General features: G+C 72.5%; 49 protein-coding genes, 1 tRNA gene and 1 pseudogene (1 of these 51 only partly in view). 26 read left to right on the top strand and 25 right to left on the bottom strand.

The features are described from left to right. Window positions 1–431: the 3' portion of a hypothetical protein gene (locus tag ABZ117_RS05110; RefSeq protein WP_356817508.1), read on the top strand. Its footprint begins 337 nt before the window's first position; the window shows 431 of its 768 coding nt (coding positions 338–768); its start codon lies off the left edge, out of view; its stop codon occupies window positions 429–431. A gap of 52 nt (window positions 432–483) precedes the next feature. On the opposite strand, the gene ABZ117_RS05105 is transcribed toward ABZ117_RS05110, so the two are convergent. Then, entirely contained in the window at window positions 484–1,242 is a 759-nt protein-coding gene (locus tag ABZ117_RS05105) for a hypothetical protein (protein ID WP_356817506.1), read from the bottom strand. Window positions 1,243–1,483: 241 nt separating this feature from the next. On the opposite strand from ABZ117_RS05105, the gene ABZ117_RS05100 reads away from it, so the two are divergent. Further along, complete coding sequence (locus ABZ117_RS05100; protein WP_356817504.1) at window positions 1,484–2,785, top strand: cyclopropane-fatty-acyl-phospholipid synthase family protein; 1,302 nt, start codon at window positions 1,484–1,486, stop codon at window positions 2,783–2,785. A 53-nt stretch (window positions 2,786–2,838) separates the two neighbouring features. On the opposite strand, the gene ABZ117_RS05095 is transcribed toward ABZ117_RS05100, so the two are convergent. Further along, complete coding sequence (locus tag ABZ117_RS05095) at window positions 2,839–5,367, bottom strand: FtsX-like permease family protein (RefSeq protein ID WP_356817502.1); 2,529 nt, start codon at window positions 5,365–5,367, stop codon at window positions 2,839–2,841. Continuing rightward, window positions 5,367–6,167: an ABC transporter ATP-binding protein gene (locus ABZ117_RS05090; protein ID WP_356817500.1), complete on the bottom strand. Its 801-nt coding sequence runs from the start codon at window positions 6,165–6,167 to the stop codon at window positions 5,367–5,369. Before ABZ117_RS05090 ends, ABZ117_RS05095 begins: the two co-directional genes overlap by 1 nt. Before the next feature lie 417 nt (window positions 6,168–6,584). Here ABZ117_RS05090 and ABZ117_RS05085 point away from each other — a divergent pair. Together ABZ117_RS05085 and ABZ117_RS05080 are read left to right on the top strand one after the other, a co-directional pair. After that, a tRNA-Leu gene (locus ABZ117_RS05085) sits at window positions 6,585–6,668 on the top strand. Between the two features lie 525 nt (window positions 6,669–7,193). Further along, complete coding sequence (locus tag ABZ117_RS05080; protein WP_356817498.1) at window positions 7,194–8,072, top strand: Bax inhibitor-1/YccA family protein; 879 nt, start codon at window positions 7,194–7,196, stop codon at window positions 8,070–8,072. 75 nt (window positions 8,073–8,147) lie between these two features. Here the strand turns inward: ABZ117_RS05080 and ABZ117_RS05075 are convergent, their stop codons facing one another. After that, the gene (locus ABZ117_RS05075; RefSeq protein WP_356817497.1) at window positions 8,148–8,378 is read right to left on the bottom strand and encodes a DUF4287 domain-containing protein; all 231 of its coding nucleotides are present in this window, start codon (window positions 8,376–8,378) and stop codon (window positions 8,148–8,150) included. Window positions 8,379–8,477: 99 nt separating this feature from the next. Here ABZ117_RS05075 and ABZ117_RS05070 point away from each other — a divergent pair, with 99 nt between their 5' ends. Continuing rightward, window positions 8,478–8,789, top strand: coding sequence for a hypothetical protein (locus tag ABZ117_RS05070; protein ID WP_356817495.1), 312 nt, complete (start codon window positions 8,478–8,480; stop codon window positions 8,787–8,789). A gap of 7 nt (window positions 8,790–8,796) precedes the next feature. On the opposite strand, the gene ABZ117_RS05065 is transcribed toward ABZ117_RS05070, so the two are convergent. The 3 genes from ABZ117_RS05065 to ABZ117_RS05055 form a co-directional block, all read right to left on the bottom strand. Further along, window positions 8,797–9,579: a hypothetical protein gene (locus ABZ117_RS05065; protein WP_356818137.1), complete on the bottom strand. Its 783-nt coding sequence runs from the start codon at window positions 9,577–9,579 to the stop codon at window positions 8,797–8,799. A gap of 301 nt (window positions 9,580–9,880) precedes the next feature. Continuing rightward, window positions 9,881–11,098: an acetyl-CoA C-acetyltransferase gene (locus ABZ117_RS05060; protein WP_356817494.1), complete on the bottom strand. Its 1,218-nt coding sequence runs from the start codon at window positions 11,096–11,098 to the stop codon at window positions 9,881–9,883. Window positions 11,099–11,267: 169 nt separating this feature from the next. Continuing rightward, window positions 11,268–12,287 (bottom strand): SGNH/GDSL hydrolase family protein, encoded by a 1,020-nt coding sequence (locus ABZ117_RS05055; protein WP_356817492.1) that lies wholly within the window; start codon window positions 12,285–12,287, stop codon window positions 11,268–11,270. A 161-nt stretch (window positions 12,288–12,448) separates the two neighbouring features. On the opposite strand from ABZ117_RS05055, the gene ABZ117_RS05050 reads away from it, so the two are divergent. Next, complete coding sequence (locus ABZ117_RS05050; RefSeq protein WP_356817490.1) at window positions 12,449–13,840, top strand: cystathionine beta-synthase; 1,392 nt, start codon at window positions 12,449–12,451, stop codon at window positions 13,838–13,840. A 1,086-nt stretch (window positions 13,841–14,926) separates the two neighbouring features. Here the strand turns inward: ABZ117_RS05050 and ABZ117_RS05045 are convergent. After that, a complete protein-coding gene (locus tag ABZ117_RS05045) occupies window positions 14,927–15,346 on the bottom strand; it encodes a hypothetical protein (RefSeq protein ID WP_356817489.1) in 420 nt (139 codons plus the stop codon). 177 nt (window positions 15,347–15,523) lie between these two features. On the opposite strand from ABZ117_RS05045, the gene ABZ117_RS05040 reads away from it, so the two are divergent. Together ABZ117_RS05040 and ABZ117_RS05035 are read left to right on the top strand one after the other, a co-directional pair. Then, window positions 15,524–16,366: a MurR/RpiR family transcriptional regulator gene (locus ABZ117_RS05040; RefSeq protein WP_356817487.1), complete on the top strand. Its 843-nt coding sequence runs from the start codon at window positions 15,524–15,526 to the stop codon at window positions 16,364–16,366. Between the two features lie 97 nt (window positions 16,367–16,463). Next, window positions 16,464–17,048, top strand: a complete 585-nt coding sequence (locus ABZ117_RS05035; RefSeq protein WP_356817485.1) for a hypothetical protein — start codon at window positions 16,464–16,466, stop codon at window positions 17,046–17,048. 7 nt (window positions 17,049–17,055) lie between these two features. Here ABZ117_RS05035 and ABZ117_RS05030 read toward each other — a convergent pair whose 3' ends face one another. The 4 genes from ABZ117_RS05030 to ABZ117_RS05015 are packed head-to-tail and all read right to left on the bottom strand — an operon-like array spanning window position 17,056 to window position 19,163. Beyond that, entirely contained in the window at window positions 17,056–17,430 is a 375-nt protein-coding gene (locus ABZ117_RS05030; RefSeq protein ID WP_121788412.1) for a hypothetical protein, read from the bottom strand. Between the two features lie 20 nt (window positions 17,431–17,450). Then, complete coding sequence (locus ABZ117_RS05025) at window positions 17,451–17,957, bottom strand: roadblock/LC7 domain-containing protein (RefSeq protein WP_356817483.1); 507 nt, start codon at window positions 17,955–17,957, stop codon at window positions 17,451–17,453. A gap of 31 nt (window positions 17,958–17,988) precedes the next feature. Continuing rightward, window positions 17,989–18,783 carry a transcriptional regulator gene (locus ABZ117_RS05020; protein ID WP_356817481.1) on the bottom strand — a complete coding sequence of 265 codons (795 nt, stop codon included), beginning with the start codon at window positions 18,781–18,783 and terminating at the stop codon, window positions 17,989–17,991. Next, window positions 18,780–19,163 carry a hypothetical protein gene (locus ABZ117_RS05015; protein WP_121788415.1) on the bottom strand — a complete coding sequence of 128 codons (384 nt, stop codon included), beginning with the start codon at window positions 19,161–19,163 and terminating at the stop codon, window positions 18,780–18,782. Before ABZ117_RS05015 ends, ABZ117_RS05020 begins: the two co-directional genes overlap by 4 nt. 311 nt (window positions 19,164–19,474) lie before the next feature. Here ABZ117_RS05015 and hutU point away from each other — a divergent pair, with 311 nt between their 5' ends. From hutU to hutI, 4 genes are read left to right on the top strand one after another with little or no spacing between them, the layout of a single operon-like run. Beyond that, window positions 19,475–21,139: a urocanate hydratase gene (hutU, locus tag ABZ117_RS05010; RefSeq protein ID WP_356817479.1), complete on the top strand. Its 1,665-nt coding sequence runs from the start codon at window positions 19,475–19,477 to the stop codon at window positions 21,137–21,139. Window positions 21,140–21,183: 44 nt separating this feature from the next. Beyond that, entirely contained in the window at window positions 21,184–22,386 is a 1,203-nt protein-coding gene (locus tag ABZ117_RS05005; protein ID WP_356818135.1) for an allantoate amidohydrolase, read from the top strand. After that, on the top strand, window positions 22,383–23,720 hold the full coding sequence (locus ABZ117_RS05000) for a formimidoylglutamate deiminase (RefSeq protein ID WP_356817477.1): 1,338 nt from the start codon (window positions 22,383–22,385) through the stop codon (window positions 23,718–23,720). The genes ABZ117_RS05005 and ABZ117_RS05000 overlap by 4 nt, the downstream gene beginning before the upstream one ends. Before the next feature lie 29 nt (window positions 23,721–23,749). After that, window positions 23,750–24,922: an imidazolonepropionase gene (gene hutI, locus ABZ117_RS04995; RefSeq protein WP_356817476.1), complete on the top strand. Its 1,173-nt coding sequence runs from the start codon at window positions 23,750–23,752 to the stop codon at window positions 24,920–24,922. A gap of 470 nt (window positions 24,923–25,392) precedes the next feature. On the opposite strand, the pseudogene ABZ117_RS04990 reads toward hutI, so the two are convergent. Next, window positions 25,393–26,271, bottom strand: a pseudogene (locus ABZ117_RS04990) (DMT family transporter); the annotation flags it as partial. A gap of 147 nt (window positions 26,272–26,418) precedes the next feature. Next, the gene (locus ABZ117_RS04985) at window positions 26,419–27,315 is read right to left on the bottom strand and encodes an RNA polymerase sigma factor SigF (protein WP_356817474.1); all 897 of its coding nucleotides are present in this window, start codon (window positions 27,313–27,315) and stop codon (window positions 26,419–26,421) included. A gap of 246 nt (window positions 27,316–27,561) precedes the next feature. Between ABZ117_RS04985 and ABZ117_RS04980 the strand changes: the two genes are divergently transcribed. Together ABZ117_RS04980 and ABZ117_RS04975 are read left to right on the top strand one after the other, a co-directional pair. Further along, the gene (locus ABZ117_RS04980; RefSeq protein WP_356817472.1) at window positions 27,562–27,939 is read left to right on the top strand and encodes an STAS domain-containing protein; all 378 of its coding nucleotides are present in this window, start codon (window positions 27,562–27,564) and stop codon (window positions 27,937–27,939) included. Window positions 27,940–28,267: 328 nt separating this feature from the next. Next, a complete protein-coding gene (locus ABZ117_RS04975; RefSeq protein WP_356817470.1) occupies window positions 28,268–28,837 on the top strand; it encodes an ATP-binding protein in 570 nt (189 codons plus the stop codon). A gap of 1,365 nt (window positions 28,838–30,202) precedes the next feature. Here ABZ117_RS04975 and ABZ117_RS04970 read toward each other — a convergent pair. Then, window positions 30,203–31,708 carry an oligopeptide:H+ symporter gene (locus ABZ117_RS04970; RefSeq protein ID WP_356817468.1) on the bottom strand — a complete coding sequence of 502 codons (1,506 nt, stop codon included), beginning with the start codon at window positions 31,706–31,708 and terminating at the stop codon, window positions 30,203–30,205. A gap of 488 nt (window positions 31,709–32,196) precedes the next feature. On the opposite strand from ABZ117_RS04970, the gene ABZ117_RS04965 reads away from it, so the two are divergent. Further along, window positions 32,197–32,874 (top strand): response regulator transcription factor, encoded by a 678-nt coding sequence (locus ABZ117_RS04965; protein WP_030653180.1) that lies wholly within the window; start codon window positions 32,197–32,199, stop codon window positions 32,872–32,874. 38 nt (window positions 32,875–32,912) lie between these two features. After that, complete coding sequence (locus ABZ117_RS04960; RefSeq protein ID WP_356817466.1) at window positions 32,913–34,184, top strand: ATP-binding protein; 1,272 nt, start codon at window positions 32,913–32,915, stop codon at window positions 34,182–34,184. Window positions 34,185–34,238: 54 nt separating this feature from the next. Here the strand turns inward: ABZ117_RS04960 and ABZ117_RS04955 are convergent, their stop codons facing one another. Then, window positions 34,239–34,742, bottom strand: a complete 504-nt coding sequence (locus ABZ117_RS04955) for a GtrA family protein (protein WP_356817464.1) — start codon at window positions 34,740–34,742, stop codon at window positions 34,239–34,241. A 182-nt stretch (window positions 34,743–34,924) separates the two neighbouring features. Between ABZ117_RS04955 and ABZ117_RS04950 the strand changes: the two genes are divergently transcribed. The 3 genes from ABZ117_RS04950 to ABZ117_RS04940 are packed head-to-tail and all read left to right on the top strand — an operon-like array spanning window position 34,925 to window position 37,766. Further along, a complete protein-coding gene (locus tag ABZ117_RS04950) occupies window positions 34,925–36,064 on the top strand; it encodes a 5-(carboxyamino)imidazole ribonucleotide synthase (protein WP_356817462.1) in 1,140 nt (379 codons plus the stop codon). Further along, on the top strand, window positions 36,061–36,582 hold the full coding sequence (gene purE, locus ABZ117_RS04945) for a 5-(carboxyamino)imidazole ribonucleotide mutase (protein ID WP_356817460.1): 522 nt from the start codon (window positions 36,061–36,063) through the stop codon (window positions 36,580–36,582). The genes ABZ117_RS04950 and purE overlap by 4 nt, the downstream gene beginning before the upstream one ends. Before the next feature lie 5 nt (window positions 36,583–36,587). Continuing rightward, window positions 36,588–37,766 carry a dipeptidase gene (locus tag ABZ117_RS04940; RefSeq protein WP_356818133.1) on the top strand — a complete coding sequence of 393 codons (1,179 nt, stop codon included), beginning with the start codon at window positions 36,588–36,590 and terminating at the stop codon, window positions 37,764–37,766. On the opposite strand, the gene ABZ117_RS04935 is transcribed toward ABZ117_RS04940, so the two are convergent. Continuing rightward, a complete protein-coding gene (locus tag ABZ117_RS04935) occupies window positions 37,715–38,845 on the bottom strand; it encodes an alkene reductase (RefSeq protein ID WP_356817458.1) in 1,131 nt (376 codons plus the stop codon). The genes ABZ117_RS04940 and ABZ117_RS04935 overlap by 52 nt on opposite strands. Before the next feature lie 54 nt (window positions 38,846–38,899). Here ABZ117_RS04935 and ABZ117_RS04930 point away from each other — a divergent pair, with 54 nt between their 5' ends. Together ABZ117_RS04930 and ABZ117_RS04925 are read left to right on the top strand one after the other, a co-directional pair. Continuing rightward, the gene (locus ABZ117_RS04930; RefSeq protein WP_356817456.1) at window positions 38,900–39,259 is read left to right on the top strand and encodes a MerR family transcriptional regulator; all 360 of its coding nucleotides are present in this window, start codon (window positions 38,900–38,902) and stop codon (window positions 39,257–39,259) included. Between the two features lie 127 nt (window positions 39,260–39,386). Next, window positions 39,387–40,493 carry a dipeptidase gene (locus ABZ117_RS04925; protein WP_356817454.1) on the top strand — a complete coding sequence of 369 codons (1,107 nt, stop codon included), beginning with the start codon at window positions 39,387–39,389 and terminating at the stop codon, window positions 40,491–40,493. Window positions 40,494–40,541: 48 nt separating this feature from the next. On the opposite strand, the gene ABZ117_RS04920 is transcribed toward ABZ117_RS04925, so the two are convergent. Next, window positions 40,542–40,928, bottom strand: a complete 387-nt coding sequence (locus tag ABZ117_RS04920) for a VOC family protein (protein ID WP_356817452.1) — start codon at window positions 40,926–40,928, stop codon at window positions 40,542–40,544. Window positions 40,929–41,072: 144 nt separating this feature from the next. Further along, window positions 41,073–41,432 (bottom strand): VOC family protein, encoded by a 360-nt coding sequence (locus ABZ117_RS04915; protein WP_356817450.1) that lies wholly within the window; start codon window positions 41,430–41,432, stop codon window positions 41,073–41,075. A gap of 84 nt (window positions 41,433–41,516) precedes the next feature. Here ABZ117_RS04915 and ABZ117_RS04910 point away from each other — a divergent pair, with 84 nt between their 5' ends. Continuing rightward, window positions 41,517–42,023: a CGNR zinc finger domain-containing protein gene (locus ABZ117_RS04910; RefSeq protein WP_356817448.1), complete on the top strand. Its 507-nt coding sequence runs from the start codon at window positions 41,517–41,519 to the stop codon at window positions 42,021–42,023. Between the two features lie 91 nt (window positions 42,024–42,114). Here the strand turns inward: ABZ117_RS04910 and ABZ117_RS04905 are convergent, their stop codons facing one another. Further along, window positions 42,115–43,458: a UDP-glucose/GDP-mannose dehydrogenase family protein gene (locus tag ABZ117_RS04905; RefSeq protein ID WP_356817446.1), complete on the bottom strand. Its 1,344-nt coding sequence runs from the start codon at window positions 43,456–43,458 to the stop codon at window positions 42,115–42,117. 180 nt (window positions 43,459–43,638) lie between these two features. Here ABZ117_RS04905 and ABZ117_RS04900 point away from each other — a divergent pair, with 180 nt between their 5' ends. Further along, on the top strand, window positions 43,639–44,811 hold the full coding sequence (locus ABZ117_RS04900) for an acyl-CoA dehydrogenase family protein (RefSeq protein ID WP_356817444.1): 1,173 nt from the start codon (window positions 43,639–43,641) through the stop codon (window positions 44,809–44,811). A gap of 164 nt (window positions 44,812–44,975) precedes the next feature. Continuing rightward, window positions 44,976–45,338 carry a four-helix bundle copper-binding protein gene (locus tag ABZ117_RS04895; protein WP_356817442.1) on the top strand — a complete coding sequence of 121 codons (363 nt, stop codon included), beginning with the start codon at window positions 44,976–44,978 and terminating at the stop codon, window positions 45,336–45,338. Between the two features lie 69 nt (window positions 45,339–45,407). Here the strand turns inward: ABZ117_RS04895 and ABZ117_RS04890 are convergent, their stop codons facing one another. Continuing rightward, on the bottom strand, window positions 45,408–46,685 hold the full coding sequence (locus ABZ117_RS04890; RefSeq protein WP_356817440.1) for an LCP family protein: 1,278 nt from the start codon (window positions 46,683–46,685) through the stop codon (window positions 45,408–45,410). 117 nt (window positions 46,686–46,802) lie between these two features. On the opposite strand from ABZ117_RS04890, the gene ABZ117_RS04885 reads away from it, so the two are divergent. Beyond that, complete coding sequence (locus ABZ117_RS04885) at window positions 46,803–47,351, top strand: acyl-CoA thioesterase (RefSeq protein WP_356817438.1); 549 nt, start codon at window positions 46,803–46,805, stop codon at window positions 47,349–47,351. A 422-nt stretch (window positions 47,352–47,773) separates the two neighbouring features. On the opposite strand, the gene ABZ117_RS04880 is transcribed toward ABZ117_RS04885, so the two are convergent. Further along, entirely contained in the window at window positions 47,774–49,156 is a 1,383-nt protein-coding gene (locus ABZ117_RS04880; RefSeq protein ID WP_356817436.1) for an LCP family protein, read from the bottom strand. Window positions 49,157–49,407: 251 nt separating this feature from the next. Here ABZ117_RS04880 and ABZ117_RS04875 point away from each other — a divergent pair, with 251 nt between their 5' ends. Continuing rightward, entirely contained in the window at window positions 49,408–50,436 is a 1,029-nt protein-coding gene (locus ABZ117_RS04875) for a glycosyltransferase family 2 protein (RefSeq protein ID WP_356817434.1), read from the top strand. Window positions 50,437–50,526: 90 nt separating this feature from the next. On the opposite strand, the gene ABZ117_RS04870 is transcribed toward ABZ117_RS04875, so the two are convergent. The 3 genes from ABZ117_RS04870 to ABZ117_RS04860 form a co-directional block, all read right to left on the bottom strand. After that, window positions 50,527–52,023: an LCP family protein gene (locus tag ABZ117_RS04870; protein WP_356817432.1), complete on the bottom strand. Its 1,497-nt coding sequence runs from the start codon at window positions 52,021–52,023 to the stop codon at window positions 50,527–50,529. A gap of 238 nt (window positions 52,024–52,261) precedes the next feature. Next, on the bottom strand, window positions 52,262–54,031 hold the full coding sequence (locus ABZ117_RS04865; protein ID WP_356817430.1) for an LCP family protein: 1,770 nt from the start codon (window positions 54,029–54,031) through the stop codon (window positions 52,262–52,264). A 228-nt stretch (window positions 54,032–54,259) separates the two neighbouring features. Continuing rightward, a complete protein-coding gene (locus ABZ117_RS04860; RefSeq protein ID WP_356817428.1) occupies window positions 54,260–55,441 on the bottom strand; it encodes an LCP family protein in 1,182 nt (393 codons plus the stop codon). Window positions 55,442–55,723: the final 282 nt, after the last annotated feature.

Raw genomic sequence — 55,723 nt, 5'->3', positions numbered from 1 at the left:
TGGTGCGCCAGCCCGGGGTCTACATGCTCGGCTACCTGGACCGCAATGTCCGTAAGAAGGACCTGACCGAGTACGTCACGTCGACGGTCATGGTCTACCGCGGCGCCGGCTTCGCGCAGGCTGACGCCGCCCGGTTCCGGGCGGACGCGCAGCGGTGCGGGAAGGAGGCCGACAGCGGGAGCAAGGCGCGCTGGGAGGACATCCACGAGGTGGACATCTCGACGCTGAAGGGCTTCGACGACGTGGTGTCGGCCGAGGAGGGCCATCTGACCGTCGACAGGGACGGGCGGAAGGCGGACTGGTACTACACGACCGCGACCGGCCGCACCGGACAGTTCCTGCTCCAGGTGACCGTCCTGCGTGACGCCTCCCCGGGCCGGAACCGCGAGGAGGCGCTGAACGCCCTGTCCGTCATGCGCGGCCGCCTGTGACGGCCGCCGGGGCCCGGTCCGCCGTCGGACCGGGCCCCGGGGCGCCGTGCGGTCAGGTGGGCCGGGTGTCGTCGCCGGCCGGCGGCGCCGTGCCACCGCCGGGAGGTGCCGTGTCGCCGCCCGAGGGTGCCGTGCCACCGCCGGGCGGTGCCGTGTCGCCCCCGGACAGGCGGACGCTGTCCATGAGCTGGTCGTAGTCGGCCTGTATGGCGTCCGCCTTGTCGTGGGTGCCGATCACGTACAGCTCGAGCAGATGGTCCTTGACGACGGTGTAGGTGGTGTGGCCGACGGTGCCGTCGGCGGCGACGAGGTCCGCGTCCAGGGTGGGGCTGCCGTCGTCCGTGGCGCCCTTCCGGACGTGGTCACTGCGGAGGACGTCGTCGGGGGACCCGGAGTCGTCGTTGTAGTGGTCCAGGTTCTCCTTCAGGGTGGCCGGGAGGTCGAAGTCGCCTCCGTCGAAGACCGAGAAGCCGATGCCCCCGTAGGCGGTCCGCACCTGATGCGCGCGGCCGTTCTGGTCGTCGAGCCGCTGGGTCTTCGGCTGCCCGGGCAACTGGGCGGTGATCCCGCTCCCTTCGTCGGTGATGTCGGTCCACCGTCCCACCGAGCCGGTGCCGCCGGCCTCGGCGCTGCTGGTGCGGGTCATGGTTCCGGTTCCAATGCCGGTGCCGGTGCCGGCCAGGGCGACGGTGGTGGTGTGCGGAGCCGGCGGCGCGGCGAAGGCGCTGGTGGGCAGCAGCGCGCCTGCGGTGATCACCGTGGTGGACGCGGCGAGCAGGGCGAGGCGCCGGTACGTGGCGGGACGGGTCATGGGGCTGCACTTCCTGGTCTGCGAGGTGGGCGGGGGCCGTGCATCCATTACGGCGCACCTGGCGCCCCGGGTCATGCCGGGAGAACTCGGGACTTGACCGGTGCCGCTCCGGCGCCCACACTCCACCGGCCCCGCGTGTCGGTGACAGCGCACGAAGGGGAATGACGGCGATGTGCGCGATCGTTTGCCAGGAACGGATGCAGACGGTACGGGCCGATTTCCCCTCACGGAGGTGTGCGCCATGGCCGACGCCGCGTCGCGGCTGACGAGTCTTGCCGAGCAGATGTCGGGAGCCCCGCTCCCCCTACGGGTACGGGCCTGGGACGGCTCGCAGGCCGGGCCGCCGGACGCCCCGGCGCTGGTGATCCGCAACCGCCGCGCCCTGCGCCGCATGCTGTTCAAACCGGGCGAACTGGGCCTCGCCCGCGCCTGGGTCTCCGGCGACCTGGACGTCGACGGCGACCTGTACACCGCGCTCGGCGCGATCGCGGGCCTCGTCTGGGAGCGCGGGGAGGACGCCCGTGGCCTGGCCGAGGCCGTACGCGACCCCGCCGTCCGGGCCGCCGCCCGTGACCTGCTGAGGCTGGCCGGTCCGCCCGTCCCGCCCGCCCCGCCGCGCGAGGAGGTCCGCAGACCGCGCCGGGGCCTGCACACCCGGCGCACCGACCGGCGCGCCATCAGCCACCACTACGACGTCGGCAACGACTTCTACGAGCTGGTCCTCGGCCCCTCGATGGTGTACTCCTGCGCGTACTGGGAGGCCGGCACAAGCGGCGCCACCCTGGAGTCCGCCCAGCGCGACAAGCTCGAACTGGTCGCGGCCAAACTCGGGCTGACGGCGGGCCAGCGGCTGTTGGACGTCGGCTGCGGCTGGGGCTCCATGGCCGTGCACGCGGCCCGTGAACACGGGGTGAGCGTCGTCGGGATCACCCTGTCGCAGGAGCAGGCGGCGTACGCCCGTAAACGCGTCGCCGACGAGGGACTGACCGACCGGGTGGAGATCCGGGTCCAGGACTACCGGGACGTCACGGACGGCCCCTTCGACGCGATCTCCTCCATCGGCATGGCCGAACACGTCGGCGCGGAACGGTACCTGGAGTACGCGCGCCGGCTGTACGCGCTGCTGAGGCCCGGCGGACGGCTGCTCAACCACCAGATCGCCCGCCGCCCGCAGGGGGACGAGTCGACGTACCGGCCGGACCGGTTCATCGACGCCTACGTCTTCCCCGACGGCGAACTCGCCCCCATCGGCACCACCGTCACCCAGCTGGAGCGGGCCGGCTTCGAGGTCCGTGACGTGGAGTCCATCCGCGAGCACTACGCCCGCACCCTGCGCCAGTGGGTCGCCAACCTGGAGGCCGGCTGGGACCGGGCGCTGGGGCTCACCGGCTTCGGCCGGGCCCGCGTCTGGCAGCTGTACATGGCCGCCAGCGCGCTCGCCTTCGAACGCAACCGCATCGGCGTAAACCAGGTCCTGGCCGTCCGCACCCCCGAGTCCGGCGCCTCCGGACTCCCGCTGCGCACCCGCACCTGGAACACCTGACACGACGAAATACCCCGCCCCGCCACCGCGGGGCGGGGTCCGTCGCCGTACGGCTACTCGGCCTTGATGGCCGCCAGCATGTTCAGCCGGGCCGCGCGGCGGGCCGGCCACAGGGCGGCCAGCACGCCGACCACCCCAGCCAGCAGCAGGAACACCGCCAACCGGCCCCAGGGCAGCACCAGTTCGTACGTCGGCATCCTCGTGCCCAGCAGCTCGCCGGCCGCCCAGCCGAAGAACACGCCCAGCCCGATGCCGAGCACCCCGCCGAACAGGGAGATCACCAGGGACTCCAGGCGGACCATCCGCTTCACCGCCTTGCGGTCCAGGCCGATCGCGCGGAGCATGCCGATCTCCCGCGCCCGCTCGAATACCGACATGGCCAGCGTGTTGACGACGCCGAGCACGGCGACGATCACCGCCATGGCGAGCAGGCCGTAGACCATGTTCAGCATGAGCGTGAACATCTGCGCGTTCTCGTCAGAGATGTCCCGCTTGTCCTGCACCTTGATCGCCGGGTTGGAGCCGAGGATCCTCTCCAGCCGGTCCTTGGCCGCGCCGGACGCACCGTCCGAGGTCCTGACCATGACCTTCATGTCGGCCGGGTCGGTCAGGTGCGGGGTGAGCACCTTGTCGTCCAGGATGATCCCGCTGAGCAAGTCGTTGCCCTCGTAGACCCCGGCGACCGTCAGCCGCCGCGTCGCGCCGTCCTCGAAGTGCGCGGTGAACCGCGAACCGGCCCGCCAGCCGTGGACACCGGCCACGTCCTCGTCCACGGCGACCCGCGTACCGCCCACGGTGAAGGAGCCGTCGGTCACCTTCAGGTCGGTCAGCCTGCCGATGTCCGCGCCGTCGACACCGGTCAGGAACTCCGTGTCGCCGTCGACGCGGGACTCGCCGTCGCGCAGCGGGCTGCTGGCGGTGACCCCGTCGGCGGCGGCCAGCCTGCGGGCCACGTCGGGGGAGAGCGGGCCGTGGTTGGCCATCGAGACGACGTAGTCCGCGCGGATCGCCGCGCCGGCCATCTTGTCGATCGAGGTCTGGAGGCTGCCCGCCATCACCGTCATACCGGTGATCAGGGTCAGGCCGATCATCAGCGCGGAGGCGGTGGCGGCGGTACGGCGCGGGTTGCGCACCGAGTTCTGGCGGGCCAGCTTGCCCGCCACGCCGAAGACGCGCAGGACCGGGGCGGCGGCCGCGATCAGCGGGCGGGACAGCAGCGGGGTCAGGACGAACACGCCGAGGATCAGCAGGACGGCACCCACACCCATCGGTCCCTGCGCCGCGTCCGCGTCCATCGAGGTGGCCGCGAGGACCACCGCGACACCGGCCCCGGCGCACAGCGCGCCCAGCGTGTTGCGCAGCACCAGCGACTTGGTGGTGGCCTTGGCGTGCACGCTGTTCATCGCGGCCACCGGCGCGATCTTCGCGGCCCGGCGGCCGGGCAGCCAGGCGGCCAGCATGGTGACGAGGACGCCGACCGCGAGAGCGGCCACCACCGTGGCGGGGCTGACCACCAGTGGCCCGTCGGGCACGCTCGCGCCGAAGGAGCCGAGCAGCGCGCGCAGGCCCGCGCCGATGCCGACACCGGCGGCCAGACCGGCGACACCGGCGACCGCGCCCACCGCGAACGCCTCGGCGAGCACCGAGCGGGTGACCTGGCGGCGGGAGGCGCCGACCGCCCGCATCAGGGCCAGTTCCCGGGTGCGCTGGGCGACCAGCATGGTGAAGGTGTTGGCGATGATGAACGTGCCGACGAACAGGGCGATGCCGGCGAACACCAGCAGCGTCTGCCGCAGGCCGCTCATCGACGCGGAGATGGCCCGGGCCTGGTCGTCGGCGAGCTGCCGGCCCGTCGTGGTCTGCACCAGGTGCGCGGGCAGGGCCCGGTCCAGCGTGGCCTTGAGCGCCCGCTGGCTCGTGCCGGCCGCGGCCCGCACGTCGATCTCGTCGTACGTCCCCTTCTTGCCGAACAGCGCCTGCGCGGTCGGGGTGTCGAACAGGACGAGGCTGCCGCCGGCGGCCACGTTGCCGTCGTCGGTGGTGAAGACGCCGCTGACGACCGGGGTGAGGACCGGGCCGTCGACGGACAGGCGCACCCGGTCACCGACCGTGTAACCGGTCCGTTTCGCGGTCGCGGAGTCGATCAGCACCTCGCCCTTCCCGTGCGGCGCCTGACCGCGGACGAGCGGATAGCGGGAGTCCCCGGTGCCCCAGTAGTTGCCGCCGGCGGACTGCCAGTCGCCGCCGACGAGCTTGCCGTCCTTGCCGGCGAGGGCGGTGAAACCGGTGACGACACCGGTGGCGGAGGCGGCCCCGGGGACGTGGGCCGCCTTGTCGAGCAGGGCCGGGGTCAGCTCGGGGGTCCGGCCGACCTTGTCACCCTCGGAGTCCTGGTACTCGGGCCGTACGGCGACGTCCACCTGGTCGAAGCCCTTGGCGGAACTCTTCTGATAGGCGTCGGAGATGGTGTCGGTGAAGACCAGCGTCCCGGACACGAACGCCACGCCGAGCAGGACGGCGAGCACGGTCATCAGGAGGCGGGCCTTGTGCGCGAGGACGTTGCGCAGCGCGGTGCGGAACATCAGCGGGTACGGCCCTTCGCGTCGGACTCGGTGGGCTGGGCGCCGCCCCCGGGGAAACTGCGCATGAGGTCGAGCACGCTGTCGGCGGTCGGGCCGTACATCTCGTCCACGATCCGCCCGTCGGCCAGGAAGATCACGCGGTCGGCGTACGCGGCGGCCACCGGGTCGTGGGTCACCATGACCACCGTCTGGCCCAGCTCGCGCACGGAGTTGCGCAGGAAGCCGAGGACCTCGGCACCGGCGCGTGAGTCCAGGTTCCCGGTCGGCTCGTCCCCGAAGATGATCTCGGGCCGGGAGGCGAGGGCGCGGGCGACGGCCACCCGCTGCTGCTGGCCGCCGGAGAGCTGGGACGGCCGGTGGCTCAGCCGGTCGGACAGCCCGACCATCCGGATGACCCGGTCCAGCCACGCCTTGTCCGGTTTCCGCCCGGCGATGTCCATCGGGAGGGTGATGTTCTCCAGGGCGGTCAGCGTGGGCAGCAGGTTGAACGCCTGGAAGATGAAGCCGATCTTGTCCCGGCGCAACTTGGTGAGCTGCTTGTCCTTCAGGGAGCCCAGCTCGGTGTCCCCGATGCGCACCGACCCCGAGGAGAAGGTGTCCAGACCGGCCACGCAGTGCATCAGCGTGGACTTGCCGGAGCCGGACGGGCCCATGATCGCGGTGAACTCGGCCTGCCGGAAGCCGACGGAGACCTGGTCCAGGGCGACCACACGGGTCTCACCCTGCCCGTAGATCTTGGACAGCTCCGTGGCGCGTGCGGCCACGGCGGTGGTCCGGCCTGCGGTGGGGGTGGTGGTCACGGGACAGTGCTCCTGTCGGGACGACGTCTGTGCGAGGGGACCTGTCCATCGTCCCGGCGCGGAGCGGGCGTGTAGTCAGCCGCTGATCCGGTTCCGGAGGGCGACTCGGGGCGGACGGGGGGCCGCGGTGTCATACCTGGGGAGGACGGACGGCCCCGAGAGGGCGGGCCGGCCGCGCCGGACCGCCGCCCGGTTGCCGAGAACAGGTGGGCCACCCTCGTTCGTACGGTGAAATTCCGTCATTCCGCGTACGGGCGCGTCGGTGTCAGGTCAGGCTGTTGGCACGTGCGGACGGCGCATTCCTTGGGCTGATGCCCCCTCAGGCGCCAATAAAATAAGACAACATCGGTCCAACACTCCGCTGTCCGGGGGATGGGTGCCGATAGGCTCGGATCCTCGAAGCGGAGCCCATGGCCTGCCCGGATGGTGGAAAGCAGACACGGCGAGCTTAAACCTCGCTGCCCCTTCGCGGGCGTGCCGGTTCAAGTCCGGCTCCGGGCACCTACCGTCAAGCACGGCCCGACCAACGGGAACGGCCCTACGGGGCCGTTTTCTCGTCTCCGTTCCGCTCCCGGCGCTCCGGTCCTGCGGGCCGGGAACGCTGCTCGTCCGAGCTGCCGAACAGCGGATCCACCAGCTCCCGCTCCCCATGGCGCGGGTGGGTGGCGGAGCCGGACCAGGTGCACGCCGGCAGATCCACGGCAGAGGAACGAGATCGCTTCAGTGACCGATCGCCTCCCGGGGGCGACTCGCCCGGACGCCACGCGATCGCCGACGCCCGGCCTGCGCGCATCACGTCCTCGCGTGCGGCCGGGACCGACCTCGCCGAGGCGTACACCGGGTTGCCTTTCGATCAGGCGGCGGTTTCGTCAGGGAATGTCATCGTCCGTGGCCGGGAACCGGTCCTGCGCGTAGCGTGTGGCTCAGCACGGCAGGGGAAAGATCCTCCTCAAGTATCATGGTCGATCCTTTGCCAATCCATTACTCTTGAGCCAAGGCTGCGCACGGCAGCCATGGAGGAGTGAAATGAGGAGCAGTAACCCGGTCTTCTCGCGACGGGGGTTCAGCCGCGACAACGGCTACGCCGGCTTCAACACCGCACCGCAGGCCGGGTACGCACAGGGCAACCCCTATGCACAGGGGAACCCCCACGCGCAGAACCCGTACGCCCAGAACCCCTACGCGCGGACCGACGTCCAGAACGGCGCCCCGCCGCAGGCCCCGGTCACCGCCGACCGGATGACCATGGACGACGTCGTCGTCCGCTCGGCCCTCACGCTCGGCACGGTCGCCGTCGGCGCCGTCCTCGCCTGGGCGCTGCTGCCGGTCTCCGGCACCAGCTACGGCCTGGCAGCCGGCTCCGCGCTGATCGCGTTCGTCCTGGCCATGGTCCAGAGCTTCAAGCGCACCCCGTCGCCCGCGCTGATCCTCGGGTACGCCGCGTTCGAGGGCGTGTTCCTCGGCGTCATCAGCGAGATGTACAACAGCCGCTGGAGCGGGGCCCCCTTCCAGGCGGTGCTCGGCACCATGGCGGTGTCGGGCGCGACCCTGCTGGTCTACAAGGCCGGCTGGATCCGCGTCACCGCCCGCTACGCCCGCGTCGGTATCGCCATCGCGATCGCCTTCATGGTGGTCATGGCGGTCAACCTGCTGCTGGTGGCGTTCGGTGTCGCCGCCGACGGCGGTCTGCGCAGCTTCGGCCCGCTCGGCGCGATCATCGGCATCTTCGCGATCCTGCTCGGCGCGTTCTTCCTGACCCTCGACTTCAAGCAGATCGAGGACGGCATCGCCTACGGCGCCCCGCGCAACGAGTCCTGGCTCGCCGCGTTCGGTCTCACCATGACCCTGGTGTGGATCTACGTGGAGATGCTGCGGCTGGTGGCGATCTTCAGCAGCAACGACTAGCGGCCCGACGGTCGTACGCGAAGGGCTCCGGACGCGGTCCGGGGCCCTTCGTCGTCACCGGTGCGGCGGTGCCGGCTAGAGCAGCTTGCGGGCCGCCCTCCGGAGGTCGTACTCGTGCACGAGCGCCTTCGCGTGGCCGTACGCGAGGTCGTACTCGTGCCGGAGCCAGCTGACCTTCTCCTCGAAGCGGAACAGGGCGGGGCCTTCTTCGACGGTGCGCAGCCAGTCGGAGACCTCGCGGCCGGTGCAGTGCGGAATGCGGGCGAGGATGTTGCGGTGGGTCTCTTCGGACAAGACATGGGACATCGGCGCCTCCGAAGGCAAAGGGGATGTGAGCCGGTCCTTCCCGTCACCGTGCCTGAGCGCCCGCGTATTGGCAACAGTGCGGCGCGTTACGCTCGGCGGGTGGTTGATACGACGCCCTTGAGCCGAGCAGTGGATCATTTCGCCGACCGCTTGCGGGCCGCTCCGCAGAGCCGGTTGCAACGAGGGGCCGCCGCCGAGGCGCTGGCCGCTGCCCGGGAGCTGTCCCGCCGGGCCCAGCAGCTGGAGGAGCCGGGCACCGAGGCCCGGGAGATGCCCGACGCGGGGATGTTCGCCGCCGCCGACCAGATCCTCGTGGCCGCGCACGACCTGGCGGTCGTGGCGGAGAGCGACGAGCAGGTCGCCGAGGCGGTGCGGCTGGTGGAGGAGGCCCGGCGGCGGGCCGGGGTCTGAGCCGGCGTCAGAAGGAGGCGATGACCCGGTCGGCCAGGATGTAGAGCATGTCGTCGCCGCACGTGAACGTCAGGGTGTAGGCGCCGGAGATGCCGGAGCCGCCCAGGAGGTACGGGGCCTCGCCCGCTTCCAGGGCGGCCGCCAGGCGTTCGGCCGTCTCGCGGTGGCCCGGGGTCATGCACAGGGTGGTGCCGTCGGCGAAGACGTAGACGTCCAGCGTGCCGAGCGGGCCGGGGCGGACGTCCGACAGGGCCACGCGGTCGGCGGCCAGCTGCTCCAGGGCGGTCACCGTGCGCTCGTGGTCGTTCACCGCCGGGGACTGCACGGGGACGAAGTCGGGGTGCGAGGGGTGGCGGCGGCGGGCCGCGGCCAGCTCCGGGGAGTCCCCGCCGAACTCGTCGGCGTCCACGGTCGGCTCGGACACCGGCTCCAGCGGCTCCAGGCCGAGGAAGTCGGCCTGCCGGGGCAGGAACAGATCCATCTCGGGCAGGCCCAGCAGCGAGGGCGCGTCGGAGACGTCACGGGTCTCCTGCGCCGCCCAGAAGGCGCGCGCCTCGGCCAGCTCCCGCTCCCGCTCCTCGGCGAGCGCCTCGGCCACCGCCGCGCGTATCTGGTCGGTGTCGGCGCCGGTGCGGGCGTGCGGCAGCACGGCGCGCGCGCCGGCCGCCTGGTTCCCGGCCAGCTGCCGCTGGAGCTCCGTGAGCTGGCGGCGCAGCTTCAGCACGGTGCGCAGGACGGCGACGCCCACGGCGCCGGTGGCGGCCGTGGTGAGCAGCAGGGCGATCGGCATGGCGCTCACTGACGTACTCCCGGTTCAGACTCGTCCCCCGACTTCCTACATCAGCTTGAAGGGCGGACTATCCAGCTGTCAGTGCGTAACGTCACGAAACGGACAGGAACTTGGCCGTACGGTGCGGGGGTGCACGCTGCCGACCCGCTCTGACCTGGGACGATGGCCCCGGTGGGCGAGATAGGTCACATCCTGGGGGAGATTGGATCACGGAAAGGCCCAGAACCTTGGTGTTTCCTCGGTTCTGGGCCCTTGCGCGAAGGGACGTGCGCATCCCGTTACGGACGGTGTGTCAGCTGAGTCAGCTGAGGCGCTCGATGACCATCGCCATGCCCTGGCCGCCGCCGACGCACATCGTCTCCAGGCCGAACTGCTTGTCGTGCCACTGGAGGGAGTTGATGAGCGTGCCGGTGATGCGGGCGCCGGTCATGCCGAAGGGGTGGCCGACGGCGATGGCGCCGCCGTTGACGTTCAGCTTGTCGAGGTCGATGCCGAGGTCCTGGTAGGAGGGGATCACCTGGGCGGCGAAGGCCTCGTTGATCTCGACCAGGTCGATGTCGTCGATGGTGAGACCGGCGCGCCGCAGCGCCTGCCGGCTCGCCTCGACCGGGCCGAGGCCCATGATCTCGGGGGAGAGACCGGAGACACCGGTGGACACGATCCGGGCGAGCGGGGTCAGGCCCAGCTCGCGCGCCTTGGTGTCGGACATGATGACGAGCGCGGCGGCGCCGTCGTTGAGCGGGCAGCAGTTGGCGGCGGTGACCAGGCCGTCGGGGCGGAACACCGGCTTGAGGCCCGACACGCCCTCCAGGGTGACGCCCGCGCGCGGACCGTCGTCCTTGCTGACGACCGTGCCGTCGGGGAGGGTGACCGGGGTGATCTCGCGCTCCCAGAAACCGTTCTTGACGGCTTCCTCGGCGAGGTTCTGCGAGCGGACGCCGAACTCGTCCATCTCCCGGCGGCTGATGCCCTTCGCGCGGGCCAGGTTCTCGGCGGTCTGGCCCATCGCGATGTACGGGTCGGGCACCAGGCCGTCCTCGCGCGGGTCGTGCCAGGTGCTGCCCTCCTGCTGGGCGACCTCGGCGGTACGGGCCTCGGCCTCGGCGAACAGCGGGTTGTGGGTGCCCGGCATGTCGGAGCTGCCGTGGACGTAGCGGGAGACCGTCTCGACACCGGCCGAGATGAAGACGTCGCCCTCGCCGGCCTTGATGGCGTGCAGCGCCATGCGGGAGGTCTGGAGGGAGGAGGAGCAGTAGCGGGTGACCGTACAGCCCGGCAGGTGGTCCATGCCCATCTGTACGGCGACGATCCGGCCGAGGTTGTGACCCTGCTCGCCGCCGGGGAGGCCGCAGCCGAGCATCAGGTCGTCGATGTCCTCGGGGTTCAGCTCGGGGACCTTGGCGAGTGCCGCCTGGATGATCGTGGCGGTCAGGTCGTCGGGGCGCAGGTCCTTCAGGGAGCCCTTGTTCGCGCGGCCGATGGGGGAGCGGGCGGTCGAGACGATGACGGCTTCGGGCATCACGGCTCCAGTGGGACTGGGGATCGGGCAGGGCCGGTTGGGAAGTTACCCGTCCGTATGGCCCAGGTCACCGTTGTCGCGGTGTGACACTGACCGCAATTGTCTAAGCGCTTGCTTGGCCAGGTGGGACCCGCCCGCCGCGACAGGCCGGCGGGCGGACCCACCTCGGTCAGGCCGTGGGGCGGGCCGGTTCGGCCTCCGGCACCCGGCGCCGCCGCCTCCGCTTGAGCAGCGCCCACGGGCCCCGGGGCCCCGCCGGCATGGCCGCCGTGACCTCCGTACCGGCCTCCGACGCGGCCTCGGCCGCCGCCCGGGCGACCGGCAGGAACCCCTCGCGCCGCGACGCGTCCGGCCGCTCCTCGTCCGCCGGCCACAGGCCCAGCGCCGCGCACACCGTCGGCAGCACCGCCATCGCCGCCGTCGCGTACCCCTCCGCCGACGGGTGGTAGTTGTCCGGGCCGAACAGCTCCCGCGGGTTCGCCTCGAACTCCGGGCCCAGCAGGTCGCCCAGCGACACCGTGCGCCCGCCCTGCTCCACCGCGCCGATCGTCTGCGCCGCCGCGAGCTGCCGGGACGCCCGCCGGGCCAGCCAGCGCAGCGGCTGCTGCACGGGCTCGATCGTGCCGAGGTCGGGACAGGTGCCGACGACCACCTCGGCGCCGGCCGTGCGCAGCCGTCGTACCGCCGCTGACAGGTGCCGTACCGAGCGGGTCGGCGGCATCCGGTGGGTCACGTCGTTCGCGCCGATCATGATCACGCAGACGTCCGGGGCCGGGAACGAGGTCGAGAGCACCAGCGTCACCTGGCGGTCGAGGTCGTCGGACCGGGCGCCGGGCAGCGCCACGTTCCGCAGCTCCACCGGGCGCTCCGCCACCGCCGCCAGGCCCGACGCCAGCAGCGCCCCGGGGGTCTGGCCCGCCCGGTGCACGCCCTGACCCGCGGCCGTGGAGTCGCCGAGCATGGTCAGGCGGAGCGGGGGTTCGCCGGGGATGTCGTACGCGTGGCCGTACAGCCCGTCGGCCGGCGGCACCCGGCCGCTGCTGCCGTTGCCCACATGGCGCCGGGCCAGCCGCAGCTCCGTCAGCACCAGGCCGACGGCCGCGGCGCCGACCAGCCCGACCCCGCCCCCGCCGTACGCCGCTCCGGCCGCGATGCGCCGGGCCACTCTCGCCCTGGACATGCTCGTCATGCGTCGCCGCCACCTCCTCGTAGCCGTACACCCACTCCTTGCCCCGTACAGACGGTCCGCCAATCTCGACGGGGAGTGAACGACCACGCCGGTTCGGCCCTGGGCCTTAGGCTGGCGGCACCACTTACGACCACATTTTGCGCAAGCAACCGGAGACAACGGTGCGATTCCACGACTCGATGATCAGCCTCGTCGGCAACACCCCGCTGCTGAGGCTCAACAGCGTCACCAAGGGCATCCAGGCGACCGTCCTGGCCAAGGTGGAGTACTTCAACCCGGGCGGCTCCGTGAAGGACCGCATCGCTCTGCGCATGATCGAGGCCGCCGAGCAGAGCGGGGAACTGAAGCCGGGTGGCACGATCGTCGAGCCGACCAGTGGGAACACCGGCGTCGGGCTGGCCATCGTCGCGCAGCAGAAGGGGTACAAGTGCATCTTCGTGTGCCCCGACAAGGTGAGCACCGACAAGATCAACGTACTGCGCGCGTACGGTGCCGAGGTCGTGGTGTGCCCGACCGCCGTGGCTCCGGAGCACCCGGACTCGTACTACAACGTCTCCGACCGGCTCGTCCGTGAGACGCCGGGCGCGTGGAAGCCCGACCAGTACTCCAACCCCAACAACCCGCTCTCGCACTATCACTCGACCGGCCCCGAGCTGTGGGAGCAGACCGAGGGGAAGATCACCCACTTCGTCGCGGGCGTCGGCACCGGCGGCACCATCTCCGGCACCGGGCGCTACCTGAAGGAAGCCAGCCAGGGCGCGGTCAAGGTGATCGGCGCCGACCCCGAGGGCTCCGTGTACTCCGGCGGCTCCGGGCGGCCGTACCTGGTCGAGGGCGTCGGTGAGGACTTCTGGCCGACCGCCTACGACCGCACCGTCGCGGACGAGATCGTCGCCGTCTCCGACAAGGACTCCTTCCAGATGACCCGCCGGCTGGCCAAGGAGGAGGGCCTGCTGGTGGGCGGCTCCTGCGGCATGGCCGTCGTCGCCGCGCTGGAGGTCGCCGAGCGGCTCGGCCCGGACGACGTCGTGGTCGTCCTGCTGCCGGACAGCGGCCGCGGCTACCTCAGCAAGATCTTCAACGACGAGTGGATGGCCGACTACGGCTTCCTGGAGGACGAGGGCCCCAGCGCCCGCGTCGCCGACGTCCTCAGCGACAAGGCGGGCGGCACCATCCCGTCCCTGGTGCACATGCACCCGGAGGAGACCGTCGGCCAGGCCATCGAGGTGCTGCGCGAGTACGGCGTCTCGCAGATGCCGGTCGTCAAGCCGGGTGCCGGGCACCCGGACGTCATGGCCGCCGAGGTCGTCGGCTCGGTCGTGGAACGGGAGCTGCTGGACGCCCTGTTCAGCCAGCGCGCGTCGCTGGAGGACCCGCTGGAGAAGCACATGTCCGCGCCGCTGCCCCAGGTCGGCTCCGGTGAGCCGGTCGGCGACCTGATGTCGGTGCTCGGCACGGCCGACGCGGCGATCGTCCTCGTCGAGGGCAAGCCGACCGGTGTGATCAGCCGGCAGGACCTCCTGGCCTTCCTGGCCAAGGGCGGCGGCAAGTAGCGGACCCTCCGCGCCCGGTCCGGGGGGCGCCGCGAGCACCGGGGGCCGGGGTTCGCGGAAGTGGTACGAGCGTGTCACGTGCGCGCAGCACCCGCTTAACACGGGCCCGGCACAGTGGTGGGTGTCGGCAGGGGCGGGTCAAGCGCCTCCCGGGCCTCGCGCCCGGGGAGAGGCTTCCCGCCCGGGCCGGCGCCGAACGGCGCCAAGGACTACCGGAGCGGCTCCCGGACCTCCCTGGACGCCACGGACGCGGGGGCCCGGCCTGACCCGGCCCGCGTCCCTCGCGGGGACCGCCGTCGTCCCGCCCCCCGGAAACGGGGGTGCGGCGGTCCCCGCGACAGTCTTCTGCGCGGTCACCGCGCCACCGGGCACCGCGAGCCTCCCGCCCGCCCCGGTCCCCGCGCGGCGTGCGGGACCCGGGGGACGCGTGGGTCACCGCGGTGATGCCCGGTACGCGCAGACGCCCAGCCTGCCGGGCCGGCGGAGTGCGGATGACCGGCGTGGGTGGCCGGGGGCCGACGTGCGGGGCGCGCGGGCGCAGAGCCTGCCGGGGGGCGACCTGCGAGGCGCGGGTGACCGGTGTGGGCGGGGGTCCGACATACGACGTGCTGGTGAGCGGCGTGGGCCGGGGGTGGCCTGCGGGGCGGGCGGTGATCGGTGTGGGCGGGGGCCGACGTACGAGGCGCATGGTGACCGGCGTAGGCCGGGGGCCGACGTGCGGGGCGCGCGGTGAGCAGCGTGGGTCGGGGGCCGACGTACGACCCGTGGGTGACCGGTGTGGGTCGGGGGTCGACGTGCGGGGGGCTCGGTGATCGGTGTGGGCGGGGGTCCGACGTACGAGGCGCATGGTGACCGGCGTGGGCCGGGGGCCGACGTGCGGGGCGCGCGGTGAGCAGCGTGGGTCGGGGTCCGACGTACGACCCGTGGGTGACCGGCGTTGGCCAGGGGGCGACGTACGACGCGCGAGTGAGCGGCGTGGGCCGGCGGGGGCGACGTACGACGCGTAAGTCGCCGGCATGTCGGGGCCGGCGTCGGACGCGCGGTCGGCGGGGGCCGTGCGGGTCGCCGGGGTCGGGCCGGGGACCGTCAGTCGTCGGTGGGCCGGTTCCGGCCGGGGAAGAGGTCCGGGTTCAGCCGGACCGCCTGCACCGCGTTGACGCCGACGATGCCGAGCCAGGTGACGACCATCCCGGACAGCCCCGCGAACGTGGCGGCGATCGCGGACAGCGGAATGGCCAGGACGAGCGTGATCAGGGCGAAGCCGTGGCGCTCGGCCCAGGAGTCGGCCGGTTTCGGCCGCCGGGTGCCGCGTGCCGCCGCCATGTCCTGCTCGGCCAGCCGGCGCCGTACCCGGCGGTCCACCGCGTCGTCGATCCGCTGTTCGACCTTCTCCAGGAAGGAGTCGACCAGCACGGTGTCGTAGTCGTCGCCCAGTTCCCGGCGGGCCCGCACGGTGGCGTCGAGGTCCCTCCCGAGGTCGGTGCCTCGCGGGTCGAGTGTGCTCATGCGGGCCAGCCTAGGCAGCGGCGGCCGGGGCCGCACTGGGGCTACCCCCCGGTCCGGACGCCTGGGATGTATAACGGTATGCAGTGACACGCTCTCTGAATAATTGACTGGTGTGTGTCCACGCCCCGGCGCTGTACTCTCCCGGGGCGTCGAGGACTCGCAGAGGGGGAGTACGTCATGAGTGCGACCGACAGCCCGGCCAACCGGTTGCAGGCCCTCTTCGAGGGGCACCGGCTCACGCCGACCCAGCGCCGCATCGCGCACAGCATGGTGCGCCGGGCCGCCGACGTGCCCTTCCTGTCCAGCGTGGAGCTGGCCGACCTGGCCGGGGTCAGCCAGCCGTCGGTGACCCGGTTCGCGGTCGCCCTCGGTTTCGACGGCTACCCCGCCCTGCGCAGGCACCTGCGCGAGGTCGTCCCGGCCGAACCGGCCGCCGGGGCGGGCGCCTACAACGAGTACCAGCAGGCCGTCGAGGCCGAGATCGAGAACCTCCGGCACCTCGCCGAGCTGCTCGCCGACCCGCGCCCGGTGCAGAAGGCCGGCCGGATCCTCGCCGCCTCCCGCCCGCTGCCGGTGCTCGGACTGCGCGCCGCCGCCTCCCAGGCCTACGGCTTCGCCTACTTCGCCGCCAAGGTCCACCCCGACGTACGGCTGCTCCACGAGGGCGGCACCATGATCCACGACCGCGTCGACGCCGCCGTCCGCGCGGGCGCCACCGCCCTGCTGTGCTTCGCGCTGCCCCGGCACCCCCGCGAGGTCGTGGACACCCTCGCCTACGCCAAGGACGCGGGTCTGACCGTCGTCACGGTCGCCGACTCCGCGTTCGCGCCCGTCGCCAAGTACTCCGACCTGCTGCTGCCCGCCGCCGTCGGCACCGGGCTGGCCTTCGACACCGCGTGCGCGCCGATGCTGCTCGGCCGGGTGCTGCTGGAGGCGGTCTGCGACGACCTGCCGGACGCCCAGGCCCGCCTGGAGGAGTTCGACGCGGGCGCGGCGGCGCGCGGACTCTTCGTGGAGTGAGAATCCCGCACGGCCTCTCTCAGACTCGTCTCAGGTTCTGCTATTAGCTTCCCTGGAAGACACAGGCGCTCACTGCAACGTGACACGGGAGGCTGACGTGGCGCGCGGAGGACAGGGACTGGCCCGGGTGGCCGTCGTCGTACGGGCGGGGGCCGCCCCGCTCTGGTGGACCGGGGTGGTCGCCGCGGGGATCGGCGCCGTACCGGAAGGACTGACCGGACGCCGGATCGGCGTCCTCGCCGGGGCGGCGCTCTTCCTGCTCGGCGCGGCCGGCGTGGCCCTCGCCCGCCGGGGCCGGTACACCGCCCTCGCCCGCGGCGCGGCCCGCGCCGGCAAGTACGACGTCCTACAGGACCGGGCGGTGACCGTGCGCAACTGGCGCCGGGGACACCGCTGGTGGCTGCTGCTCGGCGGCGCCGCCGCCCTCGGGTCCGCCTTCGCGGTGCCCGTGGCCGGCGGTCTGCTGCTGGCCGGGCTCGGCGCCGGGCTGCGGCTGAAGGCCGCGTGGCTCGGCCGGCTGGAGCGGGCCGGGCAGACGCTGCTGTGGGTGCGCGTCGACTGGCTCGGCCGGTACGGCGGACGCCCGGCCGGCAAGGCCGTCAGGGGCCTGCGCGGTACGGGCGTGGCGGCCGGCGACGCGGCCCCGGGCGGGGCCCGCCGCCGTACCGCGGCACTCGTCTGAGCCGCCGTCAGACCTCCAGCTCCTCCTCGATCCGCTTCAGCTGGTGCCGGGCCATCGCGAGGTTGGCCCGGCCCGAGTCGAGGACCAGGTAGAGGAACAGGCCGTTGCCGCCGCGGCTGTTGAGCAGGCGGATCAGGTGGTACTGGTCCGACAGGGTGATGAGGATGTCCTCGATGCCGCCCTTGAGGCCCAGCATCTCCATCGTGCGCATCTTGGCGCGGATCACGTCGGTGTTGCCGGCGGCGGCCACGTTCAGGTCGAACGTCTTGCTGCCGCCCATGGTGCCCAGCGCCATCCCGCTGGTGTAGTCGACGAGCGCGACGCCGGTGGCGCCCTCGATGGAGGTCAGCGCCTCTTTCAGCGCGGTCTCGGTGTTGGCCATGGTGAGTCCTCTCGGATCGTTCAACTGTCGGTCGCGGCGCGCGTTTCGGCGCTCGTGGTGCGGGGGGTCGGGCGGGCGCGGGGCGGGGGCACGGAGCTGACGGCACCGGGCGGCCTCCGGGCCGGGCGGGCGGCCCGGGCCGCGGCCTCGGCGGCGTCGAGCAGCTCCCCGACGCGCGCTCCGGCCCGGCGGCCCTCCAGGTGCAGCCGGCCGACGTTGACCCGGTCCTGGGCGAGCAGGGTCAGTACGGCGGTACGGCCGGCCGCGTAGGTGGCGACATAGCCGCGCTCGCCGCGCACCAGCAGTTCGCGGAAGCCGCCGTGCCCGGTGGTGTCGGCGACCCGTACGGCGACGCCGAGCGCGGCGGCGGTGAGCGCGGACAGGCCCTCCGGGTCGACCCCGGGGGTGTCGTGGGCGATGACGAGACCGTCGACACCGGCCGCCAGGGCGCCGGTGAGCTGGGGCACCCGGGTGCGCAGCCGGCGCAGCTCCTCCAGGACGGCCCGGAAATCCTCGTCGGACACCATCAGCTCTCTCCTCTCGGCGGGGCGGTGCCGTTCAAAGTGCCTCCAGCGCATCCCTGAGCCTTTTCAGCAGCGCGATGTCGGGGTCGGTGACCGTCGGCGGCGGAGCGGGCCGCGCGTACCCGGCTGTCACCGGGGCGACGTGGCCGGCCGCCGCGAGCCGGCGCACGTCGACGAGGGTGTGGAAGGCCTGCCGTCCCAGGTTCCGCGCGATCTCGACGGCCGAGCGGACGCCGTCCACGCGGTCCAGGACCGCCCGCTGCCGGGGCGTGAGCGGGGTGGCCGCCGCCGGGTCCGCGCGGATCAGCGGGGCGCCGTCGACGGCCGGGTCGGGCCACAGCCGGTGCAGCAGCAGGCGGCGCCGCAGTGTCTCGCGTTCCAGCGCGACGACCGGGACCGAGGGCAGCGGGCCGGGCCGGGGCGTGCTGTCGTAGCGGAACCGGCCCGGGGTGCTGCTCGGCGCCAGCGCGAAGTACCCGGCGTCGTACAGGGTGTCCAGGTGGCACAGTTCCAGCGCGCCCGCGGGCAGCAGTCCGGAGTCCAGCAGGAGTCCGGCGGCCTGCGGGGGACCCGCGGCGCGGGCGGCGGCCCACTGCCAGGCGGTGGTCGCGAGGGTGCCGTGGGCGGTGAGGAGCACGTCGAGGCCGGGGGCGAGGGGGCTCTCGGCGTGCACCACCCGGCCCTCGGCGAGGTACAGGGTGCCGCACTCGCGGAGCAGGACGCCGGTGGCCCGCTCCTCGGCCAGCCGGGTCAGCATCGGCGACAGCGCGCGCGGGGCCGTCTTGTCCCGCACCGGCAGGGGCGACGGAGGTATTCGGACCATGGTCATCCCAGCACCAGCCGGGCGGCCATCTCGCCGAGCCGGATCCGGGCGAGCGCGAGGTTGCCCTCCTCGCGGCCGAGCCACAGGTGCAGGAACACGCTGCTGTCGAAGGACGTGTCCAGGAACCGCAGCAGGTGATAGCTGTCACCGTTGCTGATGATCACGTCCTCCACGGGCAGCAGGTCGTCCCCGCGCGCCGCGAAGGTGCCGTGTTCGGTGGCCATCCGGGCCAGTTCGGCGGCCTCGGCGGCGGTCGTCTCGTGGTCGCCGCCGGGCGCTTCCCCGACCGTCCCGAGGGCCAGTCCGCTGGTCCAGTCCACCAGCGCGGCTCCCCGGGCACCCGGTAACCGCATCGCTTCCAGCAGGCACTCGTCGATTCCGGGCACCGTGGCTCCCCTCCCGCCTGGGACTCCGGCTGCGTGACAGAGACACTACGCAACGTGTGTGCGAGAGGTGAGGCGTTTGGCATTTTCCGCTGGAACATGCTTCCGGCGTACTAGCGTAGGTCAACTTACCTCTTTGACGCAGGAGTTGATCACCGACGACCGGGGGTCTGTCAACGGCGCACGGGCGCTCAAGGGTGGTGTGAGCGGGCGCGTGCGCCCCCCGAGCCCCTGGATCGGCGTCCCGACGTATTGACTAGTTCTATTCAGACAGACAGGATGTGAATAGACGTAGGCACCGGAGGAGGCAGACGATGTCGGGACCCCGCCCCGTACGAGCACCGCGCGGCACGGAACTCAGCGCGCTGGGATGGCAGCAGGAAGCCGCCCTGCGCATGCTCCAGAACAACCTCGACCCCGAGGTCGCCGAGCACCCCGACAAGCTCGTCGTCTACGGCGGCACCGGCAAGGCCGCCCGTGACTGGCGCTCCTTCGACGCCATGGTGCGCACGCTGCGGACGCTCAAGCAGGACGAGACCATGCTGGTCCAGTCCGGCCGCCCGGTCGGCGTGATGCAGACCCACGAGTGGGCCCCGCGCGTCCTCATCGCCAACTCCAACCTCGTCGGCGACTGGGCCAACTGGGAGGAGTTCCGCCGTCTGGAGGCCCTCGGCCTGACCATGTACGGCCAGATGACCGCCGGCTCCTGGATCTACATCGGCACCCAGGGCATCCTCCAGGGCACCTACGAGACCTTCGCCGCCGTCGCCGCGAAGAAGTTCGGCGGCACCCTCGCCGGGACGATCACCCTCACGGCCGGCCTCGGCGGCATGGGCGGCGCCCAGCCCCTCGCCGTGACCATGAACGACGGCGTCGCCCTCTGCATCGACTGCGACCCGCGCGCCATCGAGCGCCGCATCGAGCACCGCTACCTCGACGTCGCGGCCGACAGCCTGGACCACGCCCTCCAGCTGGCCGTCGAGGCCCGCGACGCACGCCGTCCGCTGTCCATCGGTGTCCTCGGCAACGCGGCCGAACTGGTTCCGCAGCTGCTCGCCATGGGCGCGCCCATCGACATCGTCACCGACCAGACCTCCGCCCACGACCCGCTGGCCTACCTGCCCACCGGCATCGCCTTCGAGGACATGGCCGACGCCGCCGCCAAGGACCCGGCCGGCTTCACCACCCGCGCCCGCGAGTCCATGGCACGCCACGTCGAGGCCATGGTCGGCTTCATGGACGCCGGCGCCGAGGTCTTCGACTACGGCAACTCCATCCGCGGCGAGGCCCGGCTCGCCGGCTACGACCGCGCCTTCGCGTTCCCCGGCTTCGTCCCCGCCTACATCCGCCCCCTCTTCTGCGAGGGCAAGGGCCCCTTCCGCTGGGCCGCCCTGTCCGGCGACCCCGCCGACATCGCCAAGACGGACAAGGCGCTCCTGGAACTGTTCCCCGAGAACGAGTCCCTGGCCCGCTGGATCAAGATGGCCGGCGAGCGCGTCCACTTCCAGGGCCTGCCCGCCCGCATCTGCTGGCTCGGCTACGGCGAGCGCGACAAGGCCGGCGAGCGGTTCAACGACATGGTGGCGAGCGGCGAACTGGCCGCCCCGCTGGCCATCGGCCGCGACCACCTGGACTGCGGCTCCGTCGCCTCCCCGTACCGCGAGACCGAGGCCATGCTCGACGGGTCCGACGCGATCGCCGACTGGCCGCTGCTGAACGCGATGGTCAACGTCGCCTCCGGCGCCTCCTGGGTGTCCATCCACCACGGCGGCGGTGTCGGCATGGGACGGTCCATCCACGCCGGCCAGGTCACCGTCGCCGACGGCACCGAGCTGGGCGGCGAGAAGATCCGGCGCGTCCTCACCAACGACCCGGGCATGGGCGTCATCCGGCACGTGGACGCCGGATACGACATCGCCGAGTCGGTGGCCGCCGAGCGCGGGGTCCGGGTGCCGATGCGCGAGGGTGAGCAGGCGTGACCCAGCGTTCTGCCGAGTCCGTCGTGGGCAGCTCCTTCCACGAGATGTGGGCGGACCTGCTCCCCGTCGGCCGCCACGCCGGCTCCGGGGGATACCGCCGCTACGCCTGGACCGGGGCCGACGCCGACTGCCGGGCCTGGTTCGAGGAGCAGGCCCGGGGGCGTGGGCTGGCGTACGAGGTCGACCGGAACGGCAACCAGTGGGCCTGGCTGGGCGATCCGGCCGCCGGGGACGCCGTCGTCACCGGGTCGCACCTGGACTCCGTGCCGGACGGCGGCGCCTTCGACGGACCCCTCGGGGTGGTGTCCTCCTTCGCCGCGCTGGACGAGCTGCGCGGCCGGGGAACCGAGTTCACCAGGCCCCTGGCCGTCGTCAACTTCGGCGACGAGGAGGGCGCCCGGTTCGGGCTGGCCTGCGTCGGCTCCCGGCTGACCGCCGGGCAGCTGACCGTCGAGCAGGCCCACCGGCTCACCGACGGCGACGGGGTCAGCCTGCCGCGCGCCATGGAGGCCGCCGGGTACGACCCCGAGGCCATCGGCGCCGACCCCGAGCGGCTGGCCCGGATCGGCGCCTTCGTCGAACTCCACGTCGAACAGGGCCGCGCGCTGGACCTGTCCGGCGACCCGGTCGGCATCGCCAGCGCCATCTGGCCGCACGGCCGCTGGCGGTTCGACTTCCGCGGCGAGGCCAACCACGCCGGCACCACCCGGCTGGCCGACCGCCGCGACCCGATGCCGTCCTACGCCGAGACCGTGCTCGCCGCCCGCCGCGAGGCCGAACTCGCCGGTGCCGTCGCCACCTTCGGCAAGGTCTCCGTCGAGCCGAACGGCGTCAACGCCATCCCGTCGCTGGTGCGCGGCTGGCTCGACTCGCGCGCCGCCGACCAGGAGACCCTGGACACGGTCGTCGGGGGAGTGCAGAAGGCCGCCCGCGAGTACGCCGCCGCGCACGGCGTCGGCCTCGACGTCGTCCGGGAGTCCTTCACCCCGGTCGTCGAGTTCGACCACGCCCTGCGGGACGAACTCGCCCGCATCCTGGGCCGGGACACCGGCCTGCGGGTACCCGTCCTCGGAACCGGTGCCGGACACGACGCCGGCATCCTGTCCGGGAGCATCCCGACCGCCATGCTGTTCGTGCGCAACCCCACCGGTGTTTCGCACTCCCCGGCCGAGTCCGCGGCCGAGGACGACTGCGTGGCCGGGGTGCGGGCACTCGCCGACGTACTGGAAGGACTGGCCTGCCGGTGACCGAGGGAACCTACTGGCTGGAGCACGCCTGGCTGGGCGACCGGGTCGAGCCGGGCGTGACGGTCGAGGTGGCGCGGGGCCGCGTCACGGCCGTCCGCACCGGGACCCCCGCCCCGCCGCCCGGCGCCGAGGTGCTGCGCGGACTGACCCTCCCGGGGCTGGCCAACGCCCACAGCCACGCCTTCCACCGGGCGCTGCGCGGCACCGTCCAAATCGGCAGCGGCACCTTCTGGACCTGGCGCGAGGTGATGTACTCCGTCGCCGACCGGCTGACCCCGGAGACCTACCACGCCCTGGCCCGCGCGGTGTACGCCGAGATGGCCCTCGCCGGCATCACCTGCGTCGGCGAGTTCCACTACGTGCACCACGCGCCCGGCGGCACCCCCTACGCCGACCCCAACGCCATGGGCGAGGCGCTGATCGCCGCCGCCGCCGAGGCCGGGATCCGCATCACCCTCCTCGACACCTGCTACCTCTCCGCCGGCTTCGGACAGCCGCCCGGCAGCCACCAGCAGCGCTTCTCCGACGGCGACGCGGAGACCTGGGCCGCACGCTGCGCGGATCTCCGGGAGCGGGACCACGCCCGGATCGGGGCGGCGATCCACTCCGTACGGGCCGTGCCCGCCGGACAGCTGGCCACCGTGGCACGGTGGGCCGAGGAGCGGCGCGCCCCGCTGCACGTGCACCTGTCGGAGCAGACCGCCGAGAACGACGCCTGCCTGGCCGCCCACGGCCGCACGCCCACCCGGCTGCTCGCCGACCACGGCGTCCTCGGGCCCCGCACCACCGGTGTGCACAACACCCACCTCACCGACGAGGACATCGCCCTGCTCGGCGGCTCGGGCACCGGCACCTGCATGTGCCCCACCACCGAACGGGACCTGGCCGACGGCATCGGCCCGGCCGCCGCGCTGCAACGGGCCGGCTCCCCGCTCTCCCTCGGCTCCGACAGCCACGCCGTCATCGACCTGCTCGAAGAGGCACGCGCGATGGAGCTGGACGAGCGGCTGCGCACCCGCACCCGGGGCCACTGGACCGCCGCGGCACTGCTGCGGGCCGCCACCGCCGACGGCCACGCCGCCCTGGGCTGGGACGACGCCGGCGCCATCGAGCCCGGCGCGCTCGCCGACCTGACGACGATCGCCCTGGACACGGTCAGGACGGCCGGGCCGCCGCCCCGGCTGGGCGCCGAGACGGCCGTCTTCGCGGCGGGCGCGGCCGACGTACGGCACACGGTCGTGGGCGGCCGGCACGTCGTACGCGACGGCGCGCACACGCTCGTACCGGACGTGCCGCGGGCGCTGGCCGCCGCCGTCGAAGCCCTGCGCGGCTGAGGAACGCCGACCCCCACGAGGACGACACCATGAGCAGCAGCACCGTCATCACCAACATCGCCACGCTGGTCACCAACGACCCCTCCCTGGGAGGCTCCCCCCTCGGTCCGGTCCAGGACGCGGCCGTCGTCATCGACGGCGACCGCATCGCGTGGACCGGTGAAGCAAGCAAAGCACCCGCCACTGACAACCGGGTCGACGCGGGCGGCCGGGCGGTACTGCCGGGGTTCGTGGACTCCCACTCCCACCTGCTCTTCGCGGGCGACCGCACGCAGGAGTTCAACGCCCGCATGTCCGGCCGCTCGTACACCGCGGGCGGCATCCGCACCACGGTCGCCGCCACCCGGGCCGCGAGCGACGCGGAGCTGGAGGCGAACCTGACCCGCTACCTGGCGGAGGCGCTCCGCCAGGGCACCACCACCTTCGAGACCAAGTCGGGCTACGGCCTGACCGTCGAGGACGAGTCGCGCGCCCTGCGCATCGCGGCCGGGCACACCGACGAGGTCACCTACCTCGGCGGGCACATCGTCCCCCCGGAGCACGCCGACGACCCGGCGGCCTACGTCGCCCTGGTCACCGGCGAGATGCTGGACGCCTGCGCGCCGCACGCCCGCTGGATCGACGTGTTCTGCGAGAAGGGCGCCTTCGACGGCGACCAGGCCCGTGCGATCCTCACGGCCGGCCGGGCCAAGGGCCTGCACCCGCGCATCCACGCCAACCAGCTCACCTACGGCCCCGGCGTCCAGCTGGCCGTCGAACTCGACGCGGCCAGCGCCGACCACTGCACCCACCTCACGGACGCCGACGTCGACGCACTGGCCCAGGGCCGTACGGTCGCCACCCTGCTGCCGGGCGCCGAGTTCTCCACCCGCGCGCAGTGGCCCGACGCCCGCCGCCTGCTGGACGCGGGCGTCACCGTCGCCCTCTCCACGGACTGCAACCCCGGCTCCTCCTTCACCTCGTCGGTGCCGTTCTGCATCGCCCTCGCCGTCCGTGACATGGGGATGACCCCCGACGAGGCGGTCTGGTCGGCCACGGCGGGCGGCGCCGCCGCCCTGCGCCGCACCGACATCGGCCGCCTCACGCCCGGCGCCCGCGCCGACCTGATGCTCCTGGACGCCCCGAGCCACGTCCACCTGGCCTATCGGCCGGGCGTGCCGCTGGTCAGCGGGGTCTGGCGCGGGGGCGTACGCGTCGTCTGACCGGCGGCCGGACACCCGGCAGCGCGCGGCGTCCCTCGCGGACCGGTCAGGCGGGCTCCACCGCGGCAACTTCACAGCCACCGCCCCCGCCCGGCACCGGGGCCTGGCCACCGGTCGCCACAGCCTGCCCACCGTCCGGCACCGGAGGCCGGCCGCTGTGACGCCGGCCGACGCCGGCCGGGCGCGCCCGCGCGGCGTCCTTCGCGGACCGGTCAGGCGGGCTCCACCGCGGTAACTTCACAGCCACCGCCCCCGCCCGGCACCGGAGCCTGGCCACCGGCCGCCACAGCCTGCCCATCGGCCGCCACGGCCTGCCCACCGTCCGGCACCGGAGTCTGGCCACCGGCTGCCACCGGAGTCTGCCCACCGGTCGCTGTCACGCCGCCCGCCGCGACGCCGCCCGCCGTGACTCCGGCCGCGGCGATGCCGTCCGGGTTCGTACCGGCCTCGCGTCCCCGGTCCGCCGGCGTGCGGCCCCACGCCGTACCGGCGAGCACCAGGACGGCGCCGAGGTATCCGAGTGGGCCCGGCCGGTCGCCGCCCAGGGCGATGCCCACGGCCGCGGCCCACACCGGCTCCGTGCCGAGCAGCAGGCTGACCCGGGACGGGGACGACCGCCGGACCGCCCACATCTGCACGAAGAACGCGAGCACCGTGCAGAACACCGACAGGTACAGCAGCCCCAGCCAGTCCCCGGCGCCGAACCCGGCCGCCGCCGACCAGGGCGACGCGCCGGTGCCCGGCAGCGCCACCAGAACGGCGAACACCAGGACCGCACCGCCCAGCTGAACGGTCGTCAGCGACAGCGCGTCCGCCCCCCGCACCGACTTCATCCGGGACATGGCCAGGACGTGCGCCGTACGGGCGGCGGCGGCCCCGAGCATCAGCAGGTCGCCGCCGTTCGGGGCGGTGAAACCCGCGCCCAGGGTCAGCAGGGCGACACCGAGCACCGACAGTCCGGCCGCCGCCAGGAAGGACCCGGGCAGCCGGGTGCCGCTCACCCTGCTCTCGGCGAGCGGGGTGAACACCATGGTGAGACTGATGATCAGGCCCGCGTTCGTCGCCGAGGTGTGCACCACCCCGTACGTCTCCAGCAGGAAGATCCCGGCGAGGATCAGCCCCAGCAGCCCGCCACCGCGCAGCTGGACCGCGCTCAGCGCGCGCAGCCGCCGCCGGCCGGCGGCGACGAGGACCGGTACGGCCACGGCGAACCGCAGCACCAGCACGGCGAGCACCGTCCGCTCCGTGGTGACGCCCTTGGCGGCCAGGTAGCTGGAACCCCACACCACCGCGACGAGCAGGACGGGAAGATCGGTGAGCCGGCCGCCACGGGCCGCGGTGACAGTCATGCGCATCCTCAGGGGGCGTACGGACGGGGCGTACTGCGGCGGCATGACGGTTGCCCGGTCGGGTACCCCTCAGCCGGTGGAGGAGGTCCGCGGACGCGGGAGCGGCCCGGCGCGTCGGCCGGGCCGCTCCCGCGGTGCGCGAAAGGGTCACTCCTCCACGGTCAGTCCCTTGCGCAGCTGGACCAGCGTGCGCGACAGCAGCCGGGACACATGCATCTGGGAGATGCCGAGTTCCTCGCCGATCTCCGACTGGGTCATGTTCGCCACGAACCGCAGCGAGAGGATCCTCCGGTCGCGGGACGGCAGACCGGCGATCAGCGGCTTGAGCGACTCGATGTACTCGATGCCCTCGAGCCCGTGGTCCTCGTAGCCGATGCGGTCCGCGAGCGCGCCCTCGGACTCGTCCTCGTCGGGCTGGGCGTCCAGCGAGGAGGCCGTGTAGGCGTTCGAGGCGGCCATGCCCTCGACGACCTCCTCGTTGGAGAGGCCGAGCCGCTCGGCGAGTTCCGCGACCGTCGGGGCGCGGTCCAGCTTCTGCGCCAGCTCGTCCCCGGCCTTGGCGAGGTCCAGCCGCAGCTCCTGGAGCCGGCGCGGGACACGCACGGACCACGAGGTGTCCCGGAAGAAGCGTTTGATCTCACCGATGATGGTCGGCATCGCGAATGTGGGGAATTCCACACCGCGGGCGAGTTCGAAGCGGTCGATCGCCTTGATCAGGCCGATGGTGCCGACCTGGACGATGTCCTCCATCGGCTCGCTGCGGGAGCGGAAGCGGGAGGCGGCGAACTTCACGAGCGCGAGGTTCAGCTCGACGAGCGTGTTGCGGACGTACGCGTGCTCGTGCGTCCCTTCCTCCAGCGACTCCAGGCGCTCGAAGAGGGTCTTGGACAGCGCCCGCGCGTCGACCGGGCCGATCTCGTCGTACGGGGGGATCTCCGGGAGTCCCTCGGGGAGGTCGAGGGCGCCGATGGGATGATCCAGTTGTTCCGGTGGGGGTGTCGACGTCGCTATGGGGGTATGCGATGCGTCGAGCCGGGGTGACATGGGTGTCCTCCATCGTTCTCGGCATAAGGCTGCCGAAGCCAGTGCGTGCACTACCGTGTGCGGCGCCTCCGAAGCCGGCCTGTAGGGATCTGTGTCCTTACTAGCCCTACCCGCTGTACCGAGCGAGTCGCAAGTGCAATGTGTTGTGATATGTCCGTTTGTGCGCGGTTGTTCGGGTGTCGGAGTGCGCGGGGAAGGCGTAATGTTCGAGGGCATCAGCAGCCACGACCTCGGGAGAGAGACGGCATGGACCACGGGACGGTCGGCAGCGCACAGTCGGGCCGGCTTCTGGTGGAGGTGCGGGAAGAGGGCTCCAGCGCCGTAGTGACACCGGCCGGAGAGCTGGACCACCACACCGCCGATCTTTTGCGGGAGCCCCTCGACGACCTTCTGGCCAAGGGCTTCGCGCGGCTCGTGGTGGACTGCTCACGCCTGGAGTTCTGCGACTCCACGGGCCTGAACGTCCTGCTCGGCGCGCGGCTGAAGGCGGAGGCCGCCGGAGGCGGTGTCCATCTCGCCGGAATGCAGCCAGTGGTCGCCCGCGTGTTCGAGATCACCGGGGCCGAGGCGGTCTTCACCGTCCATGACTCGCTGGAGGCGGCCCTGGCCGACGGTGCCGACTGACCCGCCGCCCCGCGCGGCCCTTCCGCGCGCCCGCCGTCGGCCACTTTCGGGGCGTTGCACGCGTCACGCCGAACACAGGGGTGTTCCGCCGGATCGGTCGGGCAGGAGAGGGCAGAAGAACCAGGAGGCGACCGGACGGCCGCCGGACCCCGCCGGGCCCGGCGAACGGCCTGGACGGAACCTGCCTCGGCGGACCGGTGGTCACAGGACCCCGCACGGACGACGCGCGGGCGACGGCCGGACGACGTACGACCCGGCACCGGTGGTGCCGGACCTTTGACCGCACTTTCAGGATCATGAACTGGTGAATCGGTGAGGTGAAGCGCTGATGAGCACCACCCGGCCTTACTCGCCGGGCGACCGCGGCCCGGAGCCCAGCGGCGCTTCCGGGGCGTCCGAGGGGGTTGCGCCGGCCGTCGGCGCAGCCACGGGGGCAGCCGCGCCGTCCGTGCCGACCGGCTCGTCCGGCGGCACACCGCAGGAGCGGAGCCCGCAGCTCCGCAGACTCCGTCTGGAAGGCGAGAGCGGGGTCGTCCCCCTCGCCCGTGACTTCACCCGCCAGGCGCTGTACGCGTGGGGCTGGCTGCCCGCCGACTCCGCGGACCAGCGGGCCGCCGCCGAGGACGTCCTGCTCGTCGTCTCCGAACTGGTCACCAACGCCTGCCTGCACGCCGAGGGCCCCGACGAGCTGTTCCTCTCCTGCGACAACAAGGTGATCCGGGTCGAGGTCTCGGACCAGGGCGCGGGCCAGCCGGCCCCGCGCACCCCGCACCGCGCCGGCCGCCCCGGCGGGCACGGCATGTTCATCGTGGAGCGGCTGTGCCTCGACTGGGGCGTGGTCCGCACCGCCGGGCGCCCCGGCAAGACCGTCTGGGCGGAAATGGGCGCGCCCGCCTGACCGTTGCCGCGAGGCGGCGCGCGAGCGCCGCCCGACCGTCCGTCACCGAAGCCCAGCGTTCCCCCCGCCCCGTCATCATCCCGGTCGGACCGACGACCGGAACGCGCGGTACGGCTACGACGTGCCTGCCGGCAGGGACGGAAACCCGTGGGCAGCACGCCGGCATCCCGGCCCCGTGCAGTTCCGCGGCCTGTGCGGCCCGCGGCTCCTGTCGCCAGGCAGACGGACGGATCAGGACACGCGGTACGGCTACGACGTGCCCGCCGGTGAGGACGGCAGCCCTGTCTCCGGACGGCCGGGCGGTGGGGGCGCCTGATACGCCCCTGACGTGCCGGCGGCCCGGACAGACGCCTGACGCCCTGGACAGCCGGGCGGGGCCGTGTGGTCAGCGGTGACAGCGACTCCGGCGGCCTCACCGGGCCCCGTGCCGGCGACCACGGCACGCGGACGGTGGCCACGGCGCCCCTGACGGGCGGCGCGCTGCCCAGACACCTGCCTAGGCGCGGGACGCGCTGAGCCGCAGCCCTACGGGCCTTCGCCGCCCGGCGTCCGGGCGACGGCCCCGCGCGCCGTCGGCCCCGCAGGTCACCGCACCCGGAGGCACTCCGCCAGACACCGCGTCCCGCAGCCCCACCGCCCGCCGGCCGGCACCCGCAGGCTGCTGCCCCCCTCGAACTTCCTGGAGGGCTGCCGCGTCCCGCAGGTCACCGCACCTCGCAGCCCACCGCCCGCCGGCCGGCACCCGCAGGCTGGCCCCGCCCCCGGGAACCCCCCTGGCAGGTCCGCCGCGCCTCAAGGCACCCACAGGCCCCCGCACCCCGCGCCCCCGCAAAGAGCGCCGCGCTCCCGGCCTCCGGCCCTGGAGCCTCACCGAACCCCACACCCCCGCACCCCGCGCCCCCGCAAAGAGCGCCGCACTCCCCGCCCCGCCCCTCCGGAGTCCCGCCGAACCCCGCAGGCCCCGAAGCCGCCGCAGGCACCCTCAGTCGCCGGAGGCCCCAAGAGCCGCCGCAGCCCCCAAAGCCGCCGGAGGCCCCAAAGCCGCCGCAGCCCCCCGAATCCGCCGCAGGCACCCTCAGTCGCCGCAGCCCCCCGAAGCCGCCGCAGGCACCCTCAGTCGCCGGAGGCCCCAAGAGCCGCCGCAGCCCCCAAAGCCGCCGCAGCCCCCAAAGCCGCCGGAGGCCCCGAAGCCGCCGCAGCCCCCCAAAGCCGCCGCAGGCACCCTCAGTCGCCGCAGCCCCCCGAAGCCGCCGCAGGTCGTCATGCCTGCGAGTTGCCCGGCAGGCCGCCTCCCCCCTCCCGTGAACGCCCGGAGGGCCGCCGCATCCCGGGATGCGGCGGCCCTCCGAGCGTGTCCAGTGGTCGTCAGTTCACGTTGCCCATGAGCTTCTTGACCTTGTTGCGGTACATCCACACCGCGAAACCGGCGATCACGGCGAGCACGGCCTCCAGGGCGACGAAGCCCATCTTGTCGAGGTTGACGCCACCGACGGCCGGGTTGGACAGCAGCGCGGTGATCGAGTCGCCCGCGGTGACCGCGAGGAACCAGACGCCCATCATCTGCGAGGCGTACTTCTTCGGCGCCATCTTCGTCGTCACCGACAGACCCACCGGCGACAGCGTCAGCTCACCGACGGTCTGCACGAAGTAGATCGCGACCAGCCACAGCGCCGCGGCCTTGTGACCGCCCTGGGCGATCGACAGCGGGGCGAGGAAGAGGAAGAAGGACGCGCCCACCAGCACCAGGCCGGAGGAGAACTTCACGATCGTGCTGGGCTCCTTGCCGCGCCGGTTCAGCCACAGCCACAGCCAGGCGAAGACGGGCGCCAGGGCCATGATCATGACCGGGTTGACCGACTGGTACCAGGAGACCGGGAACGTCCAGCCGAGGACGGAGTTCTTGGCCGAGTCCGAGGCGAAGATCGACATCGTCGAGCCGCCCTGGTCGTAGATCATCCAGAAGACGGCGGCGGCCACGAAGAACCAGATGTACGCCGACACCTTCGAGCGCTCCGCCGGCTCCAGGTCCTTGTCGCGCAGGATCCGGGTGATGACGAGGATCGGCACGATCAGGCCGATCAGGGTGAGCGGGATCAGCGCCCAGTTCAGGGTGAAGTGGCCGGAGAAGCTCACGGCGCCGTAGAAGACGGCGGCGACGGCCAGCCAGATCAGGCCCTTGCGCAGGGTGGCGGTCTTCTCCGCGGCCGACAGCGGGGTGGGGACCTCGCTGCTGCGCGGGTCGAGGTGACGCCCGCCGAGCAGGTACTGGACGAGGCCCAGCGCCATGCCCAGGGCGGCCAGCGCAAAGCCCAGGTGCCAGTTGACGTTCTCGCCGACGGTGCCGATGACCAGCGGCGCGACGAAGGCGCCGAGGTTGATGCCGATGTAGAACAGCGTGAAGCCGGCGTCCCGGCGCGGGTCGTCCGGGCCCTTGTACAGGTGGCCGACCATCGTGGAGATGTTGGCCTTCAGCAGGCCGGAGCCGATGGCGACGAGACCCAGGCCGACGAAGAAGCTGGCGGCGGCGGGCAGCGCCAGGCACAGGTGGCCGAGCATGATGACGAGACCGGCGACGGCTACCGTCTTGCGGGGGCCGAGCACCCGGTCGGCGAACCAGCCGCCGGGCAGGGCGAGCAGGTAGACGAGCGACACGTACACGGAGTAGATCGCGGTCGCCGTGCCCGCGTTCATGTGCAGGCCGCCCGGGGCCACCAGGTACAGCGGGAGCAGGGCCCTCATGCCGTAGTAGGAGAAACGCTCCCACATCTCGGTCATGAAGAGAGTGGCCAGTCCGCGGGGGTGGCCGAAGAAGGTCTTCTCGGACCCGGGGGTGCCCGGGCGGACCGAGTCCTTCGTCAGGCTGGACGCCATGGTCGTTCCTTGCTGGTCGGGACGCGCGGTCGAGCGTGCGCGCCCGGTGGGGGTGCGGCCGGCACCGGCGGGGTCGGCCGCCCACCCCCACGCCCAGGGGGAGTCCGTTCCGGATCGCGGAGCGGTGGGCGGCGACCACCGGGATCCACGCCCCGACGCGTCACTGCGTCCGGAGCCCGGCCAGAGGTCGTTCCTTTCGGGGCTGATCTTCATCAGCCCGCACACAAAAGAGACCTTCAGCGTCACTGCCCGCCAAAGGCCCCCGGTGTACTACAGGCGTTCAGGTCACCATACGGCAGGACACCGCCGGATATGGAAGGACTTGAGACGCGGATCACAGGTGTCATGGGAACCGCACGAGGGAATTCGAAGGTCCCTTCTACGATCCCATCCCCAGGTCAATGGTTCGTACCAGTGGCCCGCGAAGGTAAGAAGCCCGGGAAGCGATCACGCCCCGGCACCCTCCGCGAGCGGTCTACCATCACCTCATGACCCGTGTACTGCTCGCCGAGGACGACGCGTCCATCTCGGAGCCGCTGGCCCGCGCCCTGCGCCGGGAAGGTTACGAGGTCGAGGTGCGCGAGGACGGACCCGCCGCGCTCGACGCCGGAATGCAGGGCGGTGTCGACCTGGTCGTGCTGGACCTGGGCCTGCCCGGCATGGACGGTCTGGAGGTCGCCCGCCGGCTGCGTGCCGACGGCCACACCGTGCCGATCCTCATCCTGACCGCGCGGGCCGACGAGGTGGACACCGTCGTCGGCCTGGACGCGGGCGCCGACGACTACGTCACCAAGCCCTTCCGCCTCGCCGAACTGCTCGCCCGGGTCCGGGCCCTGCTGCGGCGCGGCGCCGCCGAGCCGCAGCAGCCGCCGGCCACGCACGGGGTGCGTATCGACGTCGAGTCGCACCGGGCCTGGATGGGCGACGAGGAACTCCAGCTCACCGCCAAGGAGTTCGACCTGCTGCGGGTGCTGGTGCGGGACGCCGGGCGGGTCGTGACCCGGGATCAGCTGATGCGCGAGGTGTGGGACACCACCTGGTGGTCCTCGACCAAGACCCTCGACATGCACATCTCCTGGCTGCGCAAGAAGCTCGGCGACGACGCGGCGAACCCGAGGTACATCGCGACGGTCCGCGGCGTGGGCTTCCGCTTCGAGAAGAGCTGAGCCCGGACCAGCGACAGCGACAGCACAGGTGACCGACCATGCGCCGACGTCTCATCCAGTCCACCCTCGCCGTCGTCCTGGTGGTGATCGCCGTCTTCGGTGTCTCCCTGGTGATCGTGGAGACGCGGACGATCAGCAACAGCGCCCAGGAGCGGGTGTACTCCGAGGCGGTGCGGCTGGCCAGCATCGTCGACAGCCGGATACTCGCCGCCGAGAACGTCAACGCGGACGTGCTGCGCAATCCGGTCAGCAAGGAGCAGTACGCGGTGATCCGCATGCCCGGCCGGCCGCCCATCGAGATCGGCAGCCCGCCGGAGGGTGAGGTCATCCGGGCCCGCCAGACGGGCGAGGAGGGCGAGACCGTCACCGTCGAGGAGCCGCGCTCAGCGGTGACCCGCGAGGTCGGCCGCACCCTGCTGATCATCGGCCTGGTGGCGCTGCTCGCCGTGGTCGCCGCCGTGCTCCTCGCCGTGCGCCAGGCCAGCCGGCTCGCCTCCCCGCTGACCGACCTCGCCGAGACCGCCGAGCGCCTCGGCTCCGGCGACCCGCGCCCCCGGCACAAGCGTTACGGCGTCCCCGAGCTGGACCGGGTCGCCGATGTCCTGGACTCCTCCGCCGAGCGGATCGGGCGCATGCTGACCGCCGAGCGACGCCTGGCCGCCGACGCCTCCCACCAGCTCCGTACGCCGCTGACCGCCCTGTCCATGCGGCTGGAGGAGATCACCCTCACCGACGACCCGGACACGGTGAAGGAGGAGGCGACCATCGCGCTGACGCAGGTGGAGCGGCTGACGGACGTCGTCCAGCGGCTGCTGACCAACTCCCGCGACCCGCGGACCGGCTCCGCCGTCACCTTCGACCTCGACGAGGTCATCCAGCAGCAGCTCGCCGAGTGGCGGCCCGCCTACCGCAGCGCCGGCCGGGCGGTCGTCAGCTCCGGCAAACGGCATCTCCAGGCGGTGGGCACCCCGGGCGCGGTCGCCCAGGTGCTGGCCGCGCTGATCGAGAACTCCCTGATGCACGGCGGCGGGACCGTCGCCCTGCGCACCCGGGTCACCGGCAACCAGGCCGTGATCGAGGTCACCGACGAGGGTCCCGGCGTCCCGGCCGACCTCGGCGCGCGGATCTTCGAGCGCACGATCAGCGGGCGGAACTCCACGGGCATCGGCCTGGCCGTCGCCCGGGACCTCGCGGAGGCCGACGGCGGCCGGCTGGAGCTGCTCCAGGCGCAGCCCCCCGTCTTCGGCCTGTTCCTGTCCCGCACGCCCCCGGCCCGCACCCCGGACGAGGACCGCCCGACGGTGCGCTGAGCGCTCCCGTCAAACGCGCCGCGCCCGTCACAGCACGCGCCGCGGGTGCTTCCGTCAGCGGACGCGCTGCTGCGGCTCGGAAGGGTGCGGCGCGGGGTGCGCCTCGGCCGCGATGATCGACTCCGCCTCGCGGGACGGCAGCGCCCGGAACACCCAGGTGCGGTACGACCAGAACCGGAACAGGGTCGCGACGCCGATGCCGACGAACTTGAAGACGTTGCTCTGGAGCGGGCTGTCCCAGCCGAAGCCGTAGGTCGCCACGTACAGCAGGCCGTTCTCGATCACCAGGCCGATCGCGCTGAACAGCAGGAACAGCGTGAGTTCCTTGGTGCGGCCGTGCTTGTCGCGGTCCCGGTACGTCCAGTAGCGGAAGCCCACGTAGTTGAAGACGATCGCCACGACGGTCGCGATGACGCCGGCCCGCACCACCGGCAGCCCGGAGACGTGCCGGACCAGGTTGAAGACGGCGAGGTTGACGAGGACGCCCGCGCCGCCGACGGCCCCGAACTTGGCCACCTCGCGTACGAGCCGTTGCAGCCCCGAGGAACGAGGTTCCATGGCTGTGCAGCTCCCGTCGGTAGATTCCGTCAACGCCGCCATGCTATCCGGGCGGGGGCGCCGATGCCCGTGGGCCGGACCACGTCCCGGAAACAGGTCGGAAAGAGTCGGGAAAGCGCTGGGTAAGAGATCGGGAGCGGGACGGTATCCGGCCGCCCCGCCGTGGCCGATACGCTAGGGGTGTGACGTTCCCGGTAGTCGGCATGGTCGGCGGGGGGCAGCTCGCGCGTATGACGCACGAGGCGGGCATCCCGTTGGGCATCAGGTTCAAGCTTCTCAGTGACACTCCTCAGGATTCCGCGGCGCAGGTCGTCGGTGATGTCGTCATCGGCGACTACCGCGACCTGGACACGCTGCGCGAGTTCGCGCGCGGCTGTGACGTGATCACCTTCGATCACGAACACGTGCCCACCGAGCATCTGCGTGCCCTGGAGGCGGACGGCATCCCCGTCCGCCCCGGGCCGGACGCGCTGGTGCACGCCCAGGACAAGGGCGTGATGCGCGCGCGGCTCGACGCGATCGGCATCCCGTGCCCGCGGCACCGGATCGTGCGCGATCCCGCGGACGTCGCGGCCTTCGCGGCGGAGGGCGACGGCTTCCCGGTCGTCCTCAAGACCGTCCGCGGCGGTTACGACGGCAAGGGCGTGTGGGTCGTCGGCTCCGCCGAGGAGGCCGCCGCGCCGTTCCGGGCGGGTGTGCCGGTCCTCGCCGAGGAGAAGGTCGACTACGTCCGCGAGCTGGCCGCCAACGTCGTACGCTCCCCGCACGGCCAGGCCGTCGCCTACCCGGTGGTGGAGTCGCAGCAGGTCGGCGGCGTCTGCGACACCGTCATAGCCCCCGCGCCGGACCTGGACGAGGCCCTGGCCCTGCACGCCGAGCAGCTGGCGCTGACCATCGCCAAGGAGCTGGGCGTCGTCGGGCACCTCGCCGTGGAGCTGTTCCAGACCCGCGACGGCCGCGTCCTGGTCAACGAGCTGGCGATGCGCCCGCACAACTCCGGCCACTGGACCATGGACGGCGCCGTCACCTCGCAGTTCGCCAACCACGTCCGCGCGGTCCTCGACCTCCCGCTCGGTGACCCGCGGCCCCGCGCGCCGTGGACGGTCATGGTCAACGTCCTGGGCGGCGACTACCCGGACATGTACGGGGCGTACCTGCACTGCATGGCCCGCGACCCCAAGCTGAAGATCCACATGTACGGCAAGGACGTGAAGCCCGGCCGTAAGGTCGGACACGTCAACACCTACGGCGACGACCTGGACGACGTGCTGGAGCGCGCCCGTCACGCAGCCGGCTACCTGAGAGGCACGATCACCGAATGAGCCCCGTTGTTGGCATCGTCATGGGGTCGGACTCCGACTGGCCCGTCATGGAAGCCGCCGCCAAGGCCCTGGACGAGTTCGAGATCGCCTACGAGGTCGACGTCGTCTCCGCGCACCGCATGCCCCGCGAGATGATCACGTACGGGGAGCAGGCCGCCGACCGCGGCCTGAAGGCGATCATCGCCGGTGCGGGCGGTGCCGCCCATCTGCCCGGCATGCTCGCCTCCGTCACCCCGCTGCCCGTCATCGGCGTGCCGGTGCCGCTGAAGTACCTGGACGGCATGGACTCGCTGCTGTCCATCGTGCAGATGCCGGCCGGTGTCCCGGTCGCCACGGTCTCCGTCGCCGGTGCCCGCAACGCCGGTCTGCTCGCGGCCCGGATGCTCGCCGCGCACGACGAGGACCTGCTGCACCGGATGCGCGACTTCCAGCAGGACCTCAACGACCAGGCCACCGAGAAGGGCAAGCGGCTGCGCGCCAAGGTCGAGGGCGCGAGCGGCTTCGGCTTCGGGAAGTGACCGCGGTGACCTCCCTGGCCCAGGCCCGGGAACTGCTGCGCGAGTTCCCGGTCGTCGACGGCCACAACGACCTGCCGTGGGCGCTGCGCCAGACGGCCGGCTACGACCTGGACAAGCTCGACATCGCCGCCCATCAGGGCGCCCACCTGCACACCGACCTGCCGAGGCTGCGCGAGGGCGGCGTCGGCGCGCAGTACTGGTCGGTGTACGTGCCCGCCGAGCAGCCCGAGCCGGTGGCGGCGACGCTGGAGCAGATCGACTGCGTCCGGCAGCTGCTCGCCCGCTACCCGGCGGACCTGGCGCCCGCGCTGACCGCCGCGGACATGAGCCGGGCACGCCGGGACGGCCGTATCGCCTCCCTGATGGGCGCCGAGGGCGGCCACTCCATAGCCAACTCGCTGGGCACCCTGCGCGGCCTGCACGCGCTCGGCGTGCGCTACATGACGCTCACCCACAACTCCAACGTCGACTGGGCGGACTCCGCGACCGACGAGCCGAGGGCCGGCGGCCTCACGGCGTTCGGCCGTGAGGTCGTCCGGGAGATGAACCGGCTCGGCATGCTGGTCGACCTCTCGCACGTCGCGGCGACGACCATGCGCGACGCGCTGGAGACGGCCTGCGCACCGGTGATCTTCTCGCACTCCTCCGCCCGCGCCGTCTGCGACCACCCGCGCAACATCCCCGACGACGTCCTGGAGCGGCTGCCCGCCAACGGCGGTGTGGCCATGGTGACGTTCGTGCCGAAGTTCGTCCTCCAGGCGGCCGTCGACTGGACGGCCGCGGCCGACGAGAACCTGCGCGCCCACGGCCTCCACCACCTGGACACCGGCCCGGAGGCGATGAGGCTGCACCGTGCCTTCGAGGAGCGCTCCCCGCGTCCCGTCGCCACGGTGTCGACGGTGGCGGACCACCTCGACCACATGCGCGAGGTGGCCGGCGTCGACCACCTGGGCATCGGCGGCGACTACGACGGCACCGCGTTCACCCCGGAGGGTCTCAGCGACGTCTCCGGCTACCCGAACCTGCTCGCCGAGCTGCTCGACCGGGGCTGGTCCAAGGCCGACCTGGCCAAGCTGACCTGGCAGAACTCGGTCCGCGTGCTGGGCGCCGCGGAGGACGTGGCCCGTGACCTTCAGGCCACCCGGGCGCCGTCCCTCGCCACCATCGACTCGCTCGACGGCTGACGGTCCAGGGTGGGGTAGTCGTTGTAGCCCTCCGCCCCGCCCACGTACATGAAGTACCGGTCCCGGACCGGGTTGAGCGGCGCGCCGGCGCGCAGCCGCTCGACCAGGTCCGGGTTGGCGAGGAACGGCCGGCCGAGTGCCACCAGGTCGGCGCCGGCCGCCAGCATCTCCCGGGCGGCCCGGGTGACGGCCTCGCCCGACAGGTCGGCCAGGTCCGGGTTGCCGATCAGGAGGCCGGGCCAGCCGGCGCGGATCCGCCGGTACCAGCCGGCCCCCGGATCGGAGCGCACCAGGCTCAGATAGGCCAGGCCCAGCCCCTTCAGACGGGCGAGGAGCGCGTCGTACAGGGCGTCGGTGTCGTCCTCCCGGACGCCGTTGACGGTGCTCGCGGGGGAGACGCGGATGCCCACCCGGTCCGCGCCGATCGCGTCGGCCACCGCCTCGGTCACCTCCACCGCGAACCGCACCCGCCGCTGGACGGAGCCGCCGTAGCCGTCCGCGCGGAGGTTGGTGTTGTCCGCGAGGAACTGGTGCAGCAGCATCCCGTTGGCCGAGTGCACCTCCACGCCCTCGAAACCCGCCTCGACGGCCCGGCGCGCGGCGGCGGCGAAGTCGGCGATCGTGGCGCGGATGTCGTCCGCCGTCATCTCACGGGGCACGGCGGCCGGCCGGTGCCCGCCCGGCGTGAAGATCGTCTCCGGCAGCGGGACGGGCGAGGGCGCGACCGGGGTGAGCCCGGTGGTCTCCGGGTGGCTGACCCGGCCGCCGTGCTGGAGCTGGAGGAACATCCGCCCGCCGGCCGCCCGCACCGCGTCGGTGACCCGCCGCCAGCCGGCCGTGTGCCGGTCGGTGTGGATCGCGGTGATGTCCGGGTAGGTCTGCCCGGCCGGGTTCGGCGTCGAGCCCTCGGCGACGATCAGTCCGGCGGCGGCGCGCTCCGCGTAGTGGGTGACCATGAGCGGGGCCGGGGTGCCGTCCGGCTCCGCCCGGTTGCGGGTCAGCGGCGCCATGACCAGGCGGTTCGGGAGCGTCAGCCGGCCGAGCCGGGCCGGGGCCAGGAAGTCCGTTGTCTGCGTCATGCCGGCACGGTAGAACCTGACACTGATGTCAGGTTCAAGCCCGGAGGTACCGGCATGAGAATCGGCGAACTGGCCCGGCGCACCGGCGTGAGCGAACGCTCGCTGCGGTACTACGAGACCCGGGGGCTGCTGAGCAGCGACCGCACGCCCGGCGGCCACCGCGACTACCCGGACGCGGCCGTCGACCGCGTCATCCGCGTCCAGGAGCTGTACGCGGCCGGCCTGAACAGCGAGAAGATCCGGCAGCTGCTGCCCTGCATGCGCGACCGGGACGGCGGCCCCTCCGCGATCGCCACCCCGCGGCTGGTCGGCGACCTCACCGCCGAACGCGACCGCATCGACCGCGTGATCGCCGACCTCCGGCGCTCCCGGGAGACCCTGGACGAGGTCATCCGCACCGCCCGCGAGACCTGACGGGCGTACCCCCGAACGCCCCGCTCACCAGGAAGCGTTCCTCCTCCCCGTGCGACCGTGGGCGGTACGCCAGCCACATCACGACGTAGCTCACGACCGACGTAGCCCACGACGTACGGAGCCCGCCATGGCCGACCTCCAGGACGACGTCCCCACCACCGCCGAGGTCGGCGGGGAGGACGGCCTGCCGGACGACCCCTTCCCCGACGGGCACGCGCCGGCCGGGGAGACGCTGGAGCGGGCACACGCCCTCCTCGCCGCCCACCCGGTCGCGGACGGCTACAGCGGCCTGCCCTGGGCGCTGCGCCATCTGCCCCGCTACGACCTCGAACTGGGCGAGGCCGCGATCGACACGGACGTGCCGCGGATGCGCGAGGGCCACGTCGGCGCGCTGTTCTGGTCGCTGCACCTGCCCGAGGGCCCGGGCGGCGAACGCGTCGTGGCGGCGACCCTGGAACAGCTCGACCAGGTGCGCGCGGTCGTCGAGAGCCACCCCGAGGGACTGCGCCTGGCCCACACCGCCGGCCAGATCATCGACGCCCGCAACTGCGGCCGGGTCGCGGTCGTACCGGGCCCCGCGCACGGCACCGCGCTCGGCGACTCCCTCGGCGTCCTGCGCGTCCTGCGTGCCCTGGGCCTGCGCGTGCTCAGCCTCGCGGGCACGGCCTGGACGGACCGGCCCGGGCTGACCCGGTTCGGCGAGGAGGTGGTGCGCGAGATGAACCGGCTCGGCGTGCTCGCCGATGTCTCCGGCGCCTCCCCGGCCACCGTGCAACGGACCCTCGCCCTGTCCAGGACCCCGGTGCTGTGCACCCGCTCCGCAGCCCGCGCCCTGCGCCCGCACCCCGCCAACCTGCCCGACGACCTGCTCACCGCGCTCGGCGGGGCCGGGGGCCTGTGCATGGTGCCGCTGACCGCCGAGCAGACCGGCCCGACCGTCCGCGACGTCGCCGACCACCTCGACCACGTCCGGGACGTCGCCGGCCCCGAGTGCGTCGGCCTGTCCGGCACCTACGACTCCGGCGCCGCCCATCCCCACGACCTCGCCGACACCTCCCGCTACCCCCACCTGATCGCCGAACTGCTGAGGCGCGGCTGGTCCGAGACCCAGCTGTCCCTGCTGACCTGGGGCAACGTGCAGCGGGTACTGCGCAGCGCGGACTCCACGGCCCGGGCCGCGCAACACCGCCGGGAGGCGTCCACCGCGAAGATCACCGAGCTGGACACGCCGTAGGTGTATCGCCGACGAGCGTTGTCGGCGCCGGCTGGGTCCTGAGCGTGATCACTCGATCCGGCACAGGCAGAACGGGTGCCCGGCCGGGTCCGCGTACACCTGGAAGTCCTTCTTCTCCCGGTCAGCCACGTCCAGCGGGCGGGCGCCGAGCGCCAGCACCCGCTCGTGGGCCGCGTCGATCTCCGCCCAGGTGCTGCCCGCGTCGAAGTCCAGGTGGAACTGCTGGCCGTTGCGGTCCGCGCGCGGCCACTCCGGCGGGGTGTGCCCCTCCGCCCGCTGGAAGGCCAGCCGCGGCCCGTCCGGGACGTACAGCACGACCCAGTCGTCGTCCTGGGCCTGCGGGGTGCCCCCCGCCACCGCCGCGTAGAAGGCGGCCAGCGCGTGCGGATCGGGGCAGTCGAGCACGACGGAACGGAGACGGGCGACGGGCGCCATGATGTCCTCCTTCGGAAACGACTCGGGAAACGACTCGGGAAACGGCTTCAGGACGACTGCTGGAACGACTCGGGTCAACCACTCCGCAACGGCTCCGGCTGCGGAAGCGGCTCCGGAACGGCTCCGGGACCGGCCTGCGCCCCGTCAGCAGGCGCAGAGGCAGAACGGGTGCCCCGCGGGATCGGCGTAGACACGGAAACCGCGCGAGCGGTCCGCCGCGTCCAGCGGCTTCGCCCCCAGCTCCAGCACCCCCTTCTCGGCCGCGTCCAGGTCCTCCACCATCAGGTCCAGGTGGAACTGCTGCGAGTCGTCCGGGGCGGGCCACCGCGGCGGCACGAATCCCGGCGCCCGCTGAAAGGCCAGCGCCGGCCCGCCGGGCACCTTCAGGTCCACCCACTCTCCCTCCCCCTCCACCGCGCCGCCCAGCACACCGGCGTAGAAACCGGCCAGCGCACGGGGGTCGGGACAGTCCAGGACCACGACACCGAGCTTGGCGAGAGCCATGACGAACCTCCTTGTGTTACCCGAAGACCCGGGTAACCGGTAACGGCCATCGCATGCTCCCGCATCGGGGGTAACGTCGCAAGCATGAGCGAGAGAACGGCCGCTCCCGGCGGCCTGGCCCTGATCGAGTCCCTCGTGAACACGCTGGACATCGAGACGGGCGCCGACTCGCTGGACACCGCGGAGGGCCGCGCCCGCCTCGGGATCGCACGGGCCGCGCTGGCCGACACCCGCGAGCTGCGCGAGTCGTTGCGGGCCGCGCTGCTCGCCCACGCCGGCCACCCGCCGCACCGCGCGGTGACCCCGCTGGGCACGCTGCTGGCCCGGGCCCCGCTCCACGTCACCGTCGACGGCCACGACGGCTCGGCCCGCCTCGTCCCCGCCGACGAGGGCCCGCTGTTCTCCCGGGTCGCCGCCGCCGTCGCCGAGGCGCTCGTCGCGGACACCTGGACCCGCCTGAAGGCCTGCGAGGCCGACACCTGCCACTGGGCGTACTACGACCGCAGCCCCGCCGGGCGCGGGCGCTGGTGCTCGATGCGGGTGTGCGGGGCCCGCGCGAAGATGCGGCGGTACCGCGCGAAGGGATCCTGAGCCGGCGCGATGTGGTGCAGAATGCGGAAAGACGCCGGTTCGGCCGACTGAGCCTCGGCCGAACCGGCGTCACCCGCGACAGCCTGTCCGGTTACGCGGTCGGGCGTCCCATCGCCCGGTACGTCCACCCCGCCCGCCGCCACAGCTCCGGGTCCAGGGTGTTGCGCCCGTCCAGCAGGACCCGGCCCGCCGCGGCCTCGCCGAGCTCCACCGGGTCCAGCTCGCGGAACTCCTGCCACTCGGTCAGGTGCAGCACCACGTCCGCGCCCCGGGCGGCCGCCAGCGCCGAGTCGGCGTAGCCCAGGGTCGGGAAGACCTTGCGGGCGTTGGCCATGCCCTTCGGGTCGTACACGGTGACCTGGCCGCCCTGGAGGTGGATCTGGCCGGCCACGTTCAGCGCGGGCGAGTCACGGACGTCGTCCGAGTCCGGCTTGAAGGTGGCACCGAGCACCGCCACCCGCCGGCCGAGGAAGGAGCCGCCGCCGAGCGCCTCCCGGGTCATCTCCACCATCTGGCCGCGCCGGCGCATGTTGATGGAGTCGATCTCGCGCAGGAACGTCAGCGCCTGGTCCGCGCCCAGCTCACCCGCGCGCGCCATGAACGCCCGGATGTCCTTGGGCAGACAGCCGCCGCCGAAGCCGATCCCGGCACGCAGGAACTTCCGGCCGATCCGGTCGTCGTGCCCGATGGCCTCCGCGAGCCTCGCCACGTCACCGCCCGCGGCCTCGCACACCTCCGCCATCGCGTTGATGAAGGAGATCTTGGTGGCGAGGAAGGAGTTCGCGGCGGTCTTCACCAGCTCCGCGGTCGGGAAGTCGGTGACGACGAACGGCGTGCCGGCGCCGACCGGACCGGCGTACACCTCGCGCAGCAGCTTCTCCGCGCGCTCGCTGCGCACGCCGACGACGATCCGGTCCGGGTGCAGGGTGTCCTGGACGGCGAACCCCTCGCGCAGGAACTCCGGGTTCCAGGCGAGTTCGGCGTCCGCGCCGGCCGGGGCGTGCTCGGCGAGGTAGGCGGCCAGCCGGCCGGCGGAGCCCACCGGCACCGTCGACTTGCCGACGACCAGGGCCGGGCCGTGCAGATGCGGGGCGAGGGAGGCGATCGCGGAGTCGACGTACGACATGTCGCAGGCGTAGTCGCCGTGCTTCTGCGGCGTGTTCACGCACACGAAGTGCACGTCGCCGAAGGCCCCGACCTCGGCCCAGTCCGTGGTGAACCGCAGCCGCCCGGTGGCGCCCTCGATCCCGGCCACGTGCCGGCGCAGCAGCTCCTCCAGGCCCGGCTCGTACATCGGGGTCTCGCCGCGCTCCAGCATGGCGATCTTCTCCGGTACGACGTCCAGGCCCAGCACCTCGAAGCCCAGCTCGGCCATGGCCGCGGCGTGGGTGGCGCCGAGGTAGCCGGTGCCGATCACGGTGATCTTCAGGCTCATACGAGTGCTCCAGCTCAGGTCCGTCGGTCATGCGGTGCCTGAGCATAGTCGGGGCGCTCACCGGGCAACTTTCCCGCTGTCACCAAGCTCACGTAGGCGTGTTCGCGCCAGAGCTCTAAAATTCAGTTACTTAACGGTAATTAGTGTCAGTATCACTGCGTCTTTGGAGCGTGAGAGACCGTGGCCGGATCGGCTGACTTCGACCTGTACCGCCCGTCCGAGGAGCACGACATGCTCCGTGACGTCGTCCGGGCCCTGGCCGAGGCGAAGATCGCGCCCTACGCCGCCGCGGTGGACGAGGAGGCCCGCTTCCCGCAGGAGGCGCTCGACGCCCTGGTCGCGAACGACCTGCACGCCGTGCACGTCCCCGAGGAGTACGGCGGCGCCGGCGCCGACGCGCTCGCCACCGTCATCGTCATCGAGGAGGTGGCCCGCGCCTGTGTGTCCTCCTCGCTGATCCCGGCCGTGAACAAGCTCGGCTCGCTCCCGGTGATCCTCTCCGGCTCCGAGGACCTGAAGAAGAAGTACCTCGGCCCGCTGGCCAAGGGCGACGCGATGTTCTCGTACTGCCTCTCGGAGCCGGACGCCGGTTCGGACGCGGCCGGCATGAAGACCAAGGCGGTCCGCGACGGCGACCACTGGATCCTCAACGGCGTCAAGCGCTGGATCACCAACGCGGGCGTGTCGGAGTACTACACGGTGATGGCCGTGACCGACCCGTCGAAGCGCTCGAAGGGCATCTCGGCGTTCGTGGTCGAGAAGTCCGACGAGGGCGTCTCCTTCGGCGCCCCGGAGAAGAAGCTCGGCATCAAGGGCTCGCCGACCCGCGAGGTCTACTTCGACAACGTCCGCATCCCCGCCGACCGCATGATCGGCGAGGAGGGCACCGGCTTCGCCACCGCCATGCAGACCCTGGACCACACCCGCATCACCATCGCCGCCCAGGCCCTCGGTGTCGCCCAGGGCGCCCTCGACTACGCCAAGGGCTACGTCCGGGAGCGCAAGCAGTTCGGCAAGCCGATCGCCGACTTCCAGGGCATCCAGTTCATGCTCGCCGACATGTCCATGAAGATCTCGGCGGCCCGCGCCCTCACCTACCAGGCCGCCGCCGCCTCCGAGCGCGTCGCCGCCGGAGGGGAGGAGAAGGACCTCACCTACCTGGGCGCCGCCGCCAAGTGCTTCGCCTCCGACACCGCGATGGAGGTCACCACCGACGCGGTCCAGCTCCTCGGCGGCTACGGCTACACCCGCGACTACCCGGTGGAACGCATGATGCGCGACGCCAAGATCACCCAGATCTACGAGGGCACCAACCAGGTCCAGCGCATCGTGATGGCGAGGAACCTCCCGTAGCGGGACTCGGCGGATCCCACAGCCCCCGGCGCGCTCGCCGGGGGCTGTCGTCGTCTTCCGCTGGGCCGTAGGGCCGTAGGCCGACGTGCGGTGCGGCGGTGCGGGACGTAGGACGGAAGCAGACGGGGTCCGCCCCGGATCCCCACCGCCTCCGAGGAGGAGCCATGACCCAGTCCAAAATGATGCCCGCCATCAGCCAGCAGATGCAGGACTGCATCGAGGCCTGCATGAGCTGCCACAGCATGTGCGAGGAGACCATGAGCTCCTGCATGCAGCAGGGCGGCCAGGCGCAGATGCAGGTCATGCGCGCGCTCATGGACTGCTCCGAGGCGACCCGGATGTGCGCCGACATGATGATGCGGCGCTCGCCCATGGCCGGCGAGATGAGCGCGCTCTGCGCGAAGGTCTGTGACATGTGCGCCGAGGCGTGTATGTCCATGCCGGACGACCAGCAGATGATGCGCTGTGCGGAGGCGTGTCGCCGCTGCGCCGAGACCTGTCGCGCGATGGCGGGCGCCACGATGTGACCCGGCTCCGCTGAGCCACGCGTCAAGGGCACCCTCACGGGTGCCCTTGCACCGTGTCCGCGCCGCCCGTCAGCCGCCGGCGACGGTGACCTTCTCGTCGTTGTTCAGTTCCTTGACGAGGGTCTTCACCTTCGCCTTGTCCCAGAGCAGGTTGCCGCCGGCCGAGCCGGAGATCGGCATGTTCATCGAGGTGCCGTCACCGCCGCTGACGCCCTTCATCGCCCAGAACATGGAGGCCAGGTCCCACAGCGACATGTCCTTGTCGACGATGAGGGAGTCCAGGCCCGCGCCCATGGTCGGGTAGAGCTTGAAGGGGTTGAGGACCGTCGAGGGGGTGGCCACCTGGTGGGCCAGGGCGGCCAGGAACTTCTGCTGGTTCTTGGTGCGCTGGAGGTCGGACGCGGCGAACGCGTGCCGGGTGCGGACGAAGGCGAGGGCCTGCCGGCCGTCGAGAGTCTGCTTGCCGGCCTTGAAGTCGGCGCCCGACCACTTGTCCTTGAAGCCCTTGTCGATGGTGATGTCGACCCCGCCGACCGCGTCCACGATGTCGGCGAAGCCCTGGAAGCCGATCTCCACGTAGTGGTCGATGTGCAGCCCGGTGTTGTACTCGACCGCGCGGACCAGCAGGGTCGGTCCGTCCTCGGCGTAGGCCGCGTTCAGCTTCTCGTGCCGGCCTCTGGCGGGATAGGTCTTCCCGGACGTCGAGCCCCGGTACGACGGGATCTCCACGTCGGAGTCGCGCGGCAGCGAGACCAGCGTGTCGCTGTTGCCGCCGACGTGCAGGATCATCATCGAGTCGGTGCGCTTGCCCTCGGCACCGCCGGTGTGCAGGTTCGTCTCGTCCTGCTTGGACATGCCCTCCCGGCTGTCGGAGCCGACGATCAGGTAGTTCGTGCCGTCGCCTCCCTCCGGCCGGTCGATGACCGTGGAGAGGTCCACCTCGCGGCGCAGCTTGGAGTCGGCCCAGAAGTAGGTGGCGACCGACGTGACGACCACCACGGTCGCCACCGTGATCGCCGTCCACTTGATCCGGCGCCGCCAGTTCGGCGCGGGGCGCGGGGCGCGGCCGGCCGCCGCGCCGGGACCGTCCGGGCCACGGCCGCCGGGGGCGCCGTAGACCTGGCCGGTGTTGTAGCCGCCGTCGTACGCGTCGTGGCCGCCGTCGTCGTGCCCCCGGCCGTCGACGTACGAGGGCTGCTGCGGCACGCCGGCCCCGTACGGCGGCGCCGACGGTCCCCGTCGCACCTGGCGCATCACGCGCGCGCCCTCAGGCTGCGCGCCGGCACTGCCGCGTCCGTGGCGCGTGCCGCGGTTGTCGTCGGACCATCCCTCGGGCCAGTCATTCATGGGCCCCAGTGTGCCGGGCCGCACTGTGTGCTCCATAGGCCTGTCGGAAAATCAGGGCGCCGCTGTTGCGAACCCGACACAAATTCCGCGAAGGGGGCTCGGCATAAGGTGGAGGGCATGACAGATCAGGCCATGGACAGGGAAACGGACATCCCGGGCAAGCCCACGTCCTCCTCGCGCACCACCCTCAGCCACATCATGACCCACAACGACACCAACCTGCTGGGTACGGTGCACGGCGGGGTGATCATGAAGCTGGTCGACGACGCGGCGGGCGCGGTGGCCGGCCGGCACTCCGGCGGTCCCGCCGTCACCGCGTCGATGGACGAGATGGTGTTCCTGGAACCGGTCCGCGTCGGCGACCTGGTCCATGTCAAGGCCCAGGTGAACTGGACCGGCCGGACCTCCATGGAGATCGGCGTCCGGGTCCTGGCCGAACGCTGGAACGAGTCCGACCCGGCCACCCAGGTCGGCTCGGCCTACCTGGTCTTCGCGGCCGTGGACGCCGACGGCAGCCCGCGCCGGGTGCCGCCGGTGATCCCCGAGACCGACCGCGACCGCCGCCGCTACCAGGAGGCCCAGATCCGCCGCACCCACCGCCTGGCCCGCCGCCGGGCGATCCGCGAACTCCGCGAGAAGCGCGCCGCGGAGGGCTTCGAGGACTAGCTCCCGGCCCGCCGCCGGCCCCCGCGGCCCTGCGGGCCCCGCTCCGGCGACTCGCCCGTCCCGTCCGCCGGTCTACGGGTCCGGCTCCGCCGGTCTGCGGGTCCCGCTGCGCCGTCCTACGCTCCCGCTGCGCCGTCCTGCGGGTCCCGGTCTGCCGTCCTGCGCGTCGCGCTCCGCCGTCCTGCGGGTCTCGCTGCGCCGTCCTACGCTCCCGCTGCGCCGTCCTGCGGGTCCCGGTCCGCCGTCCTGCGCGTCGCGCTCCGGCGGTCTGCGGGTCCCGGTCCGCCGTCCTGCGCGTCGCGCTCCGCCGTCCTGCGGGTCCCACTCCCGCATCCTGCGGGTCCCGTCCGGCGTTCTGTGGGTCCCCGCTCCGGCGTCCTGTGGGTTCCGATCTGGCGTCCTACGGGACCCGCTCCGGCGTCCTACGCGTTTCCGGAGCAGACCACCTCGCTGCCCCGCACCACGTTCTGTTCCGGCTGCCCCGGGTCCTCGAAGCGGACCTTGCGCACCTTCCGTACGTCGCCGAAGTCGGGGCCGGCGATCACTTTCAGCAGCGGGCCCTGGCCCGGGGCCGCGCGCAGTTCGCTGCCCGGCAGGGCCGCGGCGAGGGAGCGGGCGGAGCGGTCCCAGCGGGGGTCGTAGGAGATCACCGTGTGCCGGACGCGGGCGGAGGCGGTCACCGGCTGCCGGGTGGTGGCGAAACCGTTCGCCACGAGCGCGGCGTCGACCTGCTTGGCCAGCCCGGCCGTGCCGGAGCCGTTCTGCACCTGCACCCGGATCTGGTCCGGGGCCACCTCCACCGGCACCGGTGCCGGGCCGTGGTGCGGGCGGTCCACGGTGAGCGGTTTGTCGTCGCGCAGCGACTGGAACAGCTTGGCGGCCTTCGCCTGGTCCCACTTCAGGGTCGAGCCGATGCCCTTGACCTGGTAGTCCACCTGCGCGAGGGGCACGGTGGTGAACTCGGAGGACGACGGGGAGAAGTTCCGCATCGCACGGCCGAGGTCGAGCAGTTCGTCGGTGCCGAACCCCTCGTCGGCGCGGACCGAGCCGAGCACCGCCCGGGTCACGTCCCGGAACCGCATCGGGTTCAGCAGCACCCCGGAGGAGGTCGCCTTCTCGATCAGCGCGGCCAGGAACCGCTGCTGCCGCTTCATCCGGCCCAGGTCGCTGGCCCCGTCGACGTGCCGGGCGCGCACGTACTGGAGGGCCTGCCCGCCCATGAGGGTGTGCGTGCCGGGCGGGAGGTCCAGGCCGGTGTACGCGTCCTTCAGCGGAGTCGCTGTGCAGACCTTCACCCCGCCGAGCACGTCCACGGTCCGCATGAAGCTGGTGAAGTCGACCTCCAGGTAGTGGTCGATCTTCACGTGGGTCATGCTCTCGACGGTGCGGATGGTCAGCTGGGGGCCGCCCTCCGCGTAGGCCGCGTTGAGCTTGACCGGGTGCGGGCCGTGGCGCTGACCGGAGTTCTGGTCGACGTGCGCGGGCATCTCGGCGTAGGAGTCGCGCGGCAGGCTGACCACGGTGGCCCGCTCCCGGCCCTCCGCGATGTGCACGATCATCATGGTGTCGGTGCAGTGGCAGGGTTCGCCGCCCAGCCGGTACGCGCGCCGTTCCCGCTCGCCGATCTTGTCGCGGCCGTCGGTGCCGACGAGCAGGACGTTCATGCCGTGGCCGGCCCGGGGGCGGTTCTTCATGTCCTTGAAGGCGTCGATCCGGGCGATGCCCGCATCCAGGCTGCTGACGACCGCGTGCCCGATGCCGGCCGAGGCGAGCACCACGACCGAGAGGGTGGTCACCGCCCGCATGGCCCAGCGTGGCCGCCGGGGTGGCCGGACGGAGCGCACGGGCCGCTCGGGGGGCCGCGGCACACGGCGAGGTGGTTGCGGTCGGGGCTGCGGACGCGCGGGCGACCGAGGCGGGCTGGGCAAGGGGGACACCTCCGGACGAGGCCGTACGTGGGATCCGTGAGCACAGTAGGGCGATACGATCTCCAGCCCGCTGTGCCGTCCCGGCGGCGCGCACCGGTGTCCCCCGTTCGCGGTAACGTGACTCTCCTATGAACGCCAAGCCCGACGTGCGGCTCCCCGCTGTGTCCGTGATCATGCCCGTCCTCAACGAGGAGCGGCATCTGCGCGGGGCCGTCCAAGCGATCCTCGCGCAGGAGTACCCCGGCGAGATGGAGGTCGTGATCGCCCTCGGTCCGTCCACGGACCGCACGGACGAGATCGCCGCCGAGCTGGTGCACGAAGACCCGCGCGTGCACACCGTCCCCAATCCGACCGGTCGCACGCCGGCGGCGCTGAACGCGGCGATCAAGGCTTCACGGCATCCGGTCGTGGTCCGCGTCGACGGCCACGGCATGCTCTCGCCGGACTACATCGCCACCGCCGTCCGCCTCCTGGAGGAGACCGGCGCGCAGAACGTCGGCGGCATCATGCACGCCGAGGGCGAGACCGACTGGGAGCACGCGGTCGCCGCCGCGATGACCTCGAAGATCGGCGTGGGCAACGCCGCCTTCCACACCGGCGGCCGGGCCGGCCCCGCCGAGACGGTCTACCTCGGAGTCTTCCGCCGGGAGGCCCTGGAGCGGCAGGGCGGCTACAACGAGGAGTTCATCCGCGCGCAGGACTGGGAGCTTAACTTCCGGATCCGTGAGGCGGGCGGGCTGATCTGGTTCTCGCCCGAGCTGAGGGTGTCGTACCGGCCGCGGCCGTCCGTGCGGGCGCTGGCGAAGCAGTACAAGGACTACGGCCGCTGGCGGCACGTCGTCGCCCGCTACCACTCGGGCTCCATCAACCTGCGCTACCTCGCCCCGCCGACCGCGGTGTGCGCGATCGCGGCGGGGATCGTGGTGGGCGCGGCCCTGACGCCGTGGGGTCTGCTGATCCCCGGCGGCTACCTGGCCGCGATCGCCGCGGGCTCCGTCCCGGCCGGCCGGGGGCTGCCCCTGAAGGCCCGGATACAGATCCCGGTGGCCCTCGCCACGATGCACATGTGCTGGGGCTGGGGCTTCCTCACCAGCCCCCGGTCCCTGGCGAGGAAGGTCATCGCCTCCCGGCGTCCGGCCGTCCTGGACGCCGCCTGACCGGCCGGACGCCACACGGCCCCACCGACCGGGAGGGGCGCGCGACGGGGCCCCACCCCTTCCGGGCGGGGCCCTTCGCCATTCGTCCCGCTACCACCGGTACACGCTGTACACCGGCATGCACGACTTCGTGTCCGAGCCGTTGACCGCGTCGGAGTTGTCGGGCAGGTCGCCCGCCTCCGGCTCGGACTTGCCGGGGTAGGAGGTGCCGGTGCGCCAGTCCGCGCCGACGACGAGCGTGACCCCCGAGACGTCGGTCGACTTCTGCACCGCGCTCATCGGGATGCCCAGCGCCGCGGCGAGGGCCTGCGCGTCACCCTCCAGGTCGGCGCTCGGGTACCGTACGGCCGTCCTGTCCTCGGCCAGGCTGCCCGAGGTGTCGGCCTGGGCCCGGGTGTAGCCCTTGCCCACGAGCGTCCCGGTGATCTCCGAGGCCCGCCGCGGGACCGCGGCCTGCGTGGCGGTCCGGGTGGCGTTGCGCACCAGTACCCCGAGCCGGCCCGCCTCGACCGACGGCTGCCTGGTCGGCCTGTCGTCCTTCGCACCCTTGGCGTGCTTCTTCGCCCCGGACTTCCCGCCGTTCTTGTCGAACGCCACGTCGTCCTGGAGCATCTGCCACATCTTGTCGGCGTTGGGCTTGTCCGGCACGACGTGGTTGCGGTCGAGCGGGTCCTGCCTGTTGGGCATGGTCACCGAGGTGATGCGGTCGGCCGGCACCGACTTCAGCTGCATGCCGAGGTCGTAGAGCTTCTTGACCGTACCGATCTCCTCGGACACCTTCAGCGACTTGGTGGCCGCCTCGGCCAGGTCCATGAGCCGGCCGGTGTCGGTGAACACGTTCTGCTTCCTCAGCGTGCGCATCATCGAGTTCAGGTACATGTGCTGGGCGCGGGCGCGCATCAGGTCGTCGCCCCAGGCGTGCCGCGTGCGCAGCCACTGGAGGGCCTGCTCGTGGTAGATCTTGTGCGTTCCGGCCCGCAGCTTCAGTCCCGAGCCGCCGGACACGTCCGGCGTCGGGTGGTCCCACACGTTCTGCTTCACGCAGACCTCGACACCGCCGATGGCGTCCGCCATCCGCACCACACCCGCGAAGTCGATCGTCATCCAGTGGTCGATGTAGACCCCGGTGAGGTTCTCCCAGGTGAGCAGGGTGCAGCCGGCGCCGCCGCGGGCCAGGGTGACGTTGATGATGTCGTTCGTCGGCGGATACCGCTTGCCGGTCGCGGGGTCCTTGCACTCGGGGATGTCCACCCGGGTGTCCCGCGGGATGCTCACCATGGCGGCGCTTCGGCGGTCCGCGGAGAGGTGGATGAGCATCTGCACATCCGCGAGCGGCGGGTCACCGGCGTGGTCCTTGCTGCCGCCGAGCTTCAGGTTCTCCGCGCTGTTGCGGCTGTCGGAGCCGATCAGCAGGATGTTCAGCGGGGTCTGACCGGCCGCGTTCGGCTCGGTGCGGTGCGCCTTGGAGTCGTCCCCGTTGGCGCGCGCCCCCTTCTTGATGTTGCCGTTGAGATGCTGGTAGTACAGATAGCCGGCGCCTGCCGTGCCGAGTATCACCACCGCCAGCACGGTCGCCGACCAGCGCATGGCTCGCCGTCTGCGCCGTATCGGCTCGGTCTTCGGACCACCGGTCCGCCTGCCGCCGCCCCGGCCCCGCCCCGCCGGCACCTCCGCGGTCCGCGGCGTGAGCGACTTCGCGTCCTCGACCGCCGCAGTCCGTCCGCGCACCTCACTCTGCGCCAACTCCCTGCCCTCCCCACCCCTTGCGCCGGACAACGGGCCCGCCCCGCGTCCGGTTAGACGCACGACGGGCCCGTCGGGTTACCTACGAGGCGCACTTGACCTTGTCTGCCGTGGACTTGTCGACCTCCGGCGCCTTCGACGGCACCGTGAGGGAGACCCCCGCCCCCTTGAAGTCCTTGCCCAGGGTCAGCGTCATCGCCGGCAGCCCCTGGGAGTTGGTCACGCTCCTGCCCGGCTTCAGCGCCGACCCGGACATCCCCATGAGGGCGGCCAGCCGGCGCGCCTGGGCCGCCTGGCCGGGGGCGTACTCCAGCGTCGTCCGGTCGGCCGGCGCCGGGGCGTTGCCGTCGTTCTCCGACCTGGTCACGCCCTCGTCGTTCTGGAGCCAGTTGAGCACCGCCTGGGCGCTGCCGTTGACGGCACCGCCGTTGAGGATGCGCACCCGCACCTCGGAGGCGGGCGCCTTGCTGCCCTTGAGCCGGGCGGCCTGGGCGTCCTTCGCGGCCTTCTGCCTCTTCTTCACGTCGCTGAAGGAGACGTCGTTGCGGACGGCCTCGAAGACCGCGGGCGCCTTCGCCTCGTCCAGGACCACGGTGGCATGGACCTTCTCCGCCGGGTTGTCCTTGACCGGCACCGTGGTGAAGGTCAGGTTCTTCGGGTTGAGCTTGCCCAGCTCCAGGCCCAGGTCCTTCAGCTTGCCGATGCTGTCCAGTTTGTCGTCCACGGTCAGCGCCTTGGTAGCCGCCTCCGCCAGCTTCAGCATCTTCGTCGGGCTGGTGAGCGTGGAGTTCCCCTTCAGCTTGCGCATCAGGGCGCCCAGGAACTGCTGCTGGAGCCCGATCCGGCTCAGGTCGCCGCCGAAGCCCACGGAGTGCCGGGTGCGGACGAACGCCAGTGCCTGCTCACCGGAGATGGTGTGGGTGCCCTTGGACAGTTTCAGATGCGAGTCGGCGTCGTCGATGTCCTTGGCCAGGCAGACGTCGACGCCGTCGACCGCCTCGGTCAGCGTCTTGACCGCGTTGAAGTCGGCGACCATGAAATCGTCCGGCGTGATCCCGGTCAGCTGGGTCACCGTGCGCATGGTGCAGCTCGGCGTGCGGTCGTCCTGGCCGAGGCTCTGGTTGAACCGGGCGCCGACCGAGCCGGGGATGACCTTCCGGGTGCCGTCCTCCTGCTGCGTCGGGCAGTCCGGGATGTCGGTGATCAGGTCCCGGGGGATGCTCAGCGCGGTGGCGTTCGACCGGTCCTTGGACAGGTGCAGCAGGATGGTGGTGTCGGCGTGTCCGACGCTGCCCGAGTCGCCGTAGCCCTCGTTGCCCTTGCCGGTGCGCTTGTCGGTGCCGATCACCAGGATGTTGATCGCCTGGTCCTTGCTGAAGCCGCCGGTGCTGGCGCCGTCGTCGGACAGGGACGTGATGTTGCCGTTGAGGTGCCGGATGTAGAGGTAGCCGGCGGCCGTCACGGCGACCAGCACGAAGGCCATGGTCCCGCCGGTCCACAGCAGGACCTTCTTCGTCCTCGACTTCTTCTTCACCGGCCGCCGGGCCGCGCGCCGCCCCTGGGGCGGCTCCGGCTCCGGCTCCGGATCGGCGCCCCGGCGCCGGGCCGAGCGCGGCTGCGGCACGTCGGTGCCGCGCGTGCGGGGCTCCGGCCGGGTCTCGCCGGCCGGCTGCCGGGTACGGCCGCCCGCCGCGCGACCGCCGTCACGGGGAGAAGGGCGACGCGGTCCGGGGACCGGCGACTGCGCTGGGGAAGGAGTCAGTCGCAGTTCGTATTCGCCGGTGTTCGGATTGAGTACCCACTGGTCTGCGGGGTCGATGTTGTCCGCCCGCCCACGGCCTTGCGCGTCCACGGTTGTCCGAATCCTCCGTCGGGGCCACGCGGCGCCTTCCCCCTACGGCGCTCGGGTCTCGGTGAAACAGTGCACGACCCAGGTCGGACCTCGCGGCCAGGTGCACCGGATCGCTCACACTATCCGCCCAGTTCAGCGTCGGGCGACGCCGGTGACAAATTCCACCTCCCTACAAGCGGGCAATCCCCCTCATTTTCCGGACGGAAGGCCGTTGTCTTGGTGAGCCCCTTACTCACAGGTGTGTTCGGCGGCGGTGTTCCCGCGGAAGGTCGGCACCGGCGAGGGGTCGCTCTTGCCGTCCTGCCCCGCGTCCTTCCCCGTGTCCTCGCTGTGGGCGTCCCGGGTCACCGCGACCGGCCGGTCGGCCCGCAACCGGGCGAACAACCGCTCGGCCGCGGGCTCCACGAGCTGGTCACGGTTGGAGTCGTAGACGTACGACTCCCTCGGCACCGTCAGGAACTGCACCCGTTCGGTGGGGATGTCGCGCAGTCCGCGCACCAGTTGGTACAAACCGCGCAGACTTGCCAGTTCCGGGTCGGTGGTCAGCGACGACGTCGCCGCGTCCAGCACCGGATACAGCTTCACCGGGTTCAGCAGGACGTCGTCGCCGCGCACCTTGCCGACCAGCGCCCCGAGGAACCGCTGCTGGCGCTCCATCCGCTCGGTGTCGCTGCCGTCGCCGAGCGTCTTGCGGGCGCGCACGTACCCGAGCGCCTGCTCCCCGTCGAGCGTGACCTTCCCGGCGGGCAGCTTCAGCTTCGCCGCCGCGTCGTCCACGGGTTCCCGCAGGCACACCTGGACGCCGTCGACGGCGTCCACCATGTCCTTGAACCCGCTGAAGTCCACGACCACGTGATGGTCGACGCGGATGTCCGTCAGCTTCTCGACGGTACGGATCGTGCAGGCGGAACCGCCCACCTGGAAGGCGTGGTTGAGCATCGCGAACACCGGGTCGCTGCGGGTGCCGTCCGGCTGCCGGCAGGCGGGGACGTCCACCATCAGGTCCCGGGGCAGCGACACCGCGGTGGCGCTGCTGCGGTCGGCGGCCAGATGCAGCAGGATCGTCGTGTCCGACCGCTCGCTGCCCAGATCCCGCCCGTACTTGCCGTTGTCCTCACCGGCCCGCGTGTCCGACCCGATCAGCAGGATGTTCTGCGCGTCCCGCACCAGCGCGGTGGGCCGCTCCCGCTCGTAGCGCGCCAGCTCGGCGGCCGCCGCGTCGTCGGCGGTGATGTTGGCGCTGAGCTTGGCGTAGACGGCCCATCCGGCCCCGCCGGCCAGGGCGGCGAGCACGGCGGCCCCCAGCGCCGAGTACCGCAGCCAGCGCCGGCGCCGGCGCCGGGAGAGCCCGTCACCGGTGGCGGAGGCTCCCGGACCGGGACCGAGGGACCTGCCTGCGGTGTCGGTCACGGTGGGGCCACCCCCTCATGGCGTACGAGCGTCACGTCACGGCCTGCTCCTACGACCATGGCGGGGGCCGGGGCGGGGGGCGCCCTGTGCTACGCCGATCGGGGGAACGGCACGGCCCGGGCCCTTGGGCCGTCCGGGGTCGGCGGTCTGCGGGTCTGCCGTCCGAGCGGTGGGGGTCCGGGGTCTGCCGTCCGGGGTCGGCGGTCTGCGGGTCTGCCGTCCGAGCGGTGGGGGTCCGGGGTCTGCCGTCCGGGGTCGGCGGTCTGCGGGTCTGCCGTCCGT

Source organism: Streptomyces sp. NPDC006309 (assembly GCF_040613095.1).
Lineage (GTDB): Bacteria > Actinomycetota > Actinomycetes > Streptomycetales > Streptomycetaceae > Streptomyces.
Note: the sequence above shows the minus strand (reverse complement) of the source record. Positions and strands in the feature narration are given on the sequence as shown.

What these genes read in the sequence shown, in the direction of transcription:
- ABZ117_RS05105 (WP_356817506.1), bottom strand. Translation starts at nt 1,242, where the DNA reads ATGACCCGTCCCGCCACGTACCGGCGCCTCGCCCTGCTCGCCGCGTCC.
- ABZ117_RS05100 (WP_356817504.1), top strand. Translation starts at nt 1,484, where the DNA reads ATGGCCGACGCCGCGTCGCGGCTGACGAGTCTTGCCGAGCAGATGTCG.
- ABZ117_RS05095 (WP_356817502.1), bottom strand. Translation starts at nt 5,367, where the DNA reads ATGTTCCGCACCGCGCTGCGCAACGTCCTCGCGCACAAGGCCCGCCTC.
- ABZ117_RS05080 (WP_356817498.1), top strand. Translation starts at nt 7,194, where the DNA reads ATGAGGAGCAGTAACCCGGTCTTCTCGCGACGGGGGTTCAGCCGCGAC.
- ABZ117_RS05075 (WP_356817497.1), bottom strand. Translation starts at nt 8,378, where the DNA reads ATGTCCCATGTCTTGTCCGAAGAGACCCACCGCAACATCCTCGCCCGC.
- ABZ117_RS05065 (WP_356818137.1), bottom strand. Translation starts at nt 9,579, where the DNA reads ATGCCGATCGCCCTGCTGCTCACCACGGCCGCCACCGGCGCCGTGGGC.
- ABZ117_RS05060 (WP_356817494.1), bottom strand. Translation starts at nt 11,098, where the DNA reads ATGCCCGAAGCCGTCATCGTCTCGACCGCCCGCTCCCCCATCGGCCGC.
- ABZ117_RS05055 (WP_356817492.1), bottom strand. Translation starts at nt 12,287, where the DNA reads ATGACGAGCATGTCCAGGGCGAGAGTGGCCCGGCGCATCGCGGCCGGA.
- ABZ117_RS05045 (WP_356817489.1), bottom strand. Translation starts at nt 15,346, where the DNA reads ATGAGCACACTCGACCCGCGAGGCACCGACCTCGGGAGGGACCTCGAC.
- ABZ117_RS05040 (WP_356817487.1), top strand. Translation starts at nt 15,524, where the DNA reads ATGAGTGCGACCGACAGCCCGGCCAACCGGTTGCAGGCCCTCTTCGAG.
- ABZ117_RS05030 (WP_121788412.1), bottom strand. Translation starts at nt 17,430, where the DNA reads ATGGCCAACACCGAGACCGCGCTGAAAGAGGCGCTGACCTCCATCGAG.
- ABZ117_RS05025 (WP_356817483.1), bottom strand. Translation starts at nt 17,957, where the DNA reads ATGGTGTCCGACGAGGATTTCCGGGCCGTCCTGGAGGAGCTGCGCCGG.
- ABZ117_RS05020 (WP_356817481.1), bottom strand. Translation starts at nt 18,783, where the DNA reads ATGACCATGGTCCGAATACCTCCGTCGCCCCTGCCGGTGCGGGACAAG.
- hutU (WP_356817479.1), top strand. Translation starts at nt 19,475, where the DNA reads ATGTCGGGACCCCGCCCCGTACGAGCACCGCGCGGCACGGAACTCAGC.
- ABZ117_RS05005 (WP_356818135.1), top strand. Translation starts at nt 21,184, where the DNA reads ATGTGGGCGGACCTGCTCCCCGTCGGCCGCCACGCCGGCTCCGGGGGA.
- hutI (WP_356817476.1), top strand. Translation starts at nt 23,750, where the DNA reads ATGAGCAGCAGCACCGTCATCACCAACATCGCCACGCTGGTCACCAAC.
- ABZ117_RS04985 (WP_356817474.1), bottom strand. Translation starts at nt 27,315, where the DNA reads ATGTCACCCCGGCTCGACGCATCGCATACCCCCATAGCGACGTCGACA.
- ABZ117_RS04980 (WP_356817472.1), top strand. Translation starts at nt 27,562, where the DNA reads ATGGACCACGGGACGGTCGGCAGCGCACAGTCGGGCCGGCTTCTGGTG.
- ABZ117_RS04975 (WP_356817470.1), top strand. Translation starts at nt 28,268, where the DNA reads ATGAGCACCACCCGGCCTTACTCGCCGGGCGACCGCGGCCCGGAGCCC.
- ABZ117_RS04970 (WP_356817468.1), bottom strand. Translation starts at nt 31,708, where the DNA reads ATGGCGTCCAGCCTGACGAAGGACTCGGTCCGCCCGGGCACCCCCGGG.
- ABZ117_RS04965 (WP_030653180.1), top strand. Translation starts at nt 32,197, where the DNA reads ATGACCCGTGTACTGCTCGCCGAGGACGACGCGTCCATCTCGGAGCCG.
- ABZ117_RS04960 (WP_356817466.1), top strand. Translation starts at nt 32,913, where the DNA reads ATGCGCCGACGTCTCATCCAGTCCACCCTCGCCGTCGTCCTGGTGGTG.
- ABZ117_RS04955 (WP_356817464.1), bottom strand. Translation starts at nt 34,742, where the DNA reads ATGGAACCTCGTTCCTCGGGGCTGCAACGGCTCGTACGCGAGGTGGCC.
- purE (WP_356817460.1), top strand. Translation starts at nt 36,061, where the DNA reads ATGAGCCCCGTTGTTGGCATCGTCATGGGGTCGGACTCCGACTGGCCC.
- ABZ117_RS04935 (WP_356817458.1), bottom strand. Translation starts at nt 38,845, where the DNA reads ATGACGCAGACAACGGACTTCCTGGCCCCGGCCCGGCTCGGCCGGCTG.
- ABZ117_RS04930 (WP_356817456.1), top strand. Translation starts at nt 38,900, where the DNA reads ATGAGAATCGGCGAACTGGCCCGGCGCACCGGCGTGAGCGAACGCTCG.
- ABZ117_RS04925 (WP_356817454.1), top strand. Translation starts at nt 39,387, where the DNA reads ATGGCCGACCTCCAGGACGACGTCCCCACCACCGCCGAGGTCGGCGGG.
- ABZ117_RS04920 (WP_356817452.1), bottom strand. Translation starts at nt 40,928, where the DNA reads ATGGCGCCCGTCGCCCGTCTCCGTTCCGTCGTGCTCGACTGCCCCGAT.
- ABZ117_RS04915 (WP_356817450.1), bottom strand. Translation starts at nt 41,432, where the DNA reads ATGGCTCTCGCCAAGCTCGGTGTCGTGGTCCTGGACTGTCCCGACCCC.
- ABZ117_RS04910 (WP_356817448.1), top strand. Translation starts at nt 41,517, where the DNA reads ATGAGCGAGAGAACGGCCGCTCCCGGCGGCCTGGCCCTGATCGAGTCC.
- ABZ117_RS04905 (WP_356817446.1), bottom strand. Translation starts at nt 43,458, where the DNA reads ATGAGCCTGAAGATCACCGTGATCGGCACCGGCTACCTCGGCGCCACC.
- ABZ117_RS04895 (WP_356817442.1), top strand. Translation starts at nt 44,976, where the DNA reads ATGACCCAGTCCAAAATGATGCCCGCCATCAGCCAGCAGATGCAGGAC.
- ABZ117_RS04890 (WP_356817440.1), bottom strand. Translation starts at nt 46,685, where the DNA reads ATGAATGACTGGCCCGAGGGATGGTCCGACGACAACCGCGGCACGCGC.
- ABZ117_RS04885 (WP_356817438.1), top strand. Translation starts at nt 46,803, where the DNA reads ATGACAGATCAGGCCATGGACAGGGAAACGGACATCCCGGGCAAGCCC.
- ABZ117_RS04880 (WP_356817436.1), bottom strand. Translation starts at nt 49,156, where the DNA reads ATGCGGGCGGTGACCACCCTCTCGGTCGTGGTGCTCGCCTCGGCCGGC.
- ABZ117_RS04875 (WP_356817434.1), top strand. Translation starts at nt 49,408, where the DNA reads ATGAACGCCAAGCCCGACGTGCGGCTCCCCGCTGTGTCCGTGATCATG.
- ABZ117_RS04870 (WP_356817432.1), bottom strand. Translation starts at nt 52,023, where the DNA reads ATGCGCTGGTCGGCGACCGTGCTGGCGGTGGTGATACTCGGCACGGCA.